Annotated in this window: 45 protein-coding genes and 1 tRNA gene (2 of these 46 running past the window's edge); 21 read left to right on the top strand and 25 right to left on the bottom strand. The window is 67.9% G+C overall.

Annotated features, from left to right (window positions below; translation table 11 throughout):
- The 3 genes in view from dxs to SBI20_RS08090 are tightly spaced (each overlapping or abutting the next) and all read left to right on the top strand, a layout consistent with a single transcriptional unit that may run on beyond the window.
- A protein-coding gene (dxs, locus tag SBI20_RS08100; RefSeq protein WP_317974581.1) for a 1-deoxy-D-xylulose-5-phosphate synthase crosses the window boundary here: on the top strand, positions 1-1,522 show its 3' portion. Its footprint begins 431 nt before the window's first position; only the last 1,522 of its 1,953 coding nucleotides appear in the window; its start codon lies off the left edge, out of view; it ends in the stop codon at positions 1,520-1,522.
- Entirely contained in the window at positions 1,522-1,995 is a 474-nt protein-coding gene (locus tag SBI20_RS08095; RefSeq protein ID WP_317974580.1) for a DUF2141 domain-containing protein, read from the top strand. The genes dxs and SBI20_RS08095 overlap by 1 nt, the downstream gene beginning before the upstream one ends.
- Positions 1,992-4,673, top strand: a complete 2,682-nt coding sequence (locus tag SBI20_RS08090) for an MMPL family transporter (protein WP_317974579.1) — start codon at positions 1,992-1,994, stop codon at positions 4,671-4,673. Before SBI20_RS08095 ends, SBI20_RS08090 begins: the two co-directional genes overlap by 4 nt.
- 78 nt (positions 4,674-4,751) lie before the next feature.
- Here the strand turns inward: SBI20_RS08090 and SBI20_RS08085 are convergent, their stop codons facing one another.
- Complete coding sequence (locus SBI20_RS08085; RefSeq protein WP_317974578.1) at positions 4,752-5,966, bottom strand: MlaA family lipoprotein; 1,215 nt, start codon at positions 5,964-5,966, stop codon at positions 4,752-4,754.
- Positions 5,966-6,571: an ABC transporter substrate-binding protein gene (locus tag SBI20_RS08080; protein WP_317974577.1), complete on the bottom strand. Its 606-nt coding sequence runs from the start codon at positions 6,569-6,571 to the stop codon at positions 5,966-5,968. Before SBI20_RS08080 ends, SBI20_RS08085 begins: the two co-directional genes overlap by 1 nt.
- A 331-nt stretch (positions 6,572-6,902) precedes the next feature.
- Between SBI20_RS08080 and ispH the strand changes: the two genes are divergently transcribed.
- Positions 6,903-7,964: a 4-hydroxy-3-methylbut-2-enyl diphosphate reductase gene (gene ispH, locus SBI20_RS08075; RefSeq protein ID WP_317974576.1), complete on the top strand. Its 1,062-nt coding sequence runs from the start codon at positions 6,903-6,905 to the stop codon at positions 7,962-7,964.
- Complete coding sequence (gene hpnH / locus SBI20_RS08070; RefSeq protein ID WP_317974575.1) at positions 7,961-9,076, top strand: adenosyl-hopene transferase HpnH; 1,116 nt, start codon at positions 7,961-7,963, stop codon at positions 9,074-9,076. The genes ispH and hpnH overlap by 4 nt, the downstream gene beginning before the upstream one ends.
- Positions 9,077-9,244: 168 nt before the next feature.
- On the opposite strand, the gene SBI20_RS08065 is transcribed toward hpnH, so the two are convergent.
- From SBI20_RS08065 to SBI20_RS08025, 9 genes are all read right to left on the bottom strand, one after another.
- Positions 9,245-9,901, bottom strand: a complete 657-nt coding sequence (locus tag SBI20_RS08065; protein ID WP_317974574.1) for a phosphorylase family protein — start codon at positions 9,899-9,901, stop codon at positions 9,245-9,247.
- A gap of 1 nt (position 9,902) precedes the next feature.
- Positions 9,903-11,852: a squalene--hopene cyclase gene (gene shc / locus SBI20_RS08060; RefSeq protein ID WP_317974573.1), complete on the bottom strand. Its 1,950-nt coding sequence runs from the start codon at positions 11,850-11,852 to the stop codon at positions 9,903-9,905.
- Between the two features lie 50 nt (positions 11,853-11,902).
- Positions 11,903-13,156 carry a hydroxysqualene dehydroxylase HpnE gene (hpnE, locus tag SBI20_RS08055; RefSeq protein ID WP_317974572.1) on the bottom strand — a complete coding sequence of 418 codons (1,254 nt, stop codon included), beginning with the start codon at positions 13,154-13,156 and terminating at the stop codon, positions 11,903-11,905.
- Positions 13,153-14,001 (bottom strand): presqualene diphosphate synthase HpnD, encoded by an 849-nt coding sequence (gene hpnD, locus SBI20_RS08050; protein ID WP_317974571.1) that lies wholly within the window; start codon positions 13,999-14,001, stop codon positions 13,153-13,155. Before hpnD ends, hpnE begins: the two co-directional genes overlap by 4 nt.
- Entirely contained in the window at positions 13,998-14,858 is an 861-nt protein-coding gene (gene hpnC, locus SBI20_RS08045) for a squalene synthase HpnC (protein ID WP_317974570.1), read from the bottom strand. The genes hpnD and hpnC overlap by 4 nt, the downstream gene beginning before the upstream one ends.
- Positions 14,855-16,015, bottom strand: a complete 1,161-nt coding sequence (locus SBI20_RS08040; protein ID WP_317974569.1) for a glycosyltransferase — start codon at positions 16,013-16,015, stop codon at positions 14,855-14,857. Before SBI20_RS08040 ends, hpnC begins: the two co-directional genes overlap by 4 nt.
- Complete coding sequence (gene hpnA, locus SBI20_RS08035; RefSeq protein WP_317974568.1) at positions 16,012-17,052, bottom strand: hopanoid-associated sugar epimerase; 1,041 nt, start codon at positions 17,050-17,052, stop codon at positions 16,012-16,014. The genes SBI20_RS08040 and hpnA overlap by 4 nt, the downstream gene beginning before the upstream one ends.
- A gap of 23 nt (positions 17,053-17,075) precedes the next feature.
- Positions 17,076-18,026 (bottom strand): polyprenyl synthetase family protein, encoded by a 951-nt coding sequence (locus SBI20_RS08030; RefSeq protein ID WP_317974567.1) that lies wholly within the window; start codon positions 18,024-18,026, stop codon positions 17,076-17,078.
- Positions 18,027-18,134: 108 nt separating this feature from the next.
- On the bottom strand, positions 18,135-20,993 hold the full coding sequence (locus tag SBI20_RS08025; protein ID WP_317974566.1) for a DUF5695 domain-containing protein: 2,859 nt from the start codon (positions 20,991-20,993) through the stop codon (positions 18,135-18,137).
- Positions 20,994-21,132: 139 nt separating this feature from the next.
- Here SBI20_RS08025 and SBI20_RS08020 point away from each other — a divergent pair, with 139 nt between their 5' ends.
- From SBI20_RS08020 to SBI20_RS07995, 6 genes are all read left to right on the top strand, one after another.
- The gene (locus SBI20_RS08020; protein ID WP_317974565.1) at positions 21,133-23,520 is read left to right on the top strand and encodes a glycoside hydrolase family 127 protein; all 2,388 of its coding nucleotides are present in this window, start codon (positions 21,133-21,135) and stop codon (positions 23,518-23,520) included.
- Positions 23,521-23,531: 11 nt separating this feature from the next.
- Positions 23,532-24,557: an Ldh family oxidoreductase gene (locus tag SBI20_RS08015; protein WP_317974564.1), complete on the top strand. Its 1,026-nt coding sequence runs from the start codon at positions 23,532-23,534 to the stop codon at positions 24,555-24,557.
- 61 nt (positions 24,558-24,618) lie between these two features.
- On the top strand, positions 24,619-26,385 hold the full coding sequence (locus tag SBI20_RS08010) for a DUF885 domain-containing protein (RefSeq protein ID WP_411911551.1): 1,767 nt from the start codon (positions 24,619-24,621) through the stop codon (positions 26,383-26,385).
- Between the two features lie 115 nt (positions 26,386-26,500).
- Positions 26,501-27,430: a dihydrodipicolinate synthase family protein gene (locus tag SBI20_RS08005; protein WP_317974562.1), complete on the top strand. Its 930-nt coding sequence runs from the start codon at positions 26,501-26,503 to the stop codon at positions 27,428-27,430.
- Positions 27,431-27,440: 10 nt separating this feature from the next.
- A complete protein-coding gene (locus SBI20_RS08000) occupies positions 27,441-28,439 on the top strand; it encodes a 4-hydroxyproline epimerase (protein WP_317974561.1) in 999 nt (332 codons plus the stop codon).
- A 108-nt stretch (positions 28,440-28,547) separates the two neighbouring features.
- Positions 28,548-30,860 (top strand): S9 family peptidase, encoded by a 2,313-nt coding sequence (locus tag SBI20_RS07995; RefSeq protein ID WP_317974560.1) that lies wholly within the window; start codon positions 28,548-28,550, stop codon positions 30,858-30,860.
- Positions 30,861-31,228: 368 nt separating this feature from the next.
- On the opposite strand, the gene SBI20_RS07990 is transcribed toward SBI20_RS07995, so the two are convergent.
- The 4 genes from SBI20_RS07990 to SBI20_RS07975 form a co-directional block, all read right to left on the bottom strand.
- The gene (locus tag SBI20_RS07990) at positions 31,229-34,204 is read right to left on the bottom strand and encodes a TonB-dependent receptor domain-containing protein (protein ID WP_317974559.1); all 2,976 of its coding nucleotides are present in this window, start codon (positions 34,202-34,204) and stop codon (positions 31,229-31,231) included.
- A gap of 142 nt (positions 34,205-34,346) precedes the next feature.
- Positions 34,347-35,906 carry a glycoside hydrolase family 27 protein gene (locus SBI20_RS07985; RefSeq protein ID WP_317974558.1) on the bottom strand — a complete coding sequence of 520 codons (1,560 nt, stop codon included), beginning with the start codon at positions 35,904-35,906 and terminating at the stop codon, positions 34,347-34,349.
- Positions 35,907-35,978: 72 nt separating this feature from the next.
- Positions 35,979-37,412, bottom strand: coding sequence for an amino acid permease (locus SBI20_RS07980; protein WP_317974557.1), 1,434 nt, complete (start codon positions 37,410-37,412; stop codon positions 35,979-35,981).
- Positions 37,413-37,435: 23 nt separating this feature from the next.
- Positions 37,436-38,092 carry a GntR family transcriptional regulator gene (locus SBI20_RS07975; protein ID WP_317974556.1) on the bottom strand — a complete coding sequence of 219 codons (657 nt, stop codon included), beginning with the start codon at positions 38,090-38,092 and terminating at the stop codon, positions 37,436-37,438.
- A gap of 370 nt (positions 38,093-38,462) precedes the next feature.
- On the opposite strand from SBI20_RS07975, the gene SBI20_RS07970 reads away from it, so the two are divergent.
- The 3 genes from SBI20_RS07970 (at position 38,463) to SBI20_RS07960 (ending at position 41,597) form a co-directional block, all read left to right on the top strand.
- Positions 38,463-39,713: an NAD(P)/FAD-dependent oxidoreductase gene (locus SBI20_RS07970; protein WP_317974555.1), complete on the top strand. Its 1,251-nt coding sequence runs from the start codon at positions 38,463-38,465 to the stop codon at positions 39,711-39,713.
- Between the two features lie 14 nt (positions 39,714-39,727).
- Entirely contained in the window at positions 39,728-40,930 is a 1,203-nt protein-coding gene (locus SBI20_RS07965; protein WP_317974554.1) for a M24 family metallopeptidase, read from the top strand.
- A 163-nt stretch (positions 40,931-41,093) separates the two neighbouring features.
- Positions 41,094-41,597 (top strand): acyltransferase, encoded by a 504-nt coding sequence (locus SBI20_RS07960; RefSeq protein ID WP_317974553.1) that lies wholly within the window; start codon positions 41,094-41,096, stop codon positions 41,595-41,597.
- A gap of 82 nt (positions 41,598-41,679) precedes the next feature.
- Here the strand turns inward: SBI20_RS07960 and SBI20_RS07955 are convergent.
- Positions 41,680-41,772, bottom strand: a tRNA-Ser gene (locus tag SBI20_RS07955).
- A 310-nt stretch (positions 41,773-42,082) separates the two neighbouring features.
- Between SBI20_RS07955 and SBI20_RS07950 the strand changes: the two genes are divergently transcribed.
- Positions 42,083-42,868 carry a DUF1134 domain-containing protein gene (locus SBI20_RS07950; RefSeq protein WP_411911505.1) on the top strand — a complete coding sequence of 262 codons (786 nt, stop codon included), beginning with the start codon at positions 42,083-42,085 and terminating at the stop codon, positions 42,866-42,868.
- Positions 42,869-42,875: 7 nt separating this feature from the next.
- Here the strand turns inward: SBI20_RS07950 and SBI20_RS07945 are convergent, their stop codons facing one another.
- The 4 genes from SBI20_RS07945 to SBI20_RS07930 form a co-directional block, all read right to left on the bottom strand.
- On the bottom strand, positions 42,876-44,576 hold the full coding sequence (locus SBI20_RS07945) for an alpha-amylase family glycosyl hydrolase (RefSeq protein WP_317974552.1): 1,701 nt from the start codon (positions 44,574-44,576) through the stop codon (positions 42,876-42,878).
- Between the two features lie 70 nt (positions 44,577-44,646).
- On the bottom strand, positions 44,647-45,819 hold the full coding sequence (locus tag SBI20_RS07940; protein ID WP_317974551.1) for a serine hydrolase domain-containing protein: 1,173 nt from the start codon (positions 45,817-45,819) through the stop codon (positions 44,647-44,649).
- 15 nt (positions 45,820-45,834) lie between these two features.
- Entirely contained in the window at positions 45,835-46,290 is a 456-nt protein-coding gene (locus tag SBI20_RS07935; RefSeq protein WP_317974550.1) for an Lrp/AsnC family transcriptional regulator, read from the bottom strand.
- Between the two features lie 94 nt (positions 46,291-46,384).
- Positions 46,385-47,179, bottom strand: a complete 795-nt coding sequence (locus SBI20_RS07930; protein ID WP_317974549.1) for a DsbA family protein — start codon at positions 47,177-47,179, stop codon at positions 46,385-46,387.
- A 167-nt stretch (positions 47,180-47,346) separates the two neighbouring features.
- Between SBI20_RS07930 and modA the strand changes: the two genes are divergently transcribed.
- Genes modA through SBI20_RS07915 form a run of 3 tightly spaced genes read left to right on the top strand, consistent with a single transcriptional unit; the run spans position 47,347 to position 49,458 of the window.
- Entirely contained in the window at positions 47,347-48,123 is a 777-nt protein-coding gene (modA, locus tag SBI20_RS07925) for a molybdate ABC transporter substrate-binding protein (protein ID WP_317974548.1), read from the top strand.
- Positions 48,124-48,140: 17 nt separating this feature from the next.
- Positions 48,141-48,836: a molybdate ABC transporter permease subunit gene (modB, locus tag SBI20_RS07920; RefSeq protein ID WP_317974547.1), complete on the top strand. Its 696-nt coding sequence runs from the start codon at positions 48,141-48,143 to the stop codon at positions 48,834-48,836.
- Complete coding sequence (locus SBI20_RS07915; RefSeq protein ID WP_317974546.1) at positions 48,826-49,458, top strand: ATP-binding cassette domain-containing protein; 633 nt, start codon at positions 48,826-48,828, stop codon at positions 49,456-49,458. Before modB ends, SBI20_RS07915 begins: the two co-directional genes overlap by 11 nt.
- A 28-nt stretch (positions 49,459-49,486) precedes the next feature.
- On the opposite strand, the gene SBI20_RS07910 is transcribed toward SBI20_RS07915, so the two are convergent.
- A complete protein-coding gene (locus SBI20_RS07910; protein ID WP_317974545.1) occupies positions 49,487-51,328 on the bottom strand; it encodes a potassium transporter Kup in 1,842 nt (613 codons plus the stop codon).
- Positions 51,329-51,459: 131 nt separating this feature from the next.
- Here SBI20_RS07910 and SBI20_RS07905 point away from each other — a divergent pair, with 131 nt between their 5' ends.
- From SBI20_RS07905 to SBI20_RS07895, 3 genes are all read left to right on the top strand, one after another.
- Positions 51,460-53,268, top strand: coding sequence for a sensor histidine kinase (locus tag SBI20_RS07905; protein WP_317974544.1), 1,809 nt, complete (start codon positions 51,460-51,462; stop codon positions 53,266-53,268).
- Positions 53,265-53,987 carry a response regulator gene (locus SBI20_RS07900; protein ID WP_317974543.1) on the top strand — a complete coding sequence of 241 codons (723 nt, stop codon included), beginning with the start codon at positions 53,265-53,267 and terminating at the stop codon, positions 53,985-53,987. Before SBI20_RS07905 ends, SBI20_RS07900 begins: the two co-directional genes overlap by 4 nt.
- Before the next feature lie 148 nt (positions 53,988-54,135).
- Positions 54,136-55,311: an amino acid aminotransferase gene (locus SBI20_RS07895; RefSeq protein ID WP_317974542.1), complete on the top strand. Its 1,176-nt coding sequence runs from the start codon at positions 54,136-54,138 to the stop codon at positions 55,309-55,311.
- 72 nt (positions 55,312-55,383) lie between these two features.
- On the opposite strand, the gene SBI20_RS07890 is transcribed toward SBI20_RS07895, so the two are convergent.
- From SBI20_RS07890 to SBI20_RS07875, 4 genes are all read right to left on the bottom strand, one after another.
- Complete coding sequence (locus SBI20_RS07890) at positions 55,384-56,007, bottom strand: riboflavin synthase (RefSeq protein WP_317974541.1); 624 nt, start codon at positions 56,005-56,007, stop codon at positions 55,384-55,386.
- A gap of 17 nt (positions 56,008-56,024) precedes the next feature.
- On the bottom strand, positions 56,025-57,008 hold the full coding sequence (gene ribD / locus SBI20_RS07885) for a bifunctional diaminohydroxyphosphoribosylaminopyrimidine deaminase/5-amino-6-(5-phosphoribosylamino)uracil reductase RibD (RefSeq protein ID WP_317974540.1): 984 nt from the start codon (positions 57,006-57,008) through the stop codon (positions 56,025-56,027).
- Positions 56,983-57,495 carry a hypothetical protein gene (locus SBI20_RS07880; RefSeq protein ID WP_317974539.1) on the bottom strand — a complete coding sequence of 171 codons (513 nt, stop codon included), beginning with the start codon at positions 57,493-57,495 and terminating at the stop codon, positions 56,983-56,985. The genes ribD and SBI20_RS07880 overlap by 26 nt, the downstream gene beginning before the upstream one ends.
- A gap of 134 nt (positions 57,496-57,629) precedes the next feature.
- Positions 57,630-57,671 carry the end of a M48 family metallopeptidase gene (locus tag SBI20_RS07875; RefSeq protein WP_317974538.1) on the bottom strand. Its footprint extends 708 nt past the window's final position, so only the last 42 of its 750 coding nucleotides appear in the window; its start codon lies beyond the right edge, outside the window; its stop codon occupies positions 57,630-57,632.

The following is a 57,671-nucleotide window of genomic DNA, read 5'->3' as shown; positions in this document are numbered from 1 at the left end:
CGAGCCGGGACGCGGCATTGCCGTGATCGGCGATGGCGCGATGAGCGCAGGGATGGCCTACGAGGCCATGAACAACGCGCAGGCCGCCGGAAACCGGCTGGTCGTGATCCTCAACGACAACGACATGTCGATTGCCCCGCCCGTTGGTGGGCTCTCGGGCTATCTGGCGCGGCTGGTCTCCTCGGGCCAGTTCCTGGGCCTGCGTGATCTGGCCCGCAAGTTTGGCCGCCACCTGCCGCGTCCGTTGCAGATGGCCGCCAAGAAGACCGACGAATTCGCGCGCGGCATGGCCATGGGCGGCACCCTGTTCGAGGAACTGGGCTTCTACTATGTCGGCCCGATCGACGGGCACGACCTCGACGCGCTGGTCCCCGTGCTCGAAAACGTGCGCGATGCCGCCGAAGGGCCGATCCTGATCCATGTCGTGACGCAGAAGGGCAAGGGCTATGCCCCCGCCGAACAAGCCGCCGACAAGTATCACGGCGTGCAGAAGTTCAACGTGGTGACCGGCGAGCAGGCCAAGGCCCCGGCGGGCCCGCCCAGCTACACGTCCGTTTTCGCCAAGGCCCTGCTGGCCGAAGCCGAGACCGACCCGACGATCTGCGCGATCACCGCCGCGATGCCGACCGGCACCGGCCTCGACAAGTTTGCGCAGGCCTACCCGGATCGCCTGTTCGATGTCGGCATTGCCGAACAGCACGCGGTGACGTTTGCGGCGGGCATGGCCGCGCAGGGGATGCGCCCGTTCTGCGCGATCTATTCGACGTTCCTCCAGCGCGCCTACGACCAGGTGGTCCACGACGTGGCGCTCCAGAACCTGCCGGTGCGCTTTGCCATCGACCGCGCCGGGCTCGTCGGCGCCGACGGGGCGACCCACGCCGGGTCGTTCGACGTGACTTATCTGGCCAGCCTGCCCAACATGGTCGTCATGGCCGCGGCGGACGAGGCCGAGCTGGTCCACATGACCCACACCGCCGCCCGCCACGACAGCAGCCCGATCGCCTTCCGCTATCCGCGCGGCAATGGCGTGGGCGTGGCCCTGCCCGAGACGCCCCAGTTGCTCGAAATCGGCAAGGGCCGCGTCGTGCGCGAAGGCTCGAAGGTGGCGATCCTCTCGCTCGGCACCCGTCTGGGCGAGGCGCTCAAGGCCGCCGACCAGCTCGACGCGCGCGGCCTGTCGACGACCGTGGCCGACCTGCGCTTCGTCAAGCCGCTCGACGACGACCTGATCCGCCGCCTGATCGCCACCCACGAAGTGGTGGTCACCATCGAGGAAGGCTCCATCGGCGGCCTTGGCGCCCATGTGCTGACGATGGCCAGCGACGAGGGTCTGACCGACACCGGCCTGAAAATCCGCACGATGCGCCTGCCCGACATCTTCCAGGACCACGACAAGCCCGACGCCCAGTACGACGAAGCCGGCCTCAACGCCCCGCACATTGTCGACACCGTGCTCAAGGCCCTGCGCCACAACAGCGCCGGGATCGAGGACGGCCTGCTCGCGCTCGGTACGGCGGTGTAATGATGGCGCGCGCACGCCTAGCCGCAGCCGCCCTCATGCTGGTGCCGGTGGCGCTCGGAGGCGGTCTGGCCGCGCGCGCGGCCAGTGGCCACAGTGTCACCGTGATCGTCACCAATGTCCGCAACAACGCGGGCCACGTCCATATCGACGTGTGCCCGCAAGGCTTGTTCCTCAAGGACAATTGCCCGTACATGGCCGATGCCCCGGCCCATGCGGGGACGACCCGCGTGGTCGTGAACGGCGTGCCTGCGGGCGACTATGGCATCCAGGCCACCCACGACGAGAACGACAACCACAAGGTTGACCGCAATTTCCTGGGCATGCCCAAGGAAGGCATCGGGTTCTCGCGCGATGCGCCGATCCATCTTTCGCCGCCAAGCTGGAAGGACGCGGTGATTTCCGTGCGTGGCGACGCAAGCTTTTCGCTGCGGATGCGCTACATGCTGGGCAAGTCGGGGCCGGATCAGCGATGAGCGAAAAGGGGGGCTCATCGACATCCCGCTTTGCCGGGCTTCATCTGGTGGCGCGGCTGGTCGCGCTGGCCACTGGCGCGCCGCGCCGGGTCTTCGGGTTTGCGCTGCTGCTCACGCTCGCCGCGCTGGCGGTGGTGGCCACCCGTTTCGACATGAGCACGGACACCTCGGCGCTCATTTCGCCCACGGTGCCGTGGCGCCAGCACGAACAGGCCTTTGACGCGGCCTTTCCGCAATTGCGCGATTCGATGCTGGTGGTGATCGACGGGGAAACCCCCGAGCTGGCCGAGGATGCGGCGATCCGCCTGTCCGATGCGCTGGCCCACGATGCCGCCCATGTGCGCAATGTGCGCCGCCCCGATGGCGGGGACTTCTTCAATCGCGAAGGGCTGCTGTTCGGCTCCGATCAGGACGTGCGCGACGCGACCGCCGCGATGGTCAAGGCCCAGCCTCTGCTCGGGCCGCTGGCTGCCGATCCGAGCCTGACGGGCGTGGCCGGGGCCTTTTCGGCGATGCTCGACGGGGTCGACAATGGGTCGGCCAGCCTGTCCGATTTTGCCAAACCGATGCAATCGCTGGCCAGTTCGGTCGACGGGCGGCTGGCGGGCAAGCCCGCGACGTTCTCGTGGCAGAAGCTGCTGGCGGCCAATGGCGCGGGCGGCAGCGATGGCGCGCTGGCCGCGCCCACGCGGCGCCTGCTGCTGGTGCGCCCGGTGCTCGACTTTGCCGCGCTCACCCCTGGCAGCGCGGCGGGCGAGGCTATTCTGGCGACGGCGGGCAAGCTGGGCATTGATTCTGCCCATGGCGTGCGCGTGCGCCTGACCGGCGACGTGCCGCTGGCCGATCAGGATTTCGCCTCGCTTCAGGAAAACATCGGCCTTGTCGGGGCGATCATGGTCGCGGCCATGCTGCTCACGCTGTGGCTGGCCACGCGTTCGGTGCGGATGGTCGGCGCGATCATGGGCACGATCATTCTGGGCCTGCTGGTCACGCTGGCGCTCGGGCTGCTGGCGGTCGGGCGGCTCAACCTGATCTCGATTGCCTTCATTCCGCTGTTTGTCGGGCTGGGGGTCGATTTCGGCATCCAGATCTGCGTGCGCTTTGCCGCCGAGCGGATGCGTAAGCCGGGTGCATACGGCGACGGGGCCCCCGATGTGCGGCAGGCCCTTTCGGCGGCGGCGCAGGCGCTCAGCGCGCCGCTGACGCTGGCCGCCGGGGCCATCGTGCTTGGCTTTGCCGCGTTCCTGCCCACGGCCTATGTCGGCATTGCCGAACTGGGCGTGATTTCGGCCATCGGCATGGTCGTGGCGCTGCTGTTCAGTGTGACGGTGCTGCCCGCGGTGCTGGTCCTGCTCGATCCGCCTGTGCGGGATCTGGGCGAGGAAGGCGGGATCGCCGCGCTCGCCCCGCTCGACCGGTTGCTGGTGCGTCGCCGCAAGGCCGTGCTGGGCAGCTTCGTGGTGGCGATGGTGATCAGCATCGCGCTGCTGCCGCTCGTGCAGTTCGACTTCAACCCGATGGACATGCGCGACCCCGAGGCCGAGGCGATGCAGACCCTCGCCGACCTCACCCGCGATCCCGACCGCACGCCCGACACGATCAGCGTGCTGGCCCATGGGCGGGCACAGGCGCAAGGCCTCGTCGCGCGGCTTGCAAAGCTGCCCGAGGCGCGCCGCGTGCTGTGGATCGACAGTTTCGTGCCCGAGGACCAGCAGGGCAAGCTCGCCACGATTGCCGATGCGCAGGGTGTCCTCGATTTCACGCTCAACCCGTTCACGGTCGCTCCGGCCGCAGACGATGCCGCGCTGGTCGCCACGCTGGCCACGCTCGGGCAGCGGCTGGAGGCCGAGGCGACCGCGCATCCCGGCCCCGGCGCGCAGGAAGCGCGCGCGCTGGGCGCGGCGCTGACCCGTCTGGCCAAGGCCAGCCCCGCAAGCCGCGCGAGCGTGGGCGAGATGGTCTCGCGTCCGCTCACTGTCATGCTCGACCAGATGCGCGCCTCGCTGACGGCAGAGGCGGTTTCCGAGCAGACGCTTCCGGCTGACCTCGCGCGCGACTGGCGCGCACCGGGCGACCTGTACCGGATCGAGGTGGTGCCTGCCGGTGATACCACCGACAATGGCGTGCTCACGCGCTTCCGCGCGGCGGTCGCGCAAGTGACGCCCGCGATCTCGGGCATGCCGGTGATCACGCAGGCCGCGGCCTCGACGATTGCCTGGGCCTTCGTGCAGGCCGGGATCATCGCCTTCGTGCTGGTGAGCGGGCTTCTGCTGGTGGTCCTGCGCTCGGTGCGCGAGGTGGCCTTCACGCTGGCCCCGGTGGTGCTCTCGATCTTCCTGACGCTGGGCACTTGCGTGCTGATCGGCCAGCCGCTCAACTTTGCCAATATCATCGCCTTCCCGCTGCTGTTCGGGGTGGGCGTGGCCTTTCACATCTATTTCGTGATGGCCTGGCGGGCAGGCGCGCGCGACCTGCTGCAATCGAGCCTGGCGCGCGCGGTGCTGTTCAGCGCCTTTGCCACGGGGACGGCCTTTGGCAGCCTGTGGCTCTCGCGCCATCCGGGCACGGCCAGCATGGGCAAGATCCTGATGATCTCGCTGATCTGGACGCTGATCTGTGCGCTGGTGTTCGAGCCTGCGCTGCTGGGCCCGCCCAAGGGCGAGGGGCGGGCAGATTGATTTGAGGGTTTTGTCGTGACACGAAAAAAGGGCGGGTGATCTGAAAAGATCGCCCGCCCTTTTTGCATGGGGTGCTGATCAGTTGGCCGGGTCGGCCAGCGGATCTTCCAGCTCGTGAGGCGCTGCCGGCTGGGTCTTGCCCGGCTCCAGCTTGCCCGGCTCCAGCTTGAACGAGGACACGTCGGTTGCCGGATCGGTGAGCGCGGCATCGAACGGATCGCCCTGATCGGCGGCGGGCTTGCTGTGCCCTGCCTGGTACAGGACCGGGATCGTACCCGAACTGGTGGGGTTGAGCGCGCGGCTCTTGAGCGCGCGGACTGCCCCGGCGCGGTCCTGAAGGTAGACCGAGCGCATCGTGGCATAAGGATCGACCGCCGAGGACAGCAGTGTCTTGAGATCCTGATCGGCGCGCGCGCGCAGGTCGAGGCCGCCGAGCACCGTCGTGGCAGCCTGATAGGGCGCGTTGTCGAGCGGATAGCCGATCGACATCGGCAGCAGCGCGCCATTGGCTGCCGACCCGAGCATGTCGCGCAAGTTGCTCGGCCCGACCATCGGCACGAAGATGTAGGGGCCCGGCTTCACGCCATAATAGGCCAGCGTGTCGCCAAAGCCGTTGACGTGGTGGGGGATGTTGACCCCCGGCAGCTTGGCCAGGTCGAGCATGCCGCCAAGGCCATAGCTGCTGTTGAGCGCAAAGCGGGCCAGCGTGCGGCCTGCGCGGTCGAAGCGCAGTTGCAGGATGTCGTTGGCGAAGACCACCGGCTCGGAGACATTCTGGAGAATGTTGCGGATCGCATCGCGCAGGAACTGGGGCACCACGGCCTTGTAGGCCATCGCCAGCGGACGCAGCAGGATCCGGTCGAGGAATTGCTGGATGCTGTACATCGGGCGGTTGAAGCGGTGCCACGGGTCCTGCTTGGCCTCGACATCGACAGCCGCCTTGGCCGGTTCGGGCGGGGACGCGGCAGCATCGGTCGCGGCCCCGGCGACCGGGGCAGGGGCGCCGGGAGCCGCCGCAGCCGGGGCGGCAACCTCAGCGGCCTCGCCAGCGGCGGGCGGCAGTGTTTCCTGCGCGGCCTGCGTCAGGTCGCCCAGCGTGGCAAGGCGCGCGGCGATCTCGGCGCTGCCGAGCGGGGCGAGCGCGAGGGTGCGGGCTCCGGCATCCAGCACCGGAAGGCCGGGCAGCGCGTCAGGGGCAACGAAAGAGGAATGCGCATCGTTCGCCGCCGTCGCGGGGGCCGCAAGCGGCACCGCGAAAGTCAGCGCGGCAGGCGCCATCGTGGCAAGGAGCATCAGTTCGTCCTGGCGGCGAGCTGGTCGAGATGGCCGATCAGGCTGCGGGCGCCGCCCTTTTGCAGCGCAATGGCAAAATCCGACCGGCGCGTGGCGATCTGGCTGATCGAGTTGTTGTAGAAGACGTCGATGATCTTCCACGTGCCGCCGCTCTGGCGCAGGCGATAGGAAATCGCCACGTCCTTGCCCTTGGGGTCGTGGAGCACGGTCCGCACGAGGCTGTCGGTCCCGCGCGTCTGCACGTCGGGGGAAACCGCAAAGCTCTGGCCCGACCAGCCGTCGAAGTTGCGCGCATATTCGGCAATGACCATGCGGCGGAACGAGGCGACCAGATCCTTCTGGTCTGCGGGCGAGAAACCGGTCCAGGCCGAGCCGACCGAAAGACGCGCCATCAGGGGAAGATCGAAGGCCTGGTCGATCACCGGAGCGATCCGGGCCTTGCGGCCTTGCAGCCCGGCACCCTTGCCTGCCTTCATGATCGCCAGAAGGCCGCTGTCGAGCGCACTGACGGCTTCGGCGGGCGTAGCGGCCTGCGCGGTGGAGACCGTCATCACGGCGGCCAGCGTCACAGATGTCGCGACAAGAGCGCGTGGTACGAAACGCATCGTAAACTCCAGTATCGTTCCCCTGCCCAGGGCCCATACGGGGGGGGACAGTCTCCGTCCAGTGCAGGCTTGGCCCGAGCATCTGGACTTTGACAAGGCAGCGCGGTCCGTTGGAAGGGGAAAGGGCCCGGCGATCCACGGCGCGGGGGCGCTTTGGGCCAGCCTGAGGCTGCTGGCAAGCCGACAAAAAGCAACCGGTCTTGTGAAACATGCAACAGGCCATGCATTTCATGGGCTGGACATTGCCGTCAAAAAAGCTAGCGGGTATAGATCGTCGCCTGCCGCATCGCAGCACGGTGGCCAAGCAATTGTACCTTCGGAGCGAATTTTTATGACCCAGCCATCGGCGGAGCCAGCCCAGCAGACCTTGCGTGTGCTGCTCGCCAAACCGCGGGGGTTCTGCGCTGGCGTGGTGCGCGCGATCAGCATCGTCGAACAGGCGATCGAACGCTATGGCTCGCCGGTCTATGTCCGCCATGAAATCGTCCACAATCGCCACGTTGTCGAGAACCTGCGCAACAAGGGCGCGGTCTTCGTCGACGAACTGACCGACATTCCCGATGGCGCGCTGACCGTGTTCAGCGCTCACGGCGTGGCCCGCTCGGTCGAGGACGAGGCGCGCGAACGGGCGCTGCCGGTCATCGACGCAACCTGCCCGCTCGTCACCAAGGTTCACGTCCAGGGCCGCCGCTATGCCAAGGGCGGGCGCACGCTGCTACTGATCGGCCATCGCGGCCATGCCGAAGTCGATGGCACGATGGGCCAGATCGACGGGCCGATCCACCTCGTCCAGTCGGTGGACGATGTCGCGAAGCTCGACATGCCCGACGATACCCCGCTGGCCTATGTCACCCAGACCACGCTCTCGGTCGACGACACGCGCGACATCATCGCCGCGCTCAAGGCCCGCTTCACCAACCTCGATGGCCCGGATGTCTCGGAAATCTGCTACGCCACGCAGAACCGCCAGACCGCCGTGCGCTCGCTCGCCCGCGAAAGCGACGTGCTGATCGTGGTCGGCTCGGTCACCAGCTCGAATTCGAATCGCCTGCGCGAGATCGGCACCGAGATGGGCGTGCCCAGCTACCTCGTCGACGACGGCAACGACATCGACCCGGCCTGGATCGAGGGCGCGAAGACCGTGGGGCTCACCGCCGGTGCCTCCGCGCCCGACGAACTGGTCGACAGCGTGATCGCCGCGCTTTCGCGCCTGCGCCTCGTCGAAGTGGCCCAGCTTCCCGGCGAGGAAGAACACCTCAACTTCTCGATGCCGCCCGAACTGCGCTATCGCGAACCGCGCCCGCCGCGCATCAACCCCGCGCATCGGTCGGCTCCCGTTCATCAGACGGTTGCTAGCTCGCCGGCCAACAACCAGACCGAGAAATCCGCATGACCCTTCCGCTTCCCGTTCTTGCCCGTATCGGCAGCTATGCGCTGCGCCAGCACATCAAGGGCGGGCGCTACCCGATGGTGCTCATGCTCGAGCCCCTGTTGCGCTGCAATCTGGCGTGCCCCGGCTGCGGCAAGATCGACTATCCCGACAAGATCCTCAACCAGCGCCTGTCCTATGAACAGTGCATGGAAGCGATCGACGAATGCGGCGCGCCCGCCGTTTCGATCGCCGGGGGCGAGCCGCTGATCCACAAGGACATGGCCCGCATCGTGCGCGGCTACATCGCGAAGAAGAAGTTCGTGATCCTGTGCACCAACGCGCTGCTGCTCAAGAAGAAGATCAACGAGTACAGCCCGTCGCCCTACTTCACCTGGTCGATCCACCTCGATGGCGACGAAGCCATGCACGACCACGCCGTCGACCAGAAGGGCACCTACAAGGTCGCCGTCGAGGCGATCGAGCTGGCCAAGTCGAAGGGCTTCCGCGTTCAGGTCAACTGCACCGTGTTCGACGGCGCCGACCCCGAACGCCTCGCCCGCTTCTTCGACAAGATGAAGGCGCTCGATGTCGAAGTGACGATCTCGCCCGGCTATGCCTACGAGCGCGCCGCCGACCAGGAGCACTTCCTCAACCGCCAGCGCACCAAGGAATTCTTCCGCGACGTGTTCCGCCGTGGCAATGGCGCGAAGAACTGGGGCTTCACCAACTCGCCCCTGTTCCTCGACTTCCTTGCCGGCAACCAGACCTATGAATGCACGCCCTGGTCGATGCCGCTGCGCTCGGTCTTCGGCTGGCAGAAGCCGTGCTACCTCCTGGGCGAAGGCTATGCCAAGACCTTCAAGGAGCTGATGGAAGGCACCGACTGGGACAGCTACGGCGTCGGCAAGTACGAGAAGTGCTCCGACTGCATGGTCCACTGCGGCTTCGAAGGCACCGCCGCCACTGACGCGATCCGCCATCCGCTCAAGCTGATGAACGTCGCGCGCAAGGGCGTGCGCACCGAAGGCCCGATGGCGCCGGACATCGACCTGACCAAGGCCCGCAAGGCCGAAGATGTCTATGAAACGCACGTCGAACGCGAACTGGCCAAGATCAAGTCGCAGGCGGCCTGATCTTCCCAAGCGGAAAGAACAGAAGAAGGGGGCGGGTTTCCGCTCCCTTTTTTTGTTGGAAGAACAAGAACAAGAGCAAGAACAAACAAAAGAAGGGGCCATTGCCCCTTCGACCCCTTCATGTCGGCCTTCGAGGGCTGGGGGTGGCGCTTCCTTGGGGTGCCGACGCTACTTTTGCTGGAGGGCGTCCCGGATGCGGGCGCCGCCTTCGCGCAGGGATTGCATCGCGCGGTTCATGGCCCGGCCCATGCGGACGAGGCCGCCGATCTGGCCCGGCTGGCGCAGGATCGAGAGCGCCATGGCCCCGCCGTTGAGGCCGCCGTCGGGCCGCATCGCGCACATGATGGCCGGGGGCAGGGTGTGCCCGGCTTCGTCGGAAATGCAGCGGACCACCGCGAAGGGCAGGCCGTGGGCCGCCGCGAGGCGCGCGGCAATGTGGCTTTCCATGTCGACCGCCAGCGCCCCGTGGGCCGCGTGGAGCGCGGCCTTGTCGGCAGCCTTGGCGATCATCGTGCCATCGGCATAGACCGGGCCACGGTGCGCGGCGGGAAGCGCCTTGGCGAGCAGGGTCATCAGCGCCGGGTCGCATGGCGTGGCGAGCGCGCCGCACAGGTGTGTGCCGATCACCCAGTCTCCCAGCGCCAGACCGGGCGCGAGCGCGCCGCCCATGCCATAGCTGAGCACCGCGCGCGCGCCGGGCAGTTCGGCTTCGAGGCGACGGGCAAGCCCCTGTGCATCGCCGCCGCCGGGGATCACCACCAGACCGGGGGCGCGCACGGTCTGCGCCTCGCGCGCCATGCCGGTGACGACGACGACCGGCTTCACGTTACATGCCCCAGGCGACGTGCGGGTCGTTGGCCTGCGACAGGTTGCGATAGCGCGCCAGCGCCCAGAGCGGGAAGTACTTGGGATAGCCGTGATAGCGCAGGTAGAACACGCGCGGGAAACCGCCGCCGGTGTAGAGTTCCTGACCCCACAGGCCGTCCTCGTCCTGATTGGCCGTCAGCCAGGCCGCGCCGCGCGCGACGCTGGGCTTGTCGGACCGTCCGGCGGCCATCAGCCCCAGCATGGCCCATGCGGTCTGCGAGGCGGTCGAGGGTGCGGTCTGGTGGCCCTTGCGGTCGAGCGCATAGCTGTCGCAGCTTTCGCCCCAGCCGCCATCGGTGTTCTGGATCGTCTCCAGCCAGTTGGCCGCGCGCGCGACCATCGGATGATCGGGGCCCAGCCCGGCAGCGTTGAGCGCGCAGAGCACCGACCATGTGCCATAGACATAGTTGACGCCCCAGCGGCCAAACCAGCTTCCGTCGGGTTCCTGCTCGCGTTCGAGCCAGGCCAGCGCGGCCTTCATGCGGGGGCTGTTCGTTTCGCCCAGCTGCGCCAGCATCGAGACCACGCGCGCGGTCACGTCGGCGGTGGGGGGATCGAGCAGCGCGCCGTGGTCGGCGAACGGCAGGTTGTTCAGATAGTCATAGGCGTTGTCGGCATCGAATGCGCCCCAGCCGCCATCGCGGCATTGCAGGCCCACGGTCCATTCCTGACCCCGGTCGATCGCGGCGTTGTCGGTCTGGTCGCCGGTGCGCCGGCGCGCGCGGTCCATCGCCATGACGACGACGGCGGTGTCGTCGAGATCGGGATAGTGGTCGTTGTTGTACTGGAAGGCCCAGCCGCCGGGGCGCACGCCGGGGCGTTCCTCGGCCCAGTCGCCCTCGACATCGAGCACCTGACGCGGACGCAGCCATTCGAGCGCGGCTTGCGCGGCGGCCTCGTTTTCCGCACCCCCGGCTTCGAGCATGGCATGGGCGGCCAGCGCCGTGTCCCAGACCGGCGAGACGCAGGGCTGGCAATAGGCTTCGTCCTCGCCGATCACCAGCAGGCGCTCGACCGATTCGCGGGCGATGGCGCGCTCGGGATGGTCGGGGCCATAGCCGAGGCAATCGTACATCATCACCGAATTGGCCATGGCCGGATAGATCGCGCCCAGCCCGTCGACCCCGTTCAGGCGCTCGCGCACCCAGTCGATGCAGGCCTGTGTCGCGCGTTCGCGGGTGCGGCGCGGCCAGAGGCCGTCGGCGGCCTTGAGCACGCGGTCGAGCGCGTTGAAGCCCACGGTCCACACCAGCTTGGGGTTGGCGGCCTGCGTGGCAAACCGCTTGCGGTGGCCGGTGTAGAGTTCGTCGACCTTCACCCCGCGCGGATTGCGCGCCAGCGGACGGCGCGCGCACAGCACGAGCAGCGGCACGACGACCGTGCGCGCCCAGTAGCTCATCTTGGACAGGTGGATCGGGAACTTGCGCGGCAGCAGGATCAGCTCGGGCGGCAGGGTGGGCACCACGTCCCACGAGCCCGCGCCAAACAGCGCGAGCTGGATGCGGGTGAACACGTTGCAGGTTTCCGCGCCCCCGGCGGCCAGCACGGCGGCGCGCGCGCGGACCATGTGCAGCGAATCGATGTCGTCGCCGATCATTTTCAGCGCATAATAGGCCTTGATCGTCGCGCTCACATCGAAGCCGCCATCATGGTAGAGCGGCCAGCCATGGTGCTTGGGCGACTGGATGCGGCGCAAGTAGCGCCCGATCTTGGCTTCGAGTTCGAGGTCTTCCGGTTCGCCCAGAAAGTGGCGCAGGAGGATATATTCGGCTGGAATCGTCGCGTCGGCTTCCAGCTCGAAGACCCAGTGTCCATCGGCCTGGGTGGCCTTGCGCAGCGCGCCGCTCGCACGCTCGAGCGCGGCTTCTACCGCGTCGCGGGTGGGGGCTTGCACGGGCACTTCAGACATTTGCAGGTTCCTTCGGCGGGGGTCTTCAGGAGAGGGTGGGAAAGGGCGCCTTAGCGGGCCATGACCAGCGCGGCGGCGGTTTCGCCCGAGCGCAAGGCCCCTTCGATGGTGGCGGGAAGGCCGGTGGCGGTCCAGTCGCCGGCGAGGAACAGGTTGCGCCAGGCCGTGCGCGCGGGCGGGCGCTTGGCGTCCTGTTCGGGCGTGGCCGAGAACGTCGCGCGCTTTTCCTTGACGACCTGCCACGCCGGAAGCGGCGCGGCGATGCCAAAGGCGCGGCAGATGTCATTCCAGCAGGCCTGCGCGATCTCTTCACGTGGCGAGTCGACCAGATGGTCGGCAGCGCTGATGGTGACCGACACGCGGTCATCGAAGCCGAACACCCATTCCGCCGTCCCGCCCAGCAGGCCGAGCATCGGCGGCGCCCCTGCGGGAAGGGGGAAATCGTAGTGGGCGTTGACGATGGAATGGAACGTGTCGGGCGCGGAAAGGCCCGGCACCAGCCCTTGCGCGACCCACGAGGGGACGGCGAGGATCACCGCTTCGTCGGGTGCCACGGGCTGCGGGCCCTGTCCCCAGTCGAGGCTCGCCACGCGGTCGCCCTCGAACGTCAGCGCGCGCAGGCGCTGGCCCAGTTCGGCCCGCGCACCATGGCTCGCCAGCCACGCCAGCGCCGGGTTGATGAAAGCTTCGGCAAGGCTCGGCACGGCGACGCAAGGGTGCAGCGCCTTGCCCCCGCGCGCGATGGTTTCGCGCAGGACATTGGCGGTCAGCCGCAGCGAGCCTTCGCCCGGCGGCGTGTTGAGCACGGCGAGCAGCACGGGATCGAGCAGGCGCTCCCACAGCGGGCCATGGGTGGCAATCACCGAAGAAATCGGCACATCGGCGCGCTTCATCAGTTTTGCGAGCGCTGCATAGTCGGCCAGCCGCGTGCCCGGCACCCGGCGCGAGGGCACGGCCACCCACCAGGGCAGCGGGCCTTCGTTCATCCGCAAGGTCCAGCCCGAACCATCGCGCAAGTCGTGGAAGGCGAAGCTGGCACTGCCCGGCCCGGCGAGCGGCGTCGTCGCGCCGACCGTGGCGCGGAAGCGGGCCACCGCACCGTTGCCCGAGAGGACGAGGTGGTTGCCATTGTCGATCACTTTGCCGATCTGGCTGTCGTGATACGAGCGGCAGCGCCCGCCTGCCTGCCGCGCACCCTCGTGGAGCGCAAGGGGCAGGCCCGCGCGGGTGAGCTGCACCGCGCTCGACAGCCCGGCAAGACCACCGCCAACGACCGTGGCGCGGGAAAACGGGGCGCGGCTCATCGGCGGATCAGCAGCCAGGCAAGGCTGAGCAGCAGGCGCGGCTTCGACACGCGCACGCGGGTGCGCGGCGGTGCCCATCCGGTCTTGATCATGCGGTCGAGCAGCGCGGAATAGGCCGAGGCCATCAGGCGCGGGGCGATCAGGTGGCCGCGCGGACGCCGCGCGAGGATCATCGAGGCCTGCCGGAAATGCTCCTGCGCCTGCGTGGCGAGCGGGCGGACGGCAGCATCGACGCGGGGATCGCGGACAAGGGCCTCGGGCGTGGTCGGGGTGATCCCGGCCTGTTCGAGCGCCTCGATCGGCAGGTAGACGCGGCCAATCGCGGCGTCCTCGTCGATGTCGCGCAGGATATTGGTGAGCTGGAGCGCGCGGCCCAGATGGTGGGCCAGCATCACGCCGGTTTCGCGCTCCATGCCGAAAATGTCGACCGACAGCCGCCCCACCGCGCAGGCCACGCAATCGATGTAGTGATCGAGCGCGGCCATGGTCGGCCAGCGCACATCGCCCGCCACGTCGACATCCATGCCCTCGATCACGGCGAGGAAATCCTCGCGGCGCAGGCCAAATTGCGCCACCGGGCCGACCAGCCCGGCCGCCAGCCCCGGCGGGCCCCCGGCGTAAAGCTGTTCGATGTCGTGGCGCCAGACGGCCATCTTCTGCGCGCGTTCCTGCGCGGTGTTGCCCCGGTCGTCGGCGATGTCGTCGACCTCGCGGCAGAACGAATAGACCGCGTACATCGCATCGCGCTCGGCGCGGGGCAGCACGCGCATCCCGGCGTAGAACGAGCTTCCGGCGGCTTGTGACTGGGCCTGTTCGGGTTGAATGGCGGGGGAAGAGGGGATCATCGGCGGCGGCCTGTCAGGAAATGGGCGGCCACGGCGCGCGCGGCGATCAGGGCGGCCTGCGGCTTGCTGTGCTCGATCCGCACGGCGAGCGGGTCCTGCCGTTGCAGGCGGGTGCAGAGGTCTTCGGCGAGCGCCTGGATCACGGCGACTTCGGCGCCGAGGCGGCGGTCCTTGATCGACCTGGCAAAAGGTGCGCTCTGGGCGAGCAGTTCGCCGGTGCGGCGCGCGCATTCGACGATCACCTCGCGCAGGCCCCGGCTGGAGGCAGACGCGGCCAGATCCTCGACCCGCGCGCCGGCGGCTTCGAGCATCGTGGTGGGCAGGTATACGCGGTCGATCGCCGCGTAGTCCTTGGCGCAGTCCTGCAAGTGGTTGTTGATCTGGAGCGCGGCGCACAGCGCGTCGTTCGCGGGCCATGTCTCGCGGCTTTCGCCGTGGACATCGAGCACGAAGCGCCCGACCGGCACGGCCGAAAGGCGGCAATAGGCGATCAGGTCGTCCCAGTGGGCATAGCGGCGCACGGTCACGTCCTGCACGAAGGCGTCGAGCAGTTCGTGGGCGTGGACCGGATCGATCCCGCGTTGCGCCATGCTGGCGGCCAGCGCCATGGCTTCGGGAGCGCCTTCGCCATCGAGGCCTGCGCGCATCCGCGCGAGCGCGGCGAGCTTGTCTTCGGGCAGGGCATCGGGATGGTCGGCGATGTCGTCTGCCGCGCGGGCAAAGCGGTAGAACGCCATGATCGGCGCGCGGAAGCGCGGGGCGACGAGGTGGCTGGCGACGGGGAAGTTCTCGTCGCCATGGCCCTTGCCCGAGGCGAAGCTTTGCGCCTCGTGCTGTGAAAGGGGGAGGGTGCTCATGCCTGTTCTCCGCTTGCTTTACCTGCTGCCACCGATCCGGCCGCCGCTTGCGCGCGGCCCTTCCACATGCCGCCGCGCCCGCGCGCGTGGTTCCAGCCCGAGGCCAGCGTCGCCCCCGCATAGGCGAGGCCGATCAGCGGCAGCAGCGGCCCGCGCAAGGCCGAAAGGCGATAGAACCGCAGCATCGGGATGTGCGAAAGCGTCATCAGCGCCCAGGCCGCAAGGCCCGCCCAGCGCGCCATGCCATGGCCCGCCAGCGCCGCGAACGGGGGCACGATGAAGACCAGCAGCAGGCCCAGCAGCGTGCCCGCCAGCGCCAGCGGGTTGTAGCCGAGCTGGGCATAGGCCGACCGCTCGATCATCGCGAGGACCGACCCCCAGGTGTCGTAGATGCGGATGCTGACCGAACGGCGGGTCAGCCCCAGCCAGACCGGCCCCTGGGCCTTGAGCAGCCCGCCCATCGCGCAATCGTCGATCAGCGCGGTGCGGATCGCGGCGATCCCGCCTGCGCGTTCGAGCGCGTCGCGCCGGGCCAGCATGCAGCCGCCTGCCGCCGCCGCCGTGGCGCCGGGGCGGTTCACCCGCGCGAACGGATAGAGCATCTGGAAGAACAGCACGAAAGCGGGCACCAGCCAGCGTTCGGCTGCCGAGCGGCAGCGCAGCAGGGCCATCAGCGAGACGAGCACCAGCCCGCCTGCCTCGGCCCGCGCGACGAGGCTGCGCAAGGTATCGGGGGCGTGGGTAATGTCGGCGTCGGTCAGCCAGAGGTAGCGCGGGGTGCCTGCCGCGGCGATGCCGTGCGATTGCGCCCAGATCTTGCCGGTCCAGCCCGCCGGGAGCGGGGCCCCGGCCAGAACCTGCACGCGCGATCCGCCAGCTTGGCGGGCCAGTTCGGCGGTGCCGTCGCTGCTGCCGTCGTCGACGACGATCACCCGGAAATCGCCCGGATAGTCCTGTGCGGCAAGGCTGGCGACGCTGCGGGCGATCACTTCGGCCTCGTCGCGCGCGGGGACCACGGCGACGACATCGGGCCACTGCGCGGGCTCCGGGGCGGGGTGGCGGTCGTCGTGGACGCCTGCCGTCCAGAACTGGCCATGGGCCAGGATCAGGCCCAGCCAGATGACCAGCGAAATCAGGGCCAGAAGGGTCAGGATCATGCGGAAACCTGTTGGGCGAGCAGGGCCGAAACCGGGGCGGGAACGACCCCGCGCGCGGCGAAATCGGCCAGCGCATCGGCAATCGCGGCCTGCCACGGGCGATAGCTGTAGCCCAGTTCGGCCTGCGCGCGCGCGCTCGAATAGTACATGTGGTGGCCCGCCATGCGCAGCGAATCGACGGTCAGGAACGGTTCGCGGCCCGTCAGCGCGCAGAGCTTTTCGTTGACCCAGGCCATCGGGAACAGCGGCCCGCGCGGCAGGGCCACGCGCGGCGGGCGGCGGCCCATCAGGCGGGCGATCTCGCGCAGCATTTCGGCCAGCGTCACGTCCTGTCCGCCCAGCACATAGCGGCGCCCGTTCACGCCCTTTTCCAGCGCGGCGAGGTGCCCGGCGGCGACATCCTCGACATGGACGAGGTTGAGCCCGCTGTCGACATAGGCGGGCATGCGCCCGTTGGCCGCCTCGACGATGACCCGGCCCGTGGGGGTGGGGCGCAAGTCGCGCGGGCCGATCGGGGTCGAGGGGTTGACGATCACGGCGGGCAGGGCGCGCGAGACCACGGCCTGTTCGATCAGGCGTTCGGCGACAACCTTGGAGCGCTTGTAGGCCCCCACCACGGTCTGTTCGGTGGCCGGGTGGTCTTCGTCCGAAGGGCGCCCGTCGAGCGGGAGGAGCGTGGCGACCGAACTGGTGTGGACCAGCCGCTCGATCCCGCAGGCGAGCGCCGCCTCGATCACGTTGTCGGCGGCGAGGCGGTTGTTGCGCACGATTTCTTCGGGATCGGGCGCCCAGAGGCGATAGTCGGCCGCGACGTTGAAGGCGAAGCGCACGCCTTCCATCGCGCGGCGCACGCTCGCGCCATCGCGCAAGTCGCCCTCGACGATGTCGAGGCCCAGCCCGGCCAGATTTTCGCGCGGGGAGGCGCTGCGCACGAGGACGCGGCACCGCGCGCCCCTGGCCAGCAGCGCGCGCACCACCGCCGAACCGAGGAACCCGCTGGCACCCGTCACCAGGATCAGGTCGTCGCGATAGGTCATGAGGTCAGCCTCTGATCGCTCTCTTAGTGCTTGCGCTCGACGATGTAGCGGGCAATCGCGCGCAGCAGGTCGGCCTCGGGGCCATGGCGGTCGAGGCGGGCGATGGCGTGATCGACCAGACGGCGCGCTTCCTCGCGGGCGCGGTCGGGGCCGAGCAGCGAGAGGAAGGTTTCCTTGCCTGCCGCCGCATCCTTGCCCACGGCCTTGCCGGCCAGCGCGGCATCGCCCTCGTAGTCGATCAGGTCGTCGGCGATCTGGAAGGCCAGGCCAATGGCGCTGGCATAGTCGCGCAGGTATGCGCGGTCATCGGGGGCAACGCCGCCCAGAATCGCGCCCATTTCGACCGAGCCTGCCAGCAGGGCGCCGGTCTTGAGCTGTTGCAGGCGGGTGATCGTGGGCAGGTCGAACGTGCTGGTTTCGGCCGCGATGTCCATCATCTGGCCGCCCGCCATGCCCTGCGCGCCGCTGGCCTGGCCGAGCGTGCGCAGCAGTTCGACGCGCACGGCAGCGTCGGGGCTGGTGGCCGGATCGGCGAGGACTTCGAACGCAAACGACTGGAGCGCGTCGCCCGCCAGAACGGCGGTGGCTTCGTCATAGGCCAGATGGGTGGTCGGCTTGCCGTGGCGCAGGGCATCGTTGTCCATGCAGGGCAGGTCGTCGTGGATCAGCGAATAGACGTGGATCGATTCGATGGCGATCCCGGCGCGAATGGCAATCGCGCGGTCCACCCCGAACATTTCGGCGACCGCCGCCAGCAGCAGCGGGCGCAGCCGCTTGCCGCCACCCATCGCGGCATAGCGCATGGCCTCGAACAGGCGCGCGCGGGCGTCGTCGGGCACCGGCAGCATCGCGTCGAACGCGGCGGTGATGTCGGTCGCGATGGCCTTGAGCCCTTGGGCAAGGATTGCTTCGGGCGCGCCGGACGGGGCGGCGGAAGCGGCGGCGGCGGGGAGGGGGGAGAGATCGGAAGCCATGGGCGCTGCCATGGCGGGCAGGATGGGGCCGGTCAAGGTGCGATGGCATCGACAGGCGCCTGTTGGTTTGGTGCTGGATCGGACGGGCGGGAGACAGGGGCCATCGTTTCAGCGCGGCGCCAGCGTGACGGTGGTGGTCGCTGACGGGGCAAGGGGGATGGCATAGCCCCCGCGTTCAGCGGTTATGGCCGGGGCGGGGGGCACGATCGCGTAAGGGCGCCCGGTGCTGGTCGTGGTCTCGAACAGCAGGCGCGCGGCTGGCGCGGTGGCGCTGGCCGGATCGAGCGTGAGGTCCACCTTGCCCGACTTCGTATCGTAGCGGGCGCTCTGGATGCGGCCTTCCTCCAGCGTGATCCACAAACCTGCCGGGGCCACGAACAGGCGGCGGCGGGCGCCGTCGCGCGGGACGAGGCTGATGTGCGTGCCCTTTGTCGCAAGGTCGCCGCCAAAGCCGAGCCAGCCCAGTTGCGGGTCGTTGACGATGTAGCTGGCCGCAGTGATCGCATGGCCATAGAAGCCCATGCCATAGTCGCCGGTGATGGCATCCCACTTCATCATGTCGGGCCACGAGTGGAACGCGGCCGAGCCGAAGCCCTGCTGGTCGATATTGGTGATGCCCCCCATCATGCCGCCATAGGCCACGCGCAGCAGGTGCAGGTCGGCCGGGTTCTGGCGGAAGGCATCGAACAGCGGCACGGCGTTGAGCGTCGAGCCATAGTGGTGGATCTGGCGCTCGATGCGCGAGACCTTGCCGCCATAGAGGAAGTCCCAGTAGCGGCGCGCATTGCCGTTGTAGCCCCAGCTCGGGATCGTCGGGTCATAGCCCAGGATCACCTCGCGGGTGGCGTCGGCCTGCGGCTGGTAGCCGAAATGGCGCATCCACGCGTAGACTTCGCTCTGGCCGGTCGAATCCCAGACCATCTCGCTGCCGAACGGGTACTTGAGCGTGCGCCAGTGATCGGCGCGGCCCTTCATCAGGCCTTCGAGTTCGCTGGCCTGCGCGGTCATCCCCTCGCGCTTGAGATCCTTGAGGATGTCGATGAAGACATCGCCTTCCATCTGCCCGAACTGGGCATAGTAGGGCGCGTCGCGCATCATCGCCACGCTCGTCTTGAAGGCCCAGTCGAGGTAGAACTTCCAGTCGTGCTGCTTGACCAGCCCCCGGTTGTCGCGCGCGAGGCGGTAGAGCACCCAGTGGCCGATGGCGACGTGGGGATAGTTGTAGGACCGGCCCAGATCATCGGCGTCCTTCTTCGACCACGAGGTCCACGTCTTCCAGTCGATCGACGGGTCGTAGTAGTTCGGGAATTCCTTGGGATCGTAGTAGAAGATGCTCTTCTTGACGGCCCCGGCCTGTGACCCCTTGTCGACCTGAAGCGTGCCCAGCACGGTTTCGTCGACAAGGCGTTCGAGCTTGGCCACTTCGACCGGATCGGGATTGTCGAGTTGCTTGATCGCGGCAGCCACCCACGATCCGGCCCCGCCCTCGTCGCTCATCCCCGAAACCCAGACACGCGCATCCTGGGTGAGGATGCGGTTTTCCTCGCGGTCGTAGGAGAGGATCGCGGGCGAACGGTGGAACGGATCGCCCTTGCCCTCGAACCATTGCCGGGTCGTGGTGAAGTGGCCGATGTCGGCCATGACCGTTTCGAGCGGCTTGGTGATGTAATAGCTGATGGTCTGCTTCTGGCCATCGGCATAGGTCACCGTCAGGCGCGCTTCGCCCCAGCCGCTGGCCTTTACCTGATAGCGCGCCCAGCCATTTCCGGCCTTTTCGGGCGTGGCGGAAAGGGCGCCTGCGGGCCATGCTGCGATACTGGCGACCTTGACCGGGGATTTGAGGAACAGGCTGGCGGTCTGGTCGGTGGGCACGACATATCCGGGGATGCCCACGGCCACCGGGCGCTTGTTGGCAACGAGGGTATCCTCGATCGCGCGGATGGACGGCGCGGTCACGAAGCGCAGGCCCAGCGTGCGGCTTTCCCCCGGCGCGAGGGTGAAGCTGGTCGGCTCGTTCCATTGTGGCCCGGCCTTGGCCCATTCCTTTTCGGCAAAGGCCTTGCTGGCCACGGTCCAGTCGTAGAACCCTTCGGAGACCTGGCTGCGTTCGGAACGGTCGGTGAAAATGTCGCCGCGGGGCGCGCTGCGCGCTTCGAGCACCGGGCGATAGGCTTCGAGCGGGGTGTTCTTTTCGGGCAGGACCAGCAGGGCCGGGCCTGAACCGTTGAGCCGGGTAACCTGAAGATAGCCCGCGTCGCGCCCGATATAGGGATCGACGAAGCTGGCCCGGGCATGGGCCTGATCGAGATCGCGATCACGGATGATGTTGTCGAAGACCATCGGCATGCCCAGCGCGCCGATTTCGACCGGGGTGGGGCTGGTGTTGACCAGCGTGAAGCGCATGGCCAGCACGCCGCCTTCGTTGACCCAGCGGCGCTCGACACGCAGCGGGATGGTGGCGCCCCCCGTGTTGCCTGCCACATTCGAGGTCATCGAGGCGGTGATGTCGGCTGCGGCGAGCACGTCCGGCCCGCCGGGCAGCGCGGTGATCTGCTGGCGCGCATGGGCCGAGGAGAAGTCCTGCCAGTCGCCCCCGGCGGCCCTGAGGCGCACGTGGATGTCGCCGATGTGGACATAGCCGTCGCCCGCCCGTTCCGCCTCGCGCGCGGCAGGCACGAAATCGAACGCCTCGTCTCCGGTGGGGGACAGGTGGGCGAGGGTCTGGGTATCGGCGCGCAGGGCCAGATCGAAGGTGGGCGTGTGGAACGCCGTCTTGTGGATCGGCGGGAACACGGGGGCGGGCTTCCGGGCGCCTTCCTGTTGCTCATCTTCCTCCTGATGCTGGGCCTCCCGATGCTGGGCTTCCTGCGCCTGCGCGGCGAAACCGGGCAGCAGGCCGGGGGCCAGCACGGGGGTGGTGGCCAGCAGCAGGGCCACGAAGGAGAGGGGCTTGGGGAAGGGCTTCATGTCTGGTCCTCGCGGAGGGGGCGGGGGAGGTCTTGCCGGCGGATGGTTGAAGCCGGGCAGCGTCTGGCAAACCGGCTTGACTATCCCTGCCTGCCTTCTATCAATAATGTATACGATATTCGATAGGGATAATGAGGGCATGAAAGCCAACAGGCGCGAATGGATGGCGGGTGTGGCGGCGCTGGCGATCTGCGCGGTTCCCCTGCGCGGGTTTGCGGCGGTCGTCGCGCCGCGCGTGCCGCTGCGGGCAAAGCCGCTGCCGCTCACCGATGTGCGGCTGCGCCCTTCGGCTTTCGCCACGGCGGTCGAGGTCAACATCGAGTACCTGATGTCGCTCGAACCCGACCGTTTCCTTCACAATTTCCGCAAATATGCCGGGCTCGAACCCAAGGCGCCGATCTATGGCGGCTGGGAATCCGACACGATCGCCGGGCATTCGCTCGGCCATTACATGTCGGCGCTGGTGCTGGCCTGGCAGCAGACCGGCAATGCCGAATGCCGCCGCCGCGCCGACTATATCGTGGGCGAACTGGCGCTGTGCCAGGCGCAGCGCCACGATGGCTATATCGGCGCGCTGGGGCGCAAGACCAGGGATGGCGCGATCGTCGATGGCGAGGCGATCTTCCCGGAAGTCATGCGCGGGGAAATCAAGTCGGGCGGGTTCGACCTCAACGGCTCGTGGTCGCCGCTCTATACCGTGCACAAGTACTTTGCCGGCCTGCTCGACATTCATGCCGCCTGGGGCAACCCGGAGGCGCTCAGGGTGGCAATCGGGCTGGCCGGTTACTTTGAAAAGGTCTTTGCCGCGCTCGACGACGCGCAGATGCAGGACCTGCTGGGCTGCGAATATGGCGGTCTCAACGAAAGCTATGCCGAACTCTATGCCCGGACCGGCGACGCGCGCTGGATGGCGGTGGCCGAGCGGATCTTCGACCGCAAGGTGCTCGGCCCGCTGGTCGCGCAGGAAGACAGGCTCGCCAATTTCCACGCCAATACCCAGGTGCCCAAGCTGATCGGTCTGGCGCGCATCCACGAACTGACCGGCAAGGACGATCCGGGCCGCGCCGCGCGCTTCTTCTGGGAACGGGTGACGCAGCATCACAGCTATGTGATCGGCGGCAATGCCGACCGCGAATACTTCTTCGCGCCCGACACCATCGCGCTCCACCTGACCGAATCGACCTGCGAGCACTGCAACACCTACAACATGCTCAAGCTGACCCGGCAGCTCTATGGCTGGCAGCCTGACGGCGCGCTGTTCGACTATTACGAGCGCGCGCATCTCAACCATGTGCTTTCCGCCCAGAACCCGGCCACCGGCGGCTTCACCTACATGACGCCGATGATGAGCGGGGCCGCGCGCGGCTATTCGCAGCCGGGCGAGGAAGTGTTCTGGTGCTGCGTGGGCTCGGGCATGGAAAGCCACGCCAAGCACGGGGATTCGATCTACTGGACCGGCCATGACGGCGCCGGTGGGGATACCCTGTTCGTCAACCTTTACATCCCCTCGACGATGGTCTGGCAGGACAAGGGGCTGAGCGCCACGCTCGACACCGAATATCCGTTCAGGCCTGACATTCGCTTCACCCTCGATGCGGTGAAGCGCGATGGCTTCCGCCTTGCGCTGCGCATTCCGGGCTGGGCGAAGGGCAAGGCCACGATCACCGTCAACGGCCAGCCCGCGATGGTCACGCAGGCCAATGGCTATGCGTTCCTCGACCGGCGCTGGAAGAAGGGCGATGTCGTCGCGCTGAACCTGCCGCTCGACTTGCGGCTCGAACCGGCGACCGGTTCGGACGACGTGGTGGCTCTCGTGCGCGGGCCGTTGGTCATGGCCGCCGATCTCGGCCCGGTCGAGACCGAATGGGCCGGTGTCGAGCCCGCGATGGTCGGCGACAATCCGCTGGCGGCCTTCGCGCCGATGGTCTCGGACCGCCCGCGCTACCAGACCAGCGGGATCATGCGTCCGGGCAACCTCGTGTTCGTGCCGTTCTACAGCCAGTATGACCGCCGCAGCGCGGTCTATTTCAAGCGCTTCACGCAAGGCGGCTGGAAGAACGAGGAAGCCGCCTACCTGGCCGAACAGGCCCGGCAGAAGGACCTCGCGGCCCGTTCGATCGATGTCATGCATCTGGGCGAAATGCAGCCCGAGCGCGACCACGAGCTGATCTCGGACATCTCCTATCCGGTCGCCTATCGCGGGCGCAACGGGCGCGATGCGCGCTCGGGCGGCTATTTCGAGTTCGCGATGAAGGTGAAGCCGGGACCGCTGGTGCTTCAGGCCAGCTATTGGGGCGGCGAACGCTCGCGCGTGTTCGACATCCTCGTCGATGGCGTGAAGATCGCCACCCAGCGTCTGGACGAGGACCGTCCGGGCACGTTCTTTGATGTTGACTATCCGCTGCCCGAGGCGCTGACCAAGGGCAAGAGCAAGGTGAAGGTGCGCTTCGTGCCGGCTGATCGCAGTTCGGCCGGGCCGGTGTTCGGCGTGCGCCTGTTCGCCGCCAGGGCCGGAGCCGGACAATGAGTGCAACCGATATGATTACCCTTTCGCCAGAGCAAGCCGACGAACTGGCGCGCACGGTGCTTCAGGCCTGGGGGCTGGCGCCCGATCATGCCTCCGCCGTTGCCCATACGATGGTTTCGGGCGAGCGCGACGGGTGTACCTCGCACGGGCTCTATCGCCTGCTGGTGGCGGCCAATTCGGTCGAGCGGGGGGTGGTCGTGCCCGATGCCGTGCCCGAAGTGAGCGAACCGGCCTCGGCGCTGGTGCGGGTGGACGGCAAGGGCGGCTTTGCCCAGCTTCCGTTTGCGCAAGGGCTGCCGCTGCTGGTCGCCAAGGCAAAGGCCCATGGCATCGCGGCCATGGCGCTCAACAACGTGGTCCACTTTGCCGCGCTCTGGCCCGAGGTCGAGGCGCTGGCCGAACAGGGGCTGGTGGGCCTTGCGTTCACCCCCAGCCATGCCTGGGTCGCGCCCGAGGGCGGCACGAAGCCGGTCTTTGGCACCAACCCCCTCGCGTTTGGCTGGCCGCGCCCGGACGGACAGGCGCCCTTCGTGTTCGATTTCGCGACCAGCGCGGTCGCGCGCGGCGAGATCGAGCTGCACCGCCGGGCCGGAAAGGCCATTCCCGACACCTGGGGCTATGACGCGCAGGGCAACCCCTCGACCGATGCCGAGGCGGTGCTCGACGGGGCCATGCGCACGTTTGGCGCCCACAAGGGGGCGGCGCTGGCAGCCCTGGTCGAACTGATCGCCGGGCCGCTGATCGGCGACATGACCAGCGCGGAATCGCTGGCTGCCGACGAAGGGCGCGGTGGCGCGCCGCTGGGCGGCGAACTGGTCATCGCGATCGATCCGGCAGGCTTTCTGGGCAGCGGCGTTGCCGATCACCTGCGCCGGGCCGAGGCGATGTTCGCCGCGATCGAGGGGCAGGGCGCGCGCCTGCCCGGTTCACGGCGGCTGGCCGCGCGGGCGGTTTCGGATGTGCAGGGCTTGCGCATCCCGGCCAAGCTTTATCAGGATATCATGGACGTTCTCGAAAGGGGTAAGCAGCGTGGGTAAAGTCGCCAAGGGGAACCGCATGATGCGCATGGCGGGGCTTGTGACCGGCGCGGCGCTGGCCATGATGCCCGTGGCGCTGTGGACGGGGCCCGCCATGGCGCGGGCCGGGGCTGCAACGGGTTCGGCAGCCGGTTCTGCGGGCCGGAGCGAAGCCGACAAGGCGTTCGAGGCGCTGTCCACCGATGAATATGCGTGGCGCCAGCAACAGGCCGGGCCGAGCGAGGACGGGCCGCGCGACCGCAAGATCATGCTGCCCGATCTGGGGCCGCAGGCACAGGCCGCCCGGCTGGCCCGGTGGGAAAAGGTCGAGCAGCAACTGGCCGCGATCCGGCAGGACCGGCTTTCGCCCGCCAATCGCATCAACTTTGCCGTCTACAAGGGCCAGATCGACGCGCTTCTCGCCGCGCAGCGCTATCGCGACTATGAAAAGCCCTTCAACGCCGACACCAGCTTCTGGGGCGAACTGGCCGACTGGGCGCGCACGCCGTTCAGGGACCGGGACGCGGCCGATGCCTATCTGGAAATGCTGCGCGAGATTCCGCGCTACTATGACCAGCAGATCGTCAACATGCGCGCGGGACTCGCGCGCGGGTTCTCGGCGCCCCACGTCACCCTGACCGGGCGCGACAAGGGCATCGAAATGGTCGTTCAGGCGGCCAGCCCCGAAGCCTCGCCGTTCTACGAACCCTTTAAAAACCTGCCCGCCACGATCCCGGCTGCCGATCAGGAAGCCCTGCGCGCGCAGGCCCGCGAGGCGATCACCAAAGATGTCGTCCCGGCCCATGCGCGGCTGCTGGCCTTCATGCGCGGCGAATACGAGAAGGGCGCCCGCCAGACGCTGGCCGCTTATGCCCTGCCCGATGGGCAGGCCTATTACCGCTCGAAGATCAACGAGTTCGTCACCCTCGACAAGAGCCCTGAGGAAATCCACCAGATCGGCCTTTCCGAAATGGCGCGCATTCGCGGGCAGATGGACGCGGTGATGAAGCAGGTCGGCTTCAAGGGCGATCTCAAGGCGTTCCTGCACTTCCTGCGCACCGATCCGCAGTTCTATCCCAAGACGCCCAACGAACTGCTCTATCGCGCGGCGTGGATCGCCAAGACCTTCGATGGCAAGGCCTCGCAGTTCTTCGGGCGCATGCCGCGCAGCCGCTTCGCGATCAAGCCGGTGCCCGATGATGTCGCCCCGTTCTACACCGGCGGGCGCGGCGGGCCGGGCATCTATCTGGTCAATACCTACAACCTGCCCTCGCGCCCGTTCTATTCGCAGATCGCGCTGACCCTGCACGAGAGCGCGCCCGGCCATGCCATGCAGATGCCGCTGGCTGCCGAAAACACCGACCTTCCGGCCTTCCGCCGCGACAGCTACCTCTCGGCCTATGGCGAGGGCTGGGCGCTCTATTGCGAGGCGCTGGGCGAGGACATGGGCATGTACGAGACGCCCTACGATCGCTTCGGCATGCTCAGCTATCAGGCCTGGCGCGCCTCTCGGCTGGTGGTCGATACCGGCATCCATGCCATGGGCTGGACGCGCGAACAGGCGCAGCAATACTTGCGCGACAACACCGCGCTGTCCGATCACGAGATCGAGACCGAGGTCGACCGCTATATTTCCTGGCCCGGCCAGGCACTGGCCTATTACATGGGGGAACTGACCTTCCTCGACGCGCGCCACAAGGCGGAAAAGGCGCTGGGGCCAAAGTTCAACATCCGTGCGTTCCACGATGCCGTGCTCGAAATGGGGGCAGTGCCGCTGCCGCTGATCGACCAGCGGGTCGACCAGTTGATCAGGGATGGCGGCAAGGGGCCCTATCCCGATGAGGAGTGAGGTGTGGAGGGATGGCGCCGGGGCGCTTTTTGTGCGCCTGCGAAAAGGGCATTGCGCTGTCGAGAATAATATAGTATACGATATTTCAAGTTAACGCACAGCAGGACGAATAGACATGGCAATCGGTTGGAAGGGTGTATTCCCGGCAGTCACCACGCAGCTTCGCGCGGACCTGTCGATCGACCTCGCGGACACCCAGCGCGTGGTCGACGATCTCATCCGTGACGGCGTCACGGGGGTGATCGCCCTTGGCACGGTTGGCGAAAACAACTCGCTGGAATACGAGGAAAAGGTCCAGGTTCTCTCGGCCATCGTCGAAGTGGTCGACGGGCGCGTGCCGGTCATCACCGGGGTTTCGGAATACGACACCCGCCGCGCGGTGCGCTATGCCCAGGCCGCCGAAAAGGCCGGGGCCGATGGCCTGATGCTGCTGCCCCCGATGGTCTACGTGCCCAAGGCGCACGAACTGGTGAACCACTTCAAGGGCGTGGCTGAAAGCACCGGCCTGCCGATCATGCTCTACAACAACCCGCCCGCCTATCGCACGGTGATCGACAAGGACGTGCTGGCCGCGCTGGTCGACGTGAAGAACATCGTGGCGGTCAAGGAATCCGCGCCCGACACGCGCCGCTTCACCGATTTCCGCAATGCCTTCGGGGATCGCTACGTGCTGTTCGCCGGTCTCGACGACGTGGCGCTCGAAGGGCTCTACCTCGGGGCGCAGGGCTGGGTTTCGGGCCTGACCAACGCGTTCCCCAAGGAATCGGTCGAACTGGTCAACGCCTTTGCGCGCGGTGACCATGCCAAGGCGATGGAAATCTATCGCTGGTTCATGCCGCTGCTCCACCTCGATGCCGAGCACGATCTCGTCCAGTCGATCAAGCTGGCCGAGCAGGTCATGGGTCGCGGGTCCGAGCGCGTGCTGCCCCCGCGCTATGTGCTCGAAGGCGCGCGCCGCGCTGAAGTGATCGCGATGGTCGAGAAGGCCGCCGCCACCCGTCCCGACCTTACCCCCACGGCTCCCGCAGCCCTGACGGAAGCCTGAAGGAGCCTCGATGCGGCACACGTTCTTCTGCATCGACGGTCATACGGCAGGTAACCCCGTCCGCCTCGTGGCGGGCGGGGCGCCGCTGCTCAAGGGCGCCTCGATGTCCGAGCGGCGGCAGGATTTCCTGTCGCGTTTCGACTGGATCCGCACCGGCCTGTGCTTTGAACCGCGCGGGCACGACATGATGTCGGGCGGGTTCCTCTATCCTCCCGTCGATCCGGCGAACGATATCGGCATCCTGTTCATCGAGACCAGCGGCTGCCTGCCGATGTGTGGCCATGGCACCATCGGCATCATCACCTTCGGGCTCGAACACGGGCTGATCCAGCCTGCCGTGCCCGGCCGCCTCAAGGTCGAGGTGCCTGCCGGGACCATCGAGATCGCCTACGAGACCGACGGGCCCAAGGTGACCTCGGTGCGCATCACCAACGTGGCGTCCTATGTTGCCGCGCGCGGGATCGAAGTGGATGTCGAGGGCATCGGCCCGCTGTCCATCGACGTGTCCTATGGCGGCAATTATTACGCCATCGTCGAACCACAGGGCGCCTATACCGGCCTCGACGATCTGGGCGCGGCCCGCATCATCGACCTGAGTGGCCGCGTGCGCGAAGCCGTGCGTGCCAAGTTCGAGCCGGTCCATCCGCTCGATCCGACCATTCGCGGGGTCAGCCACGTGCTCTGGGCCGACAAGCCCAAGCACGATGGCGCCGACGGGCGCAATGCGGTGTTCTATGGCGACAAGGCCATCGACCGCAGCCCTTGCGGCACCGGCACGTCGGCGCGGCTGGCGCATCTGGTGGCCAAGGGCAAGCTGGGCGTGGGCGACCGTTTCGTCCACGAAAGCTACATTTGCAGTCGCTTCATCGGGCGCGTGGAAAAGAGCGTGATGCTGGGCGACCAGCCCGCGATCATCCCCTCGATCGAGGGTTCGGCCACGGCGACCGGGTTCAACACCATCTGGATCGACCGGGAAGACCCGTTCTGGGCGGGCTTCCAGGTCAAGTAAGCGTTCCTCCTATTCCGTTCGGCAACCCTGCCTGCCGGGCGGTCCTATCCGCCGGGTCACGCCTTGGGCGCGGCCCGGCGGCCTTGTGTCCGGTTCAGGAGATCTGTCATGTCCCGTGCCCTTATGCCCCATGGCTTGCGCCGCGCTTCCCTTTCCGGTGTCATGGCAGGGCTGATGGCCTGCACGGCGGCTTTCCCAGCGCTCGCCGCGCCGGGCGGGGCAAACGCGGCGCAAAAGGCGCAGATCGAGCGCTCGGTGGGCCTGCGCGAGAGCTGGGAATACCTGACGCGCGACATTGCCTGGCCCGCGCACTGGGCGCCCGATTCCAGCGCCTTTACCTATCGCAAGACGGTCGAGGGCGGCTTTGCCTTCGAGACGGTCGATGCCGCGACGCTGGCCCGCTCGCCCGCGTTCGACCATGTGCGCCTTGCCGGCGAACTGACCCGCGCGCTCGGCCACCTTTTACAGCCGCTGCGCCTGCCGTTCGCCGAGGTGGATATCGAGGGCACAGGAGACGGGCGGGCCATCGCCTTTGCGATCGACGAGCAGGGCTGGCGCTGCACGCTGGCCGACTATCACTGTGCGCCGCAGGTCGATCCGTCGCGGCCACGCGGGTTCGGGGTCGTGCGCGACCTGTCGGTGCCCGCCGACAACCACCCCCGCCTTGCGCCCGACGGGCAGCACGAGGCGCTGGTCGAGGACAACAACCTCGTCGTGCGCAAGAAGGGAGGGGCCGACACGGTGCGCCTGAGCAGCGACGGGTCGCCGGGCGATTTCTATGATCCCGAGACGATCCGCTGGTCGCCCGACAGCCGCCACCTGATGATCTATCGCGTGCGCCCCGGCTATGCGCGCCATGTCCTGCGGGTGGAGGCCGCGCCTGCGGGGCAGGGGCAGCCCGTGCTGCGCAGCCAGCTCTACCCCAAGCCCGGCGATACGGTCGACAGCGAGCAGCCGGTGCTCTTCGACGTGGCGACCGGGCGCCAGACGGTGATCGATCCCTCGCTGTTTCCCAATGCCTATCAGCTGTCCGATCCGCGCTGGCGGCCCGACGGGCGCAGCGTCGCCTTCGACTATGTGCGGCGCGGCTTCGGGCAGGCGCGGATCATCGCCGTCGATGCCGCCAGCGGCAAGGCCCATGTCGCGGTGAACGAGGAGGCGCGCACGTTCGTCTATGCCGACCGGCGCTATGCCCACGAACTGGGCGCCTCGGGCGATGACATCATCTGGGCTTCCGAGCGCGATGGCTGGAACCACCTCTACCTGATCGACGGGCGCACCGGAAAGGTGCGCAACCGCATTACCAGCGGCGCCTGGGTGGTTCGCGATGTCCTGCGGGTCGACGAGGCCAGGCGCCAGATCTGGTTTTCGGCCAGCGGCATGAATGCGGGCGAAGATCCCTATTTCCACCACATCTACCGCATCGATTTCGATGGCCGCCATCTCGTCGCGCTGACCCCGGAACAGGCCGACCACACCGCCAGCCTTGCCCCCGACGGGCGCACGCTGGTCGATACCTATTCGCGGGTCGACCTGCCCACGGTCAGCGTGCTGCGCGCGAGCACGGACGGGCGCGTGCTCGCCACGGTGAGCAAGGGCGATATTTCCCGCCTGACCGCCGCCGGGTTCCGCCCGCCCGAAGTGTTCACCGCCAAGGGGCGCGACGGCAAGACCGACATCTGGGGCCTCGTCGTGCGCCCGCGCGACTATGACCCGGCGCGCAAGTATCCGGTGATCGAGAACATCTATGCCGGGCCCCACGACAGCTTCGTGCCCAAGCAGTTCTGGCCGTTCGGCTATCACTCCGGGGGCGACAAGGTGATCGGGATGCAGGCGCTGGCCGACCTGGGCTTCATCGTCGTGCAGATCGACGGCATGGGCACGGCCAACCGCTCCAAGGCGTTTCAGGACGTGGCGTGGAAGAACCTTGCGGATTCCGGTTTCCCCGACCGCATCGCCTGGCACAAGGCCATGGCCGCGCGCGATCCGTCCTATGATATCAGCCGCGTGGGCATCTATGGCGCCTCGGCAGGCGGGCAGAGCACGCTCAACGCGCTGCTGTTCCATGGCGATTTCTACAAGGCCGGGGTGGCCATGGCGGGGTGTTATGACAACCGCATGGACAAGATCAGCTGGAACGAACAGTGGCTCGGCTGGCCGGTCGATGCCAGCTATGCGGCGGCCTCGGGCGTGGACCATGCCGCCAACCTGCATGGCAAGCTGTTCCTGATCGTGGGCGAGCAGGACAGCAATGTCGATCCGGCCTCCACGATGCAGGTCGTCGATGCGCTGGTCAGGGCCGACAAGGACTTCGACCTGCTGGTCGTTCCGGGCGGCGAGCACAGCGTGGGCCGCTCGACCGGGCCGATCGACTATGTGACGCGCCGCCAGTTCGATTTCTTCGTGCGCGCGCTGCAATAGGCGTCCTTCTGGGGCGGCGTGGGCACATTCGACGCGCACCAGCCTGGCAATGAAAGCGCTGGGCGCTGTTGGCCCATGTCTCGTCATTCCCGCGCAGGCGGGAATCCAGCTTGCACGCGCTGTCCACAGGCGCAACCATCGGACCTGGATCCCCGCCTGCGCGGGGATGACGAATGGAATGACAGAAAATCAGATTATTATTTAAAGAATTGGGATGCATCACAAAAAACCGCCCGGTTCCCCTGGGGGAGCCGGGCGGGTGAGTGTTCAGGCGGCGCGCCTGGAGGGGCCAGAGAGGTGCCGCCTGAGAAGGGGGGAAGGGCCTTGCGCCGACCGGACGGGACCGGGCGGCGCAAGGGTTTGGACGATCAGAAGTTGATGGTGGCCCCCACGAAGATCGTGCGGCCCAGCGCATCGTAGACGCCCGGATAAGTGTTGCCGTTGCCGAAGAGCTGGAGCAGCCCGGCTGCGAGCAGCGGCGGATCCTTGTCGAACAGGTTGTTCACGCCCGCGCGCAGGGTGAGCTTCTTGTTGATGGTTTGCGTCAGCGACAGATCGAAGTAGTTGTAGGCGTTGATCTTGCTGTTCACGAAAGTCTGCGGCGCGCTGAGCAGGGGGTTGTCGGTCAGGCTCGACAGACGGGTGCCGCCGATATGGCGCCACGACAGCGAAAGCACGGTGTCGGTCGGCGTCATCCAGGTGAACCGCGCGACATGGCGCCAGGTCGGCGAGGGCTGGCCGCAGGTATAGCCGAACAGGCCATTGCAGTCGTAGGAGCCAAGGCCCGGCACCGGCTGCGCGATCTGGTTGAGCAGGTAGGTGCCCACCAGGTTCATGTTGAGGCTGCCCGCCTTGCCCAGGCCGACGGTATAGTCGGCGTTGAAGTCGAGGCCCGAGGTCTTGAGGTAGCCGGTGTTCATCGTGGTCGAGATGACATAGCCCGCATTCTGGCCGAACAGCGCGCCCGAACGGGCATCACGCTTGAACAGGCCGCAGAAGTAGGGATCGCCGGTCTGCGCGCACTGACCCATGATCAGCGAGGGCGCCATCGAGCTGATGTAGTCCTTCACCTTGATGTTGTAGTAATCGACCGAGAGCGAGAACCGGCGCAGGAACTTGGGCGTGAAGACGATGCCTGCGGTATAGGTATTGGCGGTTTCGGGCTTGAGCGCACGGTTGCCCCCGCTCAGGGCCGAGCAGGTATCCGACGGGCACTCGACGATGTGGCCATATTGCGCCGCAGTTACCCCCGTGACCGCGCAGGTCGCCAGCGAGGCGCTCGGGTTGGGGCCCGCGCACGGGTCTATGCCGTTGACGTTGCCCACCGATTGCGAGGCGAACAGTTCGGCCACGTTGGGCGCGCGGATGGCGTGGTTGTAGCTGGCGCGCACGCGCAGGTCGTTGACCGGCTGCCAGCTCAGTTCAGCCTTGTAGGTCCACACGTTGAAGCCCGACCCATAGCCGGTCGACTGCTGCTTGTTGTCGTAGGACGAATAGCGGAAGCCGCCGTTGACCGAGAGCGAGCGGAGCAGCGGCATGTCCTCGACCAGCGGCACTTCGAGTTCGCCGAAGACTTCGGTCACGCTGATCACGCCGTCCGAATTCGTCGTCCCGTTCTGCTGGGCCACGGCGTCGGCGGTGAAGGCCAGCGTTTCGCGGCGGTGGTCGACGCCCAGCGCCATGCCCAGACCCTTGCTGGTCCAGGGCATGGTGATGCCCAGTTTGCCCAGATCGCCGCTCAGCGTGCCCTGGATCACGCTGAGGGAATTGCGCGAGGCGGTGTTGCTCTGGCCGAACAGATAGGCGCCTTGCGCGGCGGTGAGCCCGTGCGGCTGGAAGATGTTGGCCGGAATGCAGCTCGGGTCGGTGCCGTCGAGCACCGAACGGCAGGTGGGCACGCCATTGACGCTGATCGCGTTGAGCGCGCGGCCCGCCTTCACCTGGTCCACGTCGTTGAGGTAGGTCTCGTCATAGCGGACCAGCGAGTACATGTAGTTGACATCGTAGCTGAACCCGCTGCCGATGTCGCCGCGCACGCCTGCCGAGTAGCGGAAGTCGTTGTGGCGCAAGTCGTCGCGACGCGGGGCGATGTCGGTGCGATAGGCCGCCAGCGCATCTTGCGTGGTGTTGGTGCCCGCCGCGCTGCCGCAGATCGCCTGAAGCTGGTTGGCGCTGGCATAGGGGTTGTTGCACGAGATCGCGAAAGCCGTGCCCAGCCAGATCGCCGAAGGGGCGACCTGCGAGAACGTGCGGTCGTGCATGTACATGAAGCTGCCGTAGATTTCGGCGGCCCGGCTGATCTCGAAGTGGCCAAAGGCGCCCGCCGTGATGCGCTCGTCGGAGCGCTGGAAGTAGTTGTTGGGCGCGTAGTTGTAGGCATAGGAGCTGTTGTAGGGCACCAGCGTGCCGTCGTTGGCGCGGCTGTTGACCAGCGTCTGGCTCTTGTAGGCGCTCAGGTCCGAGAGCGGCACGAACGAGCCATAGGGCGAGTTGCTCGAACCGCCGCAATAGAGTTGCGAGCCGTTGTTGCGGTCCTGGATCGCGCAGGACGACACGTCGCGGGTCGACTGGCGCACCGGGCTGAAGCTGCGATAGCCGCCATAGACGGTGATATTGCCGCGGCCGCTGGCAAAGTTCTTGCCCGCCGAAACGGTGATGTCCTGCTTGCCGCCGTCGAGCACCGAACCGGGGGCCGTGTTGTACCCGGACGAGGAAACCAGATTGCGCATGGCGGTGTTGCCGTTGTCATGCTGGGCAAAGCCGGTCTGCATGTCGACCCGCAGGCCATCGAGGTTCTTCTTGAGCACGAAGTTGACGACGCCCGAGATCGCATCCGAGCCATAGACCGCCGAGGCGCCGCCGGTCATCACGTCGACGCGCTCGATCAGGCTGCCGGGCACGAAGTTGAGGTCGATGGCCTGAGAGGGCATCATGCGCTGCCCGTCGAGCAGCACAAGCACGCGGTTCGAGCCCAGGTTGCGCAAGTTGATGTTGGAGGTGCCGTTCGAGCCGTTCGAGACGTTCTCGTTGGCGTCGGCGGTGAACTGGGGCAGGCGGTTGAGCACCTGCTCGACCGTCGTGGCGCCCTGATAGCGGAACTCGTCCGAGCCGACGACCGTCTGCGGGCTGTTGCTCTTGAGGTCGGGGCGCTTGATGAGCGTGCCGGTGACGACGATGGCGTCGCCCGGTGCCCCGGCACCATCGCTGGCACCCTGTTCGGGCAGGCTTTGGGGCGCACTCTGGGGCGTGCTTTGGGCTTGGGCCGTTCCCGCGAAGAATGTGGCCCCGGTTATCAGCGCAGTGTGGGCGACTGCGCAAAACAGCTTGCTGTGACGAACCCTCATGATCGGCATTCCCTTGTTGTTTGCCGAGAGGATGCGTCATCTATTTGTCGGAGTCAAATATAGTATACGAAATATCGTAGATTTGTGACATTTCTGCCTCACGCACCGGGCGCAGGCCCGGCGCGTGAGGCAGAAGAGGGGATCAGTGCCCGCTCACCACCAGCAGGATGACCCCATGCGCGGGAACGGTGCGGGTGGCGCCAAAGTCTGCAGAGGCCTGCCCCGTCCAGACATCCTGCGCCCCGCTCACCGTGGTCAGCCCCGCGTCCTGTGCGCTCGGCGCGAGGCTGGCCGCCGCCTCGCCCCGGTTGAACAGCGCAAGCGCGACGCGGCCATCGGCCAGCGGTCTGGCCCAGACTTCCATTGTGCCGACCTTGCGCACGGCCTTGCCCTGAATGCCCTTGCTGTCCCGATCGATGGCGATGACGCGGGGGTTGGTGAGCAGGGCGAGCGTCTCGCCCGTGCTCTCGCGCAAGTCGTGGCCCATCATCAGCGGCGCTGCCGACATTGCCCAGAGCGCCATGTGCGTGCGGTATTCGTCAGGGCTCATCCCGCCATTGCCCACTTCGAGCATGTCCGGGTCGTTCCAGCCATGGGGGCCCGCCCAGGCCGGATCGCCATTCTTGTCGAAACCGATCCGGGCCATCGTGGCATAGTCGTCGGTGATGTCGCCAGTGGTGCGCCAGAGCTGGCCGCCCACGTCGCGGCCCCAGGTGCCGACATCGAACCGGCCATATTCACACAGCGAGAAGACAATCGGGCGCCCCGTGGCCGCCAGCGCGGCGCCCATCTCGTGATAGCTGCGCTTGACGGTATCGGCGTCGGGATAGAACCATTCGCCCGAGCACAAGTCGTACTTGAGATAGTCGAAACCCCAGGCGGCAAAGGTCTGGGCATCTTGCTGGACGTGGCCGTAGCTGCCCTCGTATCCGGCACATGTGCGCGGCCCTTGCGAGGAATAGATGCCGATCTTCAACCCGCGCGCGTGAACATAGTCGGCCAGCGCCTTCATGTCGGGGAATCTGGCATTGGGGTGCAGCACGCCTTGCGCGTCGCGTTCGCCCTGCCAGCCATCGTCGATGTTGATATAGCGATAGCCCGCATCGCGCAGGCCCGTGGAGACCATCGCATCGGCCATGGCGCGCACGGTCTTGTCGTCGATCCGGTCGGCGAACTTGTTCCAGCTGCTCCAGCCCATCGGCGGGGTGGCGGCCAGATGCGCGGGGATCGGCTGGCCCAGCGGGGGCAGGGGGGCAAAGTGGAAGGCGCGGGCGCGCGCATCGGCGCTGGTGCCGCGATAGCCCTTGCTGTCGATGGCCGATTCCCAGATCTGCCCCTTGAGGTGGGCCTTTCCGTCTTCGAGCACGACGCTCCAGTCGCGGGTGGGGTGTTCCCTGTCGTTGATGTTGCGGGTGGTGAAATGCAGCACGCCGTTCTCGACATGGGGGGCCTGCATGGCGATCGGGCCATACCAGTGCGTGGTGACGCGCCCGGCGATGACCCCGCCCCGGGTGGTCACTTCCATCATGGTGACGCCCGGATTGGGCGGGGCATCGTCGAACAGCCACACGCCGTCAAAGGTGTTTGCTGCATGAACGGGCGCAGCATGAGCGGGTGCAGCATGGGCCGAAACGGGCGCAAGGGCCGTTGCGGCAATCGGGGCCGCCGCCAGAACGGCAGCGGTGAACAGGGCGCGCGACATCGCGATCTCCTCGAACGGGGGATGACGGGAAAACGGAAAAAAGGAAGGCGTAGGGCTGTCGGGCGGGCGGGGTCAGGCGCCCGCGTCTGCCTTTTCTGCGGCCCGTTCGCGCCCGGCCTCGCTGCTCAGGCGTCCATAAAGCCCATAGAAGGCCAGCCCGATCAGGTTCCACAGGCCAAAGCGGGTCAGCGTGCTGGCCGGCAGGCTGAACAGCAGATAGGCGCAGCCCGCGATGGTCAGCGTGCCGACCACCATCGGCTGTGGGCAGCGGAACAGGCGGGGCAGGTCGGGCGAACGGCGGCGCAGGATCATCAGGCAGGCACCCACCGCCATGAAGGCGATCAGCGTGCCCGCATTGGCCAGTTCGGCGATCTCGTCGAGGCGGAAGATCCCCGCGACCACGGCGATCGAAATGCCGGTCATCAGGGTGATCCGCGTGGGCGCGCCGGTGCGCGGGCTGATTTTGGCGAGCGAGCGGGGCAGCAGGCCGTCACGGGCCATGACGAAGAACACGCGGCTCTGCCCGTACATCATCACCAGAATGACCGAAGGCAGGGCGATGACGGCAGCCAGCGCGATCAGGTAGGCGGCCATCGGCTGGTTCAGGCTGCGCAGCACCAGCGCGAGCGGCTCGGGCGAGTTGGCGAGTTGCTGGAAGGGCAGCGCGCCGATGGCGGTCACTGCCACGGCCATGTAGATCAGCGTGCAGACCACCATCGAGCCGACGATGCCGATGGTCAGGTCGCGGCCCGGATTCTTGGCTTCTTCGGCCGAAGTCGCGACCGCGTCGAAGCCATAGAAGGCAAAGAAGACGATGGCGGCGGCAGCCATGACCCCGCGCTTGTGCCCGGCGATCTCGGTGCTGCCAAAGCCATAGGGCATGAACGGATGGAGGTTGCCGGTCTGGAACGCGGGCAGCGCGATGATCACGAAGACCGAGAGCGCGGCCAGCTTGATGATGACCAGAATGATGTTGAGCGTGGCGCTCTCGCGCGTGCCGGCGATCAGCATGCCCATGACCCCCAGCGCGATCACCACCGCCGGCAGGTTGACGATTCCCCCGCCATGCGGGCCGACCAGCAGGACATGGGGCAGGTGGATGCCCACCGCCTCGATCCAGCCGACCAGATAGCCCGACCAGCCCACCGCGACCGTCGAGCAGGCCAGTGAATATTCGAGGATCAGGCTCCACCCCACGACCCAGGCGACCGTCTCGCCCATGGCGGCATAGCTGAACGTATAGGCGCTGCCCGCCGCCGGGATCAGGGTGGCCATTTCGGCATAGGCGAGCGCGGCGCAGGCGCAGACCGCGCCCGCAATGGCAAAGGCAAGGATGACCGCAGGCCCGGCGCGCTCGGCGCCCACGCCGGTGAGGGTATAGATGCCCGTGCCCACGATGGCGCCGACTCCCAGCGCGATCAGGTGGGGCCAGCTCAGGGTCTTGGCCAGGGAATGCCCGGATTCGCGGTGTGACAGTCTCTCGATGGATTTTCGCGGTCCGAGCATTGGTCCCCCTGAAACGGTATGGATCAGCCTGTCTGGCTGGCTTTGAAATGGGCGCGCAGATCGTCCAGCGTGCTGGCAATGTGCGCGGTGAGCAGTGTCTTGACCTTGTCGGCATCCCCGGCGAGCCAGGTGGCCAGAAGGTCGCTGTGTTCGGTATGGGCGCGGTCGCCGCGTCCGGCCGGTTCGAGGTGGGCGCTGACATAGCGTTCGGCGAGCACTTCGAGGCGCTCGACGAGCTGGGTGGTGAGCAGGCGCTTGCCCGGACGGACCAGCGCGACATGGAATTCGCGGTTGCGCACGGCCACTTCGCCACGGTCCCCGGCGGCGGCGGTATCGAGCACGGCAAAGGCGTGACGGGCGGCTTGCCTGTCGGCCTCGTCGGCGTGGAGGCAGGCATAGGCCGCCGCCGCCGGTTCGATGGCCAGACGCAGCAGGTAGATTTCCTCGGCCTGGTCTTCCGACATCGGGCGCACGAACCAGCCGCGGTTGGCCTGGCTGGTCAGCAGTCCCTCGTGTTCCAGCCGGGCCAGCGCCTCGCGCAGGGGGATCTTGCTGACCCCCAGTTCGGCGGCCAGCGCATCCTGACGCACGGGCTCCATCACGGGGAGCTTGCCCTCGACGATTCTTTCGCGAATGACGTCGAAAATGCGTTCGGAAAGCGTGCGGACGACGATTGTCACCTGTGGATCTCCATATCGGGCACAGCGCTGTCATGGCGCCGGAGGGAATTGCCGTATACGGTAGATGATCGGCGGGCGGCCTGCAATCGGGCCGGTCCCGCAGGGCTGTTTGCAGGGTGAGGAAAAGATCCGCCAAAAGATTGGCTTGCTTTGCGATCCGCTCCATCGGGGGCTGCCCGCGCCGGTCCGTGGGCGCCCAAGGCGCGCAAGAGGGCCACGGCGGCACGCTTGCGGCGGGTCGGGCGCCGGTAAAGGAAGCACCGGTAAAGATCGGGCAGGCGGCGGATCATCTTGCGCATCGAGCCTTGTCGAATGGGTGACGATAGATATAAGGTATACGATACGGTCTGGCATTTGCAACGGAGTTTTCGTGGGTCTCATCGGTATCGTCGGCGGCGGGGTGGTCGGGCTGTGCGCCGGGCTGGATTTGCTGGAAGCCGGGCATGGTGTCGTGCTGGTCGATGACGACCCGCGCGCGCAGGCACCCTCGTGGGGCAATGCGGGGCATGTCGCCACCGAGCAGGTCGAGCCGCTCGCCTCGCTCGAAAGCTTGCGCAGCGTGCCCGGACGCCTGTTCACGCGCGGCGGGCCGCTGGCCTTTCCGCCCGGCGCCATCGCGCGGTGGATGCCCTTCGGGATGCGGTTGCTCGCGGCCTCGGCCCCGGCGCGGTTCCGGGCCGGATGCGCGGCGATGCGCCCGCTGATGGCGCAGGCATTGCCCGCCTGGCAGGCGCGGGTTGCGGCGCTCGGCCAACCCGGCCTTTTGCGCAACGACGGGCATTTCGTGCTCTGGCAGGATGCCGCCGCGGCGCAGGCCGGGCAGGCCGCGTGGGAAGCGGCAGACACCGGCACCGCGACAGTCCGCGCCGCGACCGCGCCCGACCTTGCGCGGCTCTCCGCGCTGACCACCCGGCCCGTGGCGGGCGCGGTGCACTTTTCGGGCACGGCCCAGATTGCCGATCTGGGCGAATTGCGCACGGCCTTGCGCGCGGCCTTCGTGCGCAGCGGAGGAACACTGGTCGACGAAAAGGCGGCGCTCGTCCCCGACAGGGATCGCACGCGGATCGTGCGGATCGCCGGGCGCGCACCGGTTCTGGACGCGGTGGACCGCGTGCTGGTCTGCGCGGGTATCCGTTCGCGCGCGCTGATGGAGGGGCTGGGTCATGCCGTGCCGATGATCGCCGAGCGCGGCTATCATGTGCGGGCCAAAGTGGAAGATGGCGAGTGGCCCGCCGACATGCCCCCGGTGGTGTTCGAGGAGCGCGGGATGATCGTCACGCGCTATCGGACTTGTGTTCAGGCGGCCAGCTTCGTCGAACTGGGCGATCCCGATGCCCCGGCAGACCCACGCAAGTGGGAGCGGCTCGAAACGCATATTGCGCAGCTTGGCCTGCCCGTTGCCGGGCCGTTTGCCCGCTGGATGGGCTGCCGCCCGACCCTGCCCGATTATCTGCCCGCCATTGGCCGCTCGGCCCGGCTCGACAACCTCTTCTACGCCTTCGGGCATCAGCATCTGGGCCTCACGCTGGCCCCGATCACCGCGCGGCTGGTCGCGGACATGATCGGGGACACGGCGCAGGCCGGTGCGCTGGCGCCCTTTGACCTTGCCCGTTTCGCATAAGGACTGGAAATACGATGATTGGCGGATCGACCGCGCAGACCGAACTGGACCGTCTGTCCCCCTGGACCGACCGTGCCCCCGCGATTTCCCCGGCCGAGCGCGAGGCGCGGATGGACCGCGCCCGCACGCTGACCCAGGCCCTTGGCGCCGATGCGCTGCTGGTCGATGCCGGGGCCTCGCTGCGCTATTTCACCGGGCTGCCCTGGGGCCAGAGCGAACGCCTCGTCTCGATGCTGCTGGCCCCCGGCCGCACGCCGATCATGATCTGCCCGCACTTCGAGATCGGCACGCTCGAAGCCGATCTGGCCGTTCCGGTCGAGATCCGCTCGTGGCAGGAAGACGAAGACCCGGTCGCGCTGGTGATCGACGCCCTGCGCGAGATCGGCGCGCGCACGCTGGCCATCGATCCGGAACTGCCGTTCCACTTTGCCGAGCGCATCCGCGCGGCCGGAACAGTGGGGCTGGTCGATGCCATGCCGGTGATCAAGCAGTGCCGCATGGTCAAGTCTGCCGCCGAACTGGCGCTGATGCAGCAGGCCAAGGCGATGACGCTGGTGGTCCAGCATGCCGCCGCGCGCATCCTGCACCCCGGCATCCGCCAGAGCGAGGTGGTCCGCTTCATCGACGCGGCCCATCGCCGCCTCGGGGCGAGCGGGTCGAGCTTCTGCATCGTCCAGTTCGGCGAGGCGACCGCCTATCCCCATGGGCTTCCCGGCGACCGTGCGCTGGAGGAAGGCCAGCTCGTGCTCGTCGATACCGGCTGCACGATCGAGGGCTATCATTCCGACATCACGCGGACATATGCGTTTGGTTCGGTCCCGCAGGACATCCGCGACATCTGGGCCATCGAGAAGGAAGCCCAGCAGGCCGCCTTCGACGCCGTGCGCCCCGGCGAAACCTGTGAAAGCGTCGACAATGCCGCGCGCGCGGTGCTGGTCCGCGCCGGGCTGGGGCCCGACTATGCCCTGCCGGGGCTGCCCCATCGCACCGGCCATGGCATCGGCCTGTCGATCCACGAACCGGCCTATCTGGTGCGCGGCGACCGCACCGTGCTCGAACCGGGAATGTGCTTCTCGAACGAGCCGATGATCGTCGTGCCCGGACGCTTCGGCGTGCGGCTTGAGGATCACATGCATGTGACCGCGCAGGGCGCGCGCTGGTTTACGCAGCCGCAGGCCGCGATCGACGATCTGGGCGGGCCCGCGCTGGCGGGGTGACAGGCGGGATGGGCCTTCCGTCCCCTTCGCATGAGCAGCGAGGGGACGGAGCCGATCCCCGTTCCTGTCACCTGAAACTGCACGGATTTGGCAGGGTCGCATGGCGGGGCGACAGGCCTTGGATTAGGATCGCCCTGTTCCATGGCAAAAGGGGCGCGCGGGCATGTTCGGGAAAATCTGGCAGCGGGTTCTCAGATCACGCGCGCCCGAGGCCTATGCCCGCAGCATCGGCGTGAAGCTGGGCAAGGGATGCCGGCTTCTGGATGTCGATTTCTCGTCCGAACCCTACCTGATCACGCTGGGGGACCGGGTGAGCGCGACACGGGTGCGCTTCGAGACGCATGATGGCGGCGTCTGGGTTGCCCGGAGCGTGCATCCGCAGATCGACATGGTGAAACCCATCGTCGTGGGCAGCAATGTTTTCCTCGGCTATGGGGCGATCATCATGCCGGGTGTGACCATCGGCGACAATGTCGTGATCGGCGCAGGCGCGGTGGTCACGCGGGACATCCCCGCCAACAGCGTCGCCGTCGGAGTCCCGGCGCGCGTCATCCGCTCAACCGGCGCCTATATCGCCGATGCCCTGACGCGCGGCGAAAGCACCAAGGCAATGACCCGCCGCGAAAAAAAGGCATTCTACGAAGCAAAATACCGCCCCGAGCCATAAGGGCCACTGCCAGCCCTCGCTGGCGGACCATCCTGCGCGGATGAGTTCGAATCTGTCAGAGAAAACACCGCAAGCGATGCGGTGGCGGAGACGGAGGGATTCGAACCCTCGGTACCGGATTTACCAGTACGACGGTTTAGCAAACCGTTGGTTTCAGCCACTCACCCACGTCTCCGGATCGCAGCGGCGTTGGTGGGCTCATAACGGGGGTTGCGGCGGGGGGCAAGCGGTCGTTGCGGATTTTTCCCCAGCCTGATTATCCGGGGCCTGATCATCTGGTGTCTGATGCTCTTGGTGCGGGATGGCCCGGTTTTGGTGCGGACAGGCTCGATTTGGGTGCAATTTCGATTCGGCTCATCGCCCGTTCATTGTGATGGGGAAAACTTGGCAAGGATTGGGGCGGTCGGCTTGCCCCGGCCAGGTGCTTTCGCTTGGCTGCCTGAGGCCTGGGCTTTGATCCGACCGTGACCGTGGGGACGGGAGACATGATGAAGAGTTCGATTCACCGCAGACTGGCTGTCATCGGTGCCATGGCGGGCCTGTCGCTGGCCCTCGCGCCTGTGGCACGGGCACAGGTGCAGACCATTGATCCCAATTCGGCGATCGATGGCGATCTGGCGGCCCAGCCGGGCACCACGCCCGCCGCGCCCGCGCCCGTTTCGCCTGCGCCGCCTGCATCCGCGCCGGTGGAGCAGGCGCCCTATCAGGCTCCGGCCCCTGCCGGTTCGGCTGGCACCACGCCTTATGTCGCCCCTTCGGTCAGCGGTCAGGCGACCCCGGGGAACGGGCAGTCGTGGCACGAGGACGACCTGATCGGGGCCGCCGAAGGGGTCTTCGGCAAGGGCGCTTCGGGTCTGGCGATGATGATCCGTGACATTCTCAAGAAGCAGGGTGAGCCGATCGGCTATATCACCGGGCGCGAGGCGGGCGGCGCCTTCGTGGTCGGCCTGCGCTATGGCTCGGGCACCTTGCACCACAAGATCGAGGGCACCATGCCGGTCTACTGGACCGGGCCTTCGATCGGCTTCGATGCCGGGGCCAATGCGGGCAGCACGTTCGTGCTGGTCTACAACCTCTACGATACGGCCGACATGTATCACCGTTTTGGTGCGGGCGAGGGGCAGGCCTATCTCGTTGGCGGTTTCAACGTCAGCTATCTGCGGCGCGGCAATATCGTGCTGATCCCGGTGCGCATGGGGGTGGGCCTGCGTCTGGGTGTCAACGCGGGCTACATGAAGTTCACCCCCAAGCAGTCCTGGATGCCGTTCTGAGCGGGGATCAGGCCGGTTCCTCGACAATGAGGGCGGCATAGGCGGGCAAGGGCGCGCCGGGTGCCGCTCCGTTTTCGGCAACCAGTACGGCGGTGTGTGGCACGGCGGCGTGTGGCGGCAGGCCTTCGGGCCAGGGGCAGGTCTGGTCGCTCATGTTGAGCACGGCCAGAACCGCCTTGCCCGCGTGCATGCGGCGCACGGCGAGCACCGTTTCATCCGCGTGGAGCACATCGAAGCTGCCGTGGCGCAGCGGCGGGCAGGTGCGCCGCAAGTGGAGCAGGCGCGTGGTCAGCGACAGGATCGAGGCCGGGTCGGCCTCTTGCCGGTCGACCGCGCGGGCGAGGTTTTCCTCGCCCAGCGGGAGCCAGGGGGTTTCCCCTTCGGTAAAACCGCCCATCGCGCCTTCGGCCTGCCATGGCAGCGGGGTGCGCGCGCCATCGCGCGAGAGGGTCAGCGGCCAGTTGGCGATAGCCTCGGGGTCTTGCAGCAGTTCGAAGGGGATCTCGACCTGGGTGAGGCCCAGCTCTTCGCCCTGATAGACGATGATGTTGCCACGCAGCGCGGCAAACAGAACGGCCTTCATGCGGCCATGGGCATCGCGCATGTCCGGGTGGGTATCGGGCCTTGTCCAGCGCGAGATCGCGCGCGGGGCGTCGTGGTTTTCAAACGCCCAGCTGGGCCAGCCCATGCCCGGTTCGTCGGGCCAGCGGGCGAGCACGTCGCGCACCATGGCCGGAGTGATCCGGTCGGCATAGAGGAAGTCGAAGCCATAGGCGCTGTTGAGGCGGGTGGACCCGGCGGTATAGGCCTTCATTTCCAGTTCGGCCTGATCGCCGCCCACTTCGGCGACGGTGAAGATCGCGCCATAGCTGTCGCACAGCGCGCGCAGCCGCTCGACAAAGGGCACGATGTCGGCGTGCGACTGGTTGTAGAGCTTGAGCTGATAGTCGAACGGGCGGGTGCGGCGGCGGCCATCGTCGGGCGCGGGCGGATTGTCGCGCAAGCTGGGCTCGTGCATCAGGAAATTGAGCGCGTCGATGCGGAAGCCGTCGACCCCGCGGTCGAGCCAGAAGCGCATGACATCGAGGATCGCCTGCTGCACCGCCGGGTTGTGGGCATTGACCTGCGGCTGTTCGGCCAGGAAATTGTGCAGGTAGTACTGGCAGCGCCGCGCGTCCCAGCGCCACGCCGGGCCGCCGAACACCGATTGCCAGTTCGACGGGGGCGAGCCATCGGGCTTGGGGTCTTCCCAGACGTACCAGTCGGCATAAGGGTTGTCGCGGCTCTGGCGGCTGGCGACGAACCACGGGTGCTGGTCGGACGTATGAGCGTAGACCTGATCGATGGTGACTTTCAGGCCAAGGTCGTGGGCGCGGGCGACCAGCGCGTCGAAATCGGCGAGCGTGCCGAACACCGGGTCCACGTCGCAGTAGTCGGCCACGTCATACCCGAAATCGCGCATCGGCGAGGTGAAGAACGGCGAGATCCAGATCGCATCGGCCCCCAGCCGGGCCACGTGGTCGAGCCGGGCGGTGATCCCGGCCAGATCGCCGATCCCGTCGCCATTGGAATCGGCGAAACTGCGCGGATAGATCTGGTAGATCGCGGCCCCATGCCACCAGGGCAATGCGGCATTTGAATCAGCAGGATTCGTGGCGGGATTCGGGGCGGGGAGGGAGGGGCTTTGCCGGGAGTCGGTTTGGCTCATGAGATCGATTGTGTCAGGCGCCGGGGCCCCGTGCAAGGGGCGGCGGGCAGGCGCAACCGGGGTGGATGTTTCAGCTGTCGAGCGCGGTTTCGAGCGGGGCGGCCAGCCGCGTGTGGTCGCCCCAGTTGGTGGCCAGCGCGCGCGATCCTGATCCGGTTATCCGCACTTGCGCGGTCCACAGGTTGTTGCTGCCGTCGTGCCACAGGCTGCCATCGCCGCGCACGACCCAGCCCAGTGCGTAAGGGCCGCCGAAGGGCGGGGTGTGCAGCCGGTCCCATGTCGCCGGGCGCAGCAGCGGGGCGCGGGTGCGATGGGCTTCGAGAAAGCGGATCATCGCGGCCATGGGCGCGTGGAGCCGCGCGGCGGGGCCGGCCACGGCGGGGTTGTCCTGCGGGGGCACGCCGGGGGGATGGGGGACGCCGCGCTGGCCCGGCCACCAGGCGTGGCCGACCGGCTGGAGCGGGGAAAACGGCGCCGGTGTGCCCGGATCGGCTTCATGGGGATCGGCTTCATTGGGATCGGGCAGCGCGGGGAACAGTTCGGGCGGGCCGAAGCCTGCGCCCTCCATGGCCAGCGGGGCGAACAGGCGTTCGCGCATCAGGTCTTCCCACGGGCGCCCGGTGGCCGCTTCGAGCATGGCAGCGGCCACGATGTAGTTGCGGTTGGAATAGATGAAACGGGCGCCGGGGACGGCCTCGGGCGGGCGGGCGAGGGTCAGCGCGGTGAGCGCGAGGCGGCTGGCGCGCGGATCGGCCTCCTCGGGCGGGAAGGCGTCCATTTCCGGGTCGTTGTCCAGCCGGGCAAAGCCGCTGCGATGGGAGAGCAGGTGGAGCAGGGTCAGCCCGCGCCATTGCGGATGCCACCGCGACGCGGACGCACGGGGCAGCAGGGGGCCAAGGCGCGCGGCCAGTGGTTCGTCCCAGGCCAGTTCGCCCGCCTCGACCGCGCGCGCGATGAGGGTGGCGGTGGCGGGCTTGGTGATCGAGCCCCAGTGCCAGCAATCGCCCGGTTCGACGCTGGCCGATGCGCCGGCCATGCGCAGGCCCGCGCAGGTTTCTTCCGGCCCTTCGGGGCCGTTCCAGCCCGCCGTGAGCGCGGGGACGGCAACGCGGCGGCGCAGGCGTTCAGCCTCGCGCGGGGACCGGGGAAACGGGCCGCCCGAGGCCGCGCGGGCCCGTGCGGGGTCCAAGGCCAGCGCCGCCGTGCCCAGCAGGCCAAGCAGGGCGCGTCGTCCTACTATCATCAGGCTGCGCGCGGTTCAGCCCAGCGCATAGCCGACCCAGGGCTTGACCGGACGGATCACGAAAGCTGTGTGCATCACGCTGACTCCGGGCAATTGCGACAGGCATTCGCGGTGAAGCCGGTCGAAATCGGCCATGTCGTGGGCGGCGATGCGCAGGCGGTAATCGGCGCTGCCCGACATCAGCGAGCATTCGAGGATGTCGGGCGAGGCCAGTGTGGCTTCCTCGAACCGCTCCATCGCCTCGCGGCTCTGGCTTTCGAGGGTAATGTCGATGAGCGCATGGAGATTGAGGCCGACCCGCGCGGGATCGACCCGCGCGCCATAGCCGGTGATCGTGCCCGTTTCCTCGAGCGCGCGCATTCGGCGGTGGCAGGCCGAGCTCGACAGCCCGACACGGTCGGCCAGTTGGGCGAGCGAGGCCTGGGAATCTGCTTGCAAGGCAGCCAGCAACTTGCGGTCAATACGATCCATTTACGCCGTTTAGAGCAAAATTGGCCCACGGGAAGCTGGTTTGGCGCAAATCCCTGTCCCGTTTTGTCTCTGTTATCGGGCGGTGGCCGGACAATCAGCGGGCGTAATCGGGCGGCGGGGCGGCATGGCGCAGGCCGCGCCGGGCCATCAGGGCAATGCCCTGGTCGAGCGTGTCCGGGTCGATCGCGCCGTTGACCAGAATGGTCTCGCCGGTCAGGTTGTTGCGCAGGGCGACCGCCGGGGTGCCTTCGACATCGGCGGCTTCGGCCGAATCGCCCTCGGCGGCGATGCGGCCAAGGGTGTCGTCGCTGCGCAGGCAGGCTTCGAGCTTGCCCTTGTCGCTCGCGCCATCCTTGACGGCAAGGTCGCTGACAGCCGCGCGCCCGCTGTCGTTTTTGGCGCTGTCGTTTTTGGCGCTGCCGCCGCTGGACGGAAGGCCCCGGCCATTGGCGCCGGTGCGTGCGAAATAGTCGCCCAGGAACTTGTAGTAGCCGTTCGGGCCAGCCTGCTCGGCCACGCAGAGCGCGCCCAGCGCGCCGACCACCGCCGCCGCGCCGTGGAAGGGCAGGGGCAGCAGGCGCAGCGCGAAATTGGCCCTGGCCGTGCCGCCGCTGTTGGCGCGGGCGACCGCCGCATCGGGAACGCCGGAGAACTGCTTGCAATAGGGGCATTCCGGGTCGGACCAGACGACGATGCTGATCTCGGCCTGCGCGGGGCCGAGCACGCGGTCCTGCTTGAGCAGGGGGCCGATGTCGGGGATGGAATGCCACGGGGCGGGAATTTCGGGCAGGGCAGGCGCGGCCAGCGCCGGACTGGACAGCACAAGGCCGCCCCCCAGCGGGATCGGGAGGGTCGCCATGGCCGCCAGGGCCCAACGGGGTGCGCGCATCGTGTTTCCTTTTCGGGTCATGCCGGTTTCCGGCTCTCGCGCAAAGTGGGGGCCGGGGCAAGTGGCCGGCAAGGAAGGGGCGCTTTTGCCCGATGGACTTCGGGGGGCTCGGGCCTGTAGACGAGGGCCATGTATCCTGCCGGATATAGCCTCTGTGGAGTGACTCGATGATCCGTGTTCTGGTGCGTCTGCTGGCTGTCGTGGGGCTCTGTGCCGCAGGGGCGCTTCCTGCCGCGCCCGCTTTCGCGCAGGACGGGCCGCTCGTGCTGGCGGCGGCGAGCCTTCAGGAATCGATGAGCGCGGCGGCGGATCGCTGGGCGGCCAAGGGGCATCCGCATCCGGTGCTCTCGTTTGCCGCGTCCTCGGCGCTGGCCCGGCAGATCGAGGCGCGGGCGCCTGCCGACCTGTTCGTTTCGGCGGACGAGGACTGGATGGACGACGTGGCGCGTGCCGGGCTCGTGGCCCAGGGCACGCGGGTCTCGTTTCTGGTCAATGCGCTGGTGATCGCGGCCCCGGCGGGCAACCGGGTGAAGCTCTATCCGGCGCCCGGATTTCCGCTCTTGCGCGCGCTGGGAACAGGCAGGCTGGCCATGGCCGATCCCGATGCGGTGCCTGCCGGGCGCTATGGCAAGGCGGCGCTCACCGCGATGGGGGTCTGGGCACAGGTCGAGCCGCGCGTGGCGCGCGCCGAAAGCGTGCGCGGGGCGCTCGCGCTGGTGGCGCGCGGCGCCGCGCCGCTGGGCATCGTCTATGCGACCGATGCCCGCGCTGACCCTGCGGTGCGCATCGCCGGGGTCTTTCCCGTGGGCAGCCATGCGCCGATCACCTATCCGCTCGCGCGGCTGACCACCTCGACCAATCCGGACGCCGAAGGGTTCCGCCGGTTCCTGATCTCGGCCGAAGGCAAGGCGATCTTCCGCCGCTTCGGCTTCGTGGCGCACTGAGCCGGGCGGGCGCGGCCATGCTGCTCTCTGCCGGGGAATGGGGCGTTGTCGCGCTTTCGGCCAAAGTGAGCGCGGTGGCGATCCTGGGGGCCTTGCCGGTGGCTTTCGCGCTGGCCTGGCTGCTGGCGCGCGGGCGGTTTGCCGGGCGGGTTCTGCTCGACGGGCTCGTGCATCTGCCGCTGGTGCTGCCGCCGGTGGTGATCGGCTGGATGCTGTTGATCGCCTTCGGGCCGACGGGGATCGTGGGTGGCTGGCTGGAGCGGGTGGCGGGCGTGACCCTGCTGTTCCGCTGGACCGGGGCGGCGCTGGCTGCTGCGGTCATGGCGCTGCCGCTGATGGTGCGGGCGATCCGCCTGTCGCTCGAAGCGGTCGATCCCCGGCTCGAACAGGCCGCGCGCACGCTGGGGGCCGGGCGCTGGACCACTTTCACGCGGGTGACTTTGCCGCTTTGCGCGCCCGGTGTTCTGGCCGGGGTCGTGCTCGGCTTTGCGCGCTCGCTGGGCGAATTTGGCGCGACGATCACCTTTGTCTCCAACATTCCGGGCCAGACGCAGACCCTGCCGCTGGCGATCTATGCCGCCTTGCAGGTGCCGGGCGGCGATGCGGCGGTCTGGCGGCTGGCGCTGGTCTCGGTGGTGCTGTCGCTGGGCGCGCTGGTGGTGTCCGAAGGGCTGGCGCGGTGGCAGGGCGGAGGGCGCGCGCATGTCCTTTGAGGTCGACATCGTGCTCGAACGGGGCACGCGCGAGATTGCCGTGCGCTTTGCCGCCGGGGCGGGGATCACCGCGCTGGTCGGGCCTTCGGGGCAGGGCAAGACCAGCACGCTCGACGCGGTGGCCGGATTGCTGCGCCCGCGTGCCGGGCGGATCGTGGTGGGCGGGGTCACGCTGTTCGATGCGGCGGCGGGCGTGAACCTTGCGCCCGAGGCGCGCTGTGCGGGCTATGTCTTTCAGGACTTGCGGCTGTTTCCGCATCTGAACGTGCGCGACAACCTGCTGTTTGGCGCGCGGCTGGCTGGGGAAGAGGCTCCGGGCGCGGCGCGGCGGCTGAGCCTTGAGGAGGTGGCCGGGTTCCTCGACATCGCGCCCTTGCTGGCGCGCCGTCCGCGCACGCTTTCGGGCGGGGAGGCGCAGCGGGTGGCGATCGGGCGGGCGCTGTTGCGCAGCCCCCGCTTCCTGTTGATGGACGAGCCGCTGACCGCGCTCGATCCGGCGCGGCGTGATGCGGTGATCGAACAGATCGCGGCGATCCGCGACCGTTTCGGCCTGCCGGTGCTGATGGTTTCGCACCAGCAGGCCGATGTGGCGCGGCTGGCCGATCAGGTGGTCGAGATCTGACCACCGGATCGGCAGGCGTAGGCGGGCCTTAGATTTCGAGCTGGCTGCCCAGTTCGATCACGCGGTTGGTGGGCAGGCGGAAGAACTGCATCGGGCTTTCCGAATTGCGCACCATCCACGCGAACAGCTTTTCGCGCCAGATCGCCATGCCCGGCCGCTTCGACGCGATCAGCGTCTGGCGGGCGAGGAAGTAGCTGGTTTCCATGGCCTTGAACGGCCCGCCCGCGCGGGTTTCGGCGGCCAGCTCGGCGGGGATGCCGGTTTCGTCCATGAAGCCGGTGTTGACGATCAGGCGGTAGAAGCCATGGCCCAGATCCTCGACCTCGCGGCGCTTGTGATCGGGGACATGGGGCACGCCCTGGGTGATGACGGTCAGGATCACCACGCGTTCGTGCAGGATGTGGTTGTGCTTGAGGTTGTGGAGCAGGGCAGGCGGAATGCCATCGGCGGTCGAGGCGAGGAACACCGCCGTGCCCCTGACCCGGCGCACCTTCTCGCAGACCGAGCCGAGGAACAGGTCAAACGGCATGGCGTCTTCGGCGAGGCGCTCGCGCAGGATGCGCCGCCCGGTCGACCACGTGGTGAGCGCGGTGAACGCGATGGCCGCGACCAGCAGCGGGAACCAGCCGCCATCGGGGATCTTGGTCACGTTCGAGGCGAAATAGGCCCCGTCGATGATCAGGAACACGCCCGTCAGCAGGCCAGCGGCCAGCGGGTGCCACTTCCACACCGCGAAGGTCAGCACGCCGAGCATGCAGGCGGTGATGAACATCGTGCCCGTGACGGCAATGCCATAGGCCGAGGCCAGGTTGCTCGACGTGCGGAAGGCCAGCACGAGCAGGATCACCATGACCAGCAGCGCCCAGTTGACGATCGGCACATAGATCTGTCCGGCGGCACTCGCGCTCGTATGAAGGATGCGCACGCGCGGCAGGAAGCCGAGTTGGACCGCCTGTTGCGAGACCGAGAACGCCCCCGAGATCACCGCCTGGCTGGCGATCACCGTGGCCATCGTGGCCAGAATCACCAGCGGCAGGCGGGCCCAGTCGGGCGCCATCAGGAAGAACGGGTTCTCGACCATCGCCGGGGTGCGCAGCAGCAGCGCCGATTGCCCGGCATAGTTGAGCAGCAGGCACGGGAACGCCACCCACAGCCAGGCGACCATGATCGCGCGGCGCCCGAAGTGGCCCATGTCGGCATAGAGCGCCTCGGCCCCCGTCACCGCCAGCACCACCGAGCCCAGCGCGAGGAACGCCAGCATGGGATCGAGCAGGAAGAAGTTGAGCGCATACCACGGGTTGACCGCGAGCAGGATCTCGGGCGCCTCGATGATGCCCCGGATGCCCAGCAGCGCGATCACGAGGAAATAGACCAGCATGACCGGGCCGAACAGCTTGCCCACCATCGCCGTCCCGTGCGACTGGATCGCGAAGAGGCCGATCAGGATCGCCACCGAGATCGGCAGGACGAATTCGGCAAAGGCCGGGTGGACGATGGTGAGCCCCTCGACCGCCGAGAGCACCGAAACGGCGGGCGTGATGATCGCATCGCCATAGAACAGCGCGGTCGCCACGATGCCCAGAACGGCGGTGAACGCGGTCAGCTTGCCCGGCTTGAGCTGGCGACCGATCAGCGCGAGCAGCGCGAGGCTGCCGCCTTCGCCCTTGTTGTCGGCGCGCAGGATCACGAAGACATACTTGACCGTGACGATCAGCGTCATCGTCCAGAACATCAGCGAGAGCACGCCGAAGATATGATCAGGGTCCACCGCCAGCCGGTGGTGGCCGATGAAGCTTTCCTTGAGCGAATAGAGCGGCGAGGTGCCGATGTCGCCGAAGACGACGCCGATGGCACCCACGGCCAGCGGCATCAGGCCATGGTTTTCGCCATGGCCATCATGGCCGTGGCCGCCGGGCGCCGAACTGGCCGGATCCTGAGGGGGGGGAGGGCGGACTGGCCGTATCGGCTCTCGCGCCAGTGGCTGTCAGGGACGTTGCAGTCATGCCCGCGCCGCTACGCCGCTTCGTGGCGCTTCGCGACGGAATTTACGCATTCTTTACGCGGGGCTTCACGCCCGGCTTCATGCGGGTCTTCATGTCGCGCTTTCTGCCGCGCGCCGGGCTCGCTTCCCCACTTGCCTCTCGACCCCGTGCGCTTGCGCTGGCATCCCTCACGCGCATGAGCAGGCTGGCCGCGTTTCGTACCATGATGAATCAGGGGGAGCCTGACGGGCACGCATCGGCCGCCGGTCTGGTGGCCTGTGTCGCGCTGGTGGTGCTGGTCACGCTGGTCGGGCTGGTCCTGTTTGCGCGGGCGGGCATTGCCGATATCGGGCTGCTCTATCTGGTGCCGGTGATGTTCGCGGCGATCCGGCTGGGGATGCGGCCGGGGCTGCTGACCGGGGTGCTTTCGGCACTGACCTATAACTTCTTCTTTATTCCGCCCCGTTTCACACTCGCGGTGGCCAACCCTTCGCATTTCATCACGCTGGTGATCCTGCTCGGGGTGGCGCTGGTGGGCAGCCACATGGCCGGGCAACTGCGCGAACAGACCCAGTTGGCCGAGGCGCGCGCCGGGCGCGACGCCTTGCTGGTGGGCTTTGCCGGGCGGCTCATGGCGGTGACCCGGCGCGAGGCGCTCTGGCCGTTTCTGGCCGAAGAGATCGACAAGGTGTTCGGGCTGCGGGTCATGATCGTGGCCCCGGACAGGGCGGGAGGGCTGGTGCTGGTCGGCGGGAGCGGCGCACACGAGCGGCTCGACCTGCTTGAGGCCACCGCCGCGCAGTGGTCTTTTGAAAGCGGGCGGACCGTCGGGCCGGGCGGCTTCGTGCCGACCGCTTCGGAATGGCTGTTCCTGCCCGTGCCGGGGACCGCCGGGCCGCTTGCGGTCGTGGGGGTGGGCAGCGCGCACGTCGACCGCCCGCTCCATGGCGAACAGGTGCCGCTGATGGAAAGCCTGCTTGCCCAGGCGGGGCTGGCGCTCGCGCGGATGGCGCTGGAGGAGGAAAACATCGCGCTGGGCCGCGTGCAGGAACGCGAGCGGCTGCGCGGGGCGCTGCTCTCGTCGATCGGCCACGACTTGCGCACCCCGCTCACGACCGTTCTGGGCACCTTGCGCGCGCTGCGTCCGCGCGATGCCGACCAGGCCCTGGCCCTTGCCAGTGCGCGCGGCGAGGCCGAGCGACTCGACCGGTTCGTGGCCAACCTGCTCGACATGGTGCGGATCGAGACGGGCACCTTGCGGCGCGAGGCCGAGCCGGTCGATCTGGCCGAAGCCTGCGAGGCCGCGCTCGACCATCTGGCGCCGACCACCTTGTGCGATCTTGTGGAACTGGCCGTCCCGCGCGACCTGCCGCTGGTGATGGTCGATCCCCGGTTGCTGCACCATTGCCTGATCAACCTGATCGACAATGCCATGCGGCATGGTGGCGCAAGTGGGGGTGGAGCAAGTGGGGGTGGCGCAAATGGGCCGATCCGCATCGAGGCGGACTGGCAAAAGGATGGCGGAATCGAAGTGGCGGTCTGCGATTGCGGGCCGGGCCTTCCGCCGGGCGAGGAGGACCGGATCTTCGGCATGTTCACCCGGCTCGAAGGTTCCGACCGCAAGGGGGGCACCGGGCTCGGGCTGGCCATCGTCAAGGGCTTTGCCGATGCCATGGGGCTGGAGGTTCGCGCCGGGAACCGGGCCAGAGGGGAGGGGGCCAGAGGGGAAGGGATGGGCGGGGGCGCGCGGTTCAGCTTGCGCGTGCCGCCCCATCTCGTACGGCCGGTTGACGATGACACGGATTCCGGCGCGGAGAACGGGGCATGAAGGACACATCACCGTGCGTGCTGGTGATCGACGACGATGGCGCGATCCGCGCGCTTTTGCGGCGCAGCCTCGAGGAAGCCGGCTACCGCGTCTGCGAGGCCGACAGCGCGGCGCAGGCCCTGCTCATGCGCGAGGCACAGGCCCCCGCGCTCGCCCTGCTCGACCTCGGCCTGCCCGACCGCGACGGGCTGGACATCCTGCCCCAACTGGTCGGGGCGGGCCTTGCCGTGGTCGTGCTGTCCGCGCGCCATGCCATCGCGCAGAAGGTTGCCGCGCTCGATCTGGGCGCCGATGACTATGTGACCAAGCCTTTTGCGCCCGATGAAATGCTCGCCCGCGTGCGGACCGCCTTGCGCCACCGGGCGCGGCTGGCGGGCAGCGCGGGCGGGGGCACGGGTGGGGGGGGGGGAACGCTCCTGCGGTTCGCCGATGTCGAGATCGATCTGGCCGCGCGGCTGGTGCGCAAGGGCGGGCAGGAAGTCCACCTCGCGCCCAAGGAATATGCGCTTCTGGCCGAACTGGTGCGCCATGCCGGGCAGGTCGTCACCCATGCCCAGCTGCTGCGCACGATCTGGGGGCCGGGCCATGAAAGCGATGTCGAATATCTGCGCGTGGCCGCGCGCGGCATCCGGCGCAAGCTGGAGGGGGACCGTCCGACCGGGGCCTCCGCGCTGCGCAACGAACCGGGGGTCGGCTATCGGCTCGATCTGGCGTCTTGATCTGGCGCCTTGATCTGGCTGGGGGCTGAAATGATTCGAATGTAGTGCATTGCAGCATGCCCGAGGAGGCGAATCTTCTTGCGCCGCCGAACCTGCGGCGGCATGGGAGCCGCGCTCCTTTTAGTCAGTCGCGAAAGAAAGCTTCCCCATGCTCGAAAACCTGGCGGCCCAGCCGGCCGACGCCTTGCTGGCGCTGATCAAGCTGCACAATGCCGATCCGCGTGAAGACAAGATCGACCTCGGTGTCGGCGTCTACCGTACCTCCGATGGTGCGACCCCGGTGTTCAAGGCGATCAAGGCCGCCGAGGCCAAGCTCCTCGCCGATCAGGATTCGAAGGCCTACCTCGGGCCCGAAGGCGACATGGGCTTTGTCCACGCGCTGATCCCTTATGTGTTCGGTGCCGATTTCGACACCAGCAAGGTCGAAGGCATGCAGGCGCCGGGCGGCACGGGCGCTGTGCGTCTGGCCCTCGAAGTCGCCAAGCGCGCAGGCGTCAAGCGCGTGTGGATGGGCACCCCCTCGTGGCCCAACCACGCCCAGATCGTCAATGCCATCGGCCTTGAACTCAAGACCTTCAAGCACATGGCTGCCGACGGCACCGCCGACCTCGAAGCGCTCAAGACCGCGCTGAACGAGGCCGAAGCGGGCGATCTGGTCATGCTGCATGGCTGCTGCCACAACCCGACCGGTGTCGACTACACCCCGGCCCAGTGGGACGAAATCGCCCCGCTGCTGGCGGCCAAGGGCGTGCTGCCGCTGGTCGATCTGGCCTATCAGGGCCTTGGCGAAGGCATGGAAGCCGATGCCTATGGCCTGCGCACCGTGCTCAAGGCCGTGCCCGAGGCGCTGGTTGCCTATTCGTGCGACAAGAACTTCGGTCTCTACCGCGACCGCGTCGGCGCGTTCTATGTGGTGACCAGCGATGGCGATGCCCTGGCCCGCGCCATGGCCAATGGTTCGGCCATTGCCCGCGCTTCGTGGTCGATGCCGCCCGATCATGGCGCGGCGGCTGTCCGCCTGATCCTCGCCGACGCGGAACTGACCGCGATGTGGCTGGCCGAACTCGACGAGATGCGCGACCGCATGCGCTGGGTCCGCGACCGTCTGTCCGCCGCCCAGCAGGTCGGCCCGATCCCGATGGACCCGCTCGGCACCCAGAACGGCCTGTTCTCGATGCTTCCGCTCTCGAGCGAGCAGATCCTCGCCATCCGTGAACGCCACGGCGTCTACATGGCGGGCACGGGCCGCATCAACATCGCGGGCCTGACCACCGGCAACATCGAGAAGTTCATCGAAGCCCTGGCCGACGTCGCCACGGCCTGAGCTTTGCCATGACGAAAAAGGGGCCGGAGGGACGCGATGTCCTTCCGGCCCCTTTTTGTTTGGCGGGTGTTGTCAGCCCTGTGCGGCGAGGCTCTGCATGCGCTGGAGGTAGCGGGCCAGAACGTCGATTTCGAGGTTCACCTTGCGACCGGCTTCCAGCAGGCCCAGCGTCGTGACTTGCGCGGTGTGGGGGATGATGTTCAGGCCGAAATGGCAGGTGCCGTCGGCCTGGTCTTCCACCTGATTGACCGTCAGCGAGACGCCATCGACGGTGATCGAACCCTTGGTGGCGATATAGGGCGCCAGGGCGCGCGGGGTGGCGACCCGGATGCGCAGGCTGCCGCCTTCGGGTGTCACGCTGACGACTTCGCCCACCGCGTCGACATGGCCGGTCACGATATGGCCGCCCAGTTCATCGCCCAGCCGCAGCGCCGGTTCGAGGTTGAGCGCCGCGCCCGCTTCCCACTGTGCCGGGGCGGTGCGGCTGATCGTTTCGGCCGAGACATCGACCGCAAACCACGCGTCCCCGGCCTTGCCGCCCTTGTCCACCACCGTCAGGCAGACGCCCGAACACGCGATCGAGGCCCCCATGGCGATGCGCGCCGGGTCCATCGCGCAGGAAATGGTCACATGCCTGTCGCCCTTGTCGGCAATGGCAAGCACTTTGCCCACTTCGGTGACGATCCCGGTAAACATGGCCTTGGCCTCCTTTTTCAACGGTGGCGGTCGTAGACGCTCAGGGTGTCGCTGCCAAGCTGCCGTTCCTCGACCAGCGCCCAGCGCCCATGGGCCGGGGCCAGAGTCTCAAGCCCCAGATCGCCCACGGCGGCAAGGCCCGGCCCCAGCAGGATCGGCGCGCGATAGAGCAGCAGGCGGTCGACACGGTCGGCGCGCAGGAAGGTGGCCGCAGCGCCCGCCCCCCCTTCGACGAACAGCCATTGCGTCTGCCCGAAGGCGCCGGGCGCGGTGATGTCGGCAACCGCCTGCCACCCTTCGGGCGCGGCACCGCGCGTGAGCACCCAGCGCGCCGGGCTGCGCGCCTCAAGGCCGGGCAGGCGCACGTCGAGGCGTGGCGCATCGGCGCGCAAGGTGCCTCCGCCCACGAGGATGGCATCGGCCCGCGCACGCTCGGCATGGCAATGCGCGCGCGCCTGCGGCCCGGTGATCCACTGGCTCTGCCCGTTGGCCAGCGCGATCATGCCATCGAGCGAGAGGGCCAGCTTGAGGGTGACATGGGGCCGCCCCTCCTGCGTGCGCAGCAGGAACCCGGCGAGGGCCTGCGCGCAAGTCGCGTGGGGCACGAGATCGACCGCGATTCCCGCCGCGCGCAGCCGGGCGATGCCCGCCCCGGCCGTGCGCGGATCGGGGTCGTAACAGCCCACCACGACCCGTGCGGGCGCGGCGGCGGCGACCAGATCGGCACAGGCGGGCCCGCGCGTCGAGGCATGGGCGCAGGGTTCGAGGCTGACATAGATTGTCGCCCCGCATGCGGCAGGTCCGGCGCTGGCGAGCGCCATGGCCTCGGCATGGGGGCGCCCGCCCGGCTGGGTCCATCCGCGCGCGACGACCCGATTTTCGCGCACGATCACGCAGCCGACCGCCGGGTTGGGCGCGCTGAGCGGACGGCCCCGCGCCGAGAGCGCGGCGGCCATGGCCAGCCAGCGGTGGTCGTCAGTCGGGCTTGGGAGAGCTGTCATGCGGGGCGGGCACGGGGGTGTCGGGCGCGGGGGCCTTGGGCACGGGCTTGCCGGTAATCTGGCGCAGCAGGGCGGCGTTCTTTTCCTGCTCGGCCTTCTTTTCGGCTTCGAGGTCGCGGGTGCCCTGATCGTAGAGCGTCTGGGTATCGATGCCGGTGGCGGCGCCCACGCTCTTGTACATCTTGCGCACGTCTTCCTGCCGGGCTTCCTCGGCGGCGGCTTCGGCGTCGGCCTTTTTCTGGGCGGCGATGTTGCCCGCGATGATTTCCTTGTCGCTGCGGTCGGCGCGCCAGGATTCAAAATAGATGATCTTGGGCGGCAGCGGCGGGGCGCGGCCTTCCTGATTGACCATGACGTAGAAGATCCCGCCCGTCACCAGCCCGGCCAGCACCAGCCCGCGCAGGCGATATTCGCTGGGCGCGCCAAGCACCTGCCAGAGATCGAGCACGGCGCGGCGCGGCGAGACGTTGCGGAAAAAACCTTTCATCGCGCCCCAGATAGGCCGGGGAACCGAGGTTTTGAAGAAAAAAGGGGGAATGGCCCGCAGCCCATGCAGCCAGGCACCAGCTCCCGGGGGTCTGGGGGCGATGGCCCCCAGGGGGATTGCTTGTTTTTATTCTTTCAAAACAGCCGATAAAGCCCGCGCCCCTCGGTCTTCAACCA

The sequence above is a fragment of the Novosphingobium sp. IK01 genome (assembly GCF_033242265.1).
GTDB lineage: Bacteria > Pseudomonadota > Alphaproteobacteria > Sphingomonadales > Sphingomonadaceae > Novosphingobium > Novosphingobium pituita.
This window is presented reverse-complemented; position numbering and strand designations above follow the sequence as displayed.

Bases quoted from the DNA above. Each gene is read 5' to 3' on its own strand.
- SBI20_RS07890 (WP_317974541.1), bottom strand. From the start codon at position 56,007: ATGTTTACCGGGATCGTCACCGAAGTGGGCAAAGTGCTTGCCATTGCC.
- SBI20_RS08085 (WP_317974578.1), bottom strand. From the start codon at position 5,966: ATGCTCCTTGCCACGATGGCGCCTGCCGCGCTGACTTTCGCGGTGCCG.
- SBI20_RS07880 (WP_317974539.1), bottom strand. From the start codon at position 57,495: ATGAAAGGTTTTTTCCGCAACGTCTCGCCGCGCCGCGCCGTGCTCGAT.
- SBI20_RS07985 (WP_317974558.1), bottom strand. From the start codon at position 35,906: ATGTCGCGCGCCCTGTTCACCGCTGCCGTTCTGGCGGCGGCCCCGATT.
- ribD (WP_317974540.1), bottom strand. From the start codon at position 57,008: ATGACAGCTCTCCCAAGCCCGACTGACGACCACCGCTGGCTGGCCATG.
- SBI20_RS07900 (WP_317974543.1), top strand. From the start codon at position 53,265: ATGAAGGACACATCACCGTGCGTGCTGGTGATCGACGACGATGGCGCG.
- hpnD (WP_317974571.1), bottom strand. From the start codon at position 14,001: ATGATCCCCTCTTCCCCCGCCATTCAACCCGAACAGGCCCAGTCACAA.
- SBI20_RS07990 (WP_317974559.1), bottom strand. From the start codon at position 34,204: ATGAGGGTTCGTCACAGCAAGCTGTTTTGCGCAGTCGCCCACACTGCG.
- SBI20_RS08005 (WP_317974562.1), top strand. From the start codon at position 26,501: ATGGCAATCGGTTGGAAGGGTGTATTCCCGGCAGTCACCACGCAGCTT.
- SBI20_RS07950 (WP_411911505.1), top strand. From the start codon at position 42,083: ATGATGAAGAGTTCGATTCACCGCAGACTGGCTGTCATCGGTGCCATG.
- shc (WP_317974573.1), bottom strand. From the start codon at position 11,852: ATGTCTGAAGTGCCCGTGCAAGCCCCCACCCGCGACGCGGTAGAAGCC.
- ispH (WP_317974576.1), top strand. From the start codon at position 6,903: ATGACCCAGCCATCGGCGGAGCCAGCCCAGCAGACCTTGCGTGTGCTG.
- SBI20_RS08030 (WP_317974567.1), bottom strand. From the start codon at position 18,026: ATGGCTTCCGATCTCTCCCCCCTCCCCGCCGCCGCCGCTTCCGCCGCC.
- hpnC (WP_317974570.1), bottom strand. From the start codon at position 14,858: ATGAGCACCCTCCCCCTTTCACAGCACGAGGCGCAAAGCTTCGCCTCG.
- SBI20_RS07965 (WP_317974554.1), top strand. From the start codon at position 39,728: ATGATTGGCGGATCGACCGCGCAGACCGAACTGGACCGTCTGTCCCCC.
- SBI20_RS08090 (WP_317974579.1), top strand. From the start codon at position 1,992: ATGAGCGAAAAGGGGGGCTCATCGACATCCCGCTTTGCCGGGCTTCAT.
- hpnA (WP_317974568.1), bottom strand. From the start codon at position 17,052: ATGACCTATCGCGACGACCTGATCCTGGTGACGGGTGCCAGCGGGTTC.
- SBI20_RS07960 (WP_317974553.1), top strand. From the start codon at position 41,094: ATGTTCGGGAAAATCTGGCAGCGGGTTCTCAGATCACGCGCGCCCGAG.
- SBI20_RS07895 (WP_317974542.1), top strand. From the start codon at position 54,136: ATGCTCGAAAACCTGGCGGCCCAGCCGGCCGACGCCTTGCTGGCGCTG.
- SBI20_RS08000 (WP_317974561.1), top strand. From the start codon at position 27,441: ATGCGGCACACGTTCTTCTGCATCGACGGTCATACGGCAGGTAACCCC.
- SBI20_RS08015 (WP_317974564.1), top strand. From the start codon at position 23,532: ATGATTACCCTTTCGCCAGAGCAAGCCGACGAACTGGCGCGCACGGTG.
- SBI20_RS08080 (WP_317974577.1), bottom strand. From the start codon at position 6,571: ATGCGTTTCGTACCACGCGCTCTTGTCGCGACATCTGTGACGCTGGCC.
- SBI20_RS08025 (WP_317974566.1), bottom strand. From the start codon at position 20,993: ATGAAGCCCTTCCCCAAGCCCCTCTCCTTCGTGGCCCTGCTGCTGGCC.
- SBI20_RS07915 (WP_317974546.1), top strand. From the start codon at position 48,826: ATGTCCTTTGAGGTCGACATCGTGCTCGAACGGGGCACGCGCGAGATT.
- SBI20_RS07940 (WP_317974551.1), bottom strand. From the start codon at position 45,819: ATGATAGTAGGACGACGCGCCCTGCTTGGCCTGCTGGGCACGGCGGCG.
- SBI20_RS07930 (WP_317974549.1), bottom strand. From the start codon at position 47,179: ATGCGCGCACCCCGTTGGGCCCTGGCGGCCATGGCGACCCTCCCGATC.
- hpnE (WP_317974572.1), bottom strand. From the start codon at position 13,156: ATGAGCCGCGCCCCGTTTTCCCGCGCCACGGTCGTTGGCGGTGGTCTT.
- SBI20_RS07945 (WP_317974552.1), bottom strand. From the start codon at position 44,576: ATGAGCCAAACCGACTCCCGGCAAAGCCCCTCCCTCCCCGCCCCGAAT.
- SBI20_RS07935 (WP_317974550.1), bottom strand. From the start codon at position 46,290: ATGGATCGTATTGACCGCAAGTTGCTGGCTGCCTTGCAAGCAGATTCC.
- SBI20_RS07905 (WP_317974544.1), top strand. From the start codon at position 51,460: ATGCCCGCGCCGCTACGCCGCTTCGTGGCGCTTCGCGACGGAATTTAC.
- SBI20_RS07980 (WP_317974557.1), bottom strand. From the start codon at position 37,412: ATGCTCGGACCGCGAAAATCCATCGAGAGACTGTCACACCGCGAATCC.
- SBI20_RS07995 (WP_317974560.1), top strand. From the start codon at position 28,548: ATGTCCCGTGCCCTTATGCCCCATGGCTTGCGCCGCGCTTCCCTTTCC.
- SBI20_RS07910 (WP_317974545.1), bottom strand. From the start codon at position 51,328: ATGCCGCTGGCCGTGGGTGCCATCGGCGTCGTCTTCGGCGACATCGGC.
- SBI20_RS08010 (WP_411911551.1), top strand. From the start codon at position 24,619: ATGATGCCCGTGGCGCTGTGGACGGGGCCCGCCATGGCGCGGGCCGGG.
- hpnH (WP_317974575.1), top strand. From the start codon at position 7,961: ATGACCCTTCCGCTTCCCGTTCTTGCCCGTATCGGCAGCTATGCGCTG.
- modB (WP_317974547.1), top strand. From the start codon at position 48,141: ATGCTGCTCTCTGCCGGGGAATGGGGCGTTGTCGCGCTTTCGGCCAAA.
- SBI20_RS08040 (WP_317974569.1), bottom strand. From the start codon at position 16,015: ATGATCCTGACCCTTCTGGCCCTGATTTCGCTGGTCATCTGGCTGGGC.
- SBI20_RS08020 (WP_317974565.1), top strand. From the start codon at position 21,133: ATGAAAGCCAACAGGCGCGAATGGATGGCGGGTGTGGCGGCGCTGGCG.
- modA (WP_317974548.1), top strand. From the start codon at position 47,347: ATGATCCGTGTTCTGGTGCGTCTGCTGGCTGTCGTGGGGCTCTGTGCC.
- SBI20_RS08095 (WP_317974580.1), top strand. From the start codon at position 1,522: ATGATGGCGCGCGCACGCCTAGCCGCAGCCGCCCTCATGCTGGTGCCG.